The organism is Paenibacillus sp. J22P165, from assembly GCF_059692015.1.
In genome coordinates this window covers 403,701-461,371 of sequence record NZ_JCAUAP010000007.1, presented here as the reverse complement: position 1 = coordinate 461,371, position 57,671 = coordinate 403,701, and the positions used below count along the sequence as shown (strand labels likewise).

Here is a 57,671-nt window from a genome sequence, read left to right as displayed (position 1 = left end):
GTCAGCAGTTAGCTTGCCGTCTTTGACGGCTGTTTCGATCTTCGTTGTCCGCAGTTGTTGGAGTTTAGCAGTTAGATCAGCTTCCGAGATGCCTTTTTCGGCTGCGACTTCAACAATGCTTTTACCGCTCTTCAGCGATTTGAAGAGAACTTCTTTGTCTACACCAATAACCGTGGCTGATTCTTCAATAATCGGCCATTTCCGTTTATGATGTCCGCCTTGTCCCTTCTCATCAGCTTGTTGCCACCCTGCGGTAGGCTGTTCGTCCAAATCAGGATTCTGCGCGACTGCAGTCAGGCTTCCACCTAAGATGCAGGAGAGTGCGATCGAGCTGATGAGAAGCTTTCTTAGTTTCGTTGTTTCCAATGGTTTCGAGGCCTCCTTCCTGTTAGATTGGGAATTACAGGATTAGTCTGCGCAGGAAAGCCTCGTTTTAGTTGAAATCAACCTTAATTTAACATAAATTTTTCATGAAATTAGAGCGATGGTGTGTCAACGGCAAGCTTGTACAAAGGAAGCAACTGCTGGAAGGTTTGCTCGATCAATTGTTCCAATGCAGCAGGATTCGCTAATACAGGATCATTGTAGCTGAGATTGCGACCGATGAGCAGCTCCGCCTTTTTGACATCACGGAAGCGGATAAGCGCATTGTTCCAACCCGTAGTGTCGAGTGAAGACACAGGCGTTGTATCTTTTTTCATATGGTCAAAAGAGATAAGGAAGTCTTTCGGGATTTCTGCCTGAATTTTTTTCAAATTGTTCATGTACGTTGTCGCTATGTTTCCTTTGTTCGGAAGTTCATAGATAAGGGCAAGCCAGATGAATACACGATCGTCGAAAAGTCCGACTTGGAAATGGGGGACTTGCTTATAGCCACGTTTATAAGGGCAAATCGCCATCCAAGTATCTACTGGGGGATTGATTGTACGCCGTAAATGTTTGGCAATATGAAGGTACATCTCAGTTCCAGATTGAACGGCTAAGTCGGCTGCTAATTTGTCGCCTAACGCCTTGAATTTAGGTTGAATCCGTTCGCGAATGGCGGCCATACGCCCATCTAAGCCATCAATAGCAAAGGTATCAAAATCATGTTGTGTAAATCCAGTAAAACTCATGGTATGAGGTCCTCTTTTCAATCTTATTTGTCAACTATTCTAAAGTAATTTTCTACATCTCGCAATGAATCCCAAGTTTCTTCGATGTTTGCGTATAGGTCCTAAGATCGATATTGTCGAAATAAGCAGGGAAAATTAGGTATTTGTCGAATGATAGTTGCAAGCATGGAAGGTACAGGAGGAAGGAAACGGATGAAGAAAATGCCGAAGTGGTCAAAAATAGCAATTATCGGAACGTTGATGGGAACTTGCTTTGGGGCAGGTGTATATGCACAGGATGTGCTTCAACGTGTCGATGCGTATCTGAGAAGTGATTATAAGGTTGTTGTGAATGGTCAAGCCGTTCAGTTAGCGAATCCGCCATTAATCTATAATAATTCGAGTTATTTGCCAGTCAAAGAATTAGGCGGACATTTGGGTGCTATTGTGAATTGGGAAGAAAGTACGAAAACAATTTTTATTAATCCGCGTGTGAATCCAAATCAACCTGCGGAGGGAACGGCAACGAATTACCTGGACATTAAGCTGCAATTTCCGTATGCGCAATATATGGATTACCGCGGGGCTACTTATCCAATGCTAATAAATAATACAGATCAAGCGTATTACCGCTTGATTGATGTGGAGCGAATGGGGATCCGCACAGATGGCTTGCGTAAGGCGAAAGATAAATTTACAGGTCAACTGTACGTAAGTGAGACCGAATTGAAAAATGTATGGGGGAACGAACCCCCGCAAATCTCATATACGAATTACGAAACCATCGTGATAACCGAAGAGAAGGATCCGCTCAAACTCGAGGAATTAAGGAAATATGTAAATGATTTTCAATACTTGCCGATTAATGGCGTTATCATAGCTTCAAATCCGATCATCATCGATAAATTACCTGAAGAAAATACATATAGCTATTTGACAAATGATAATGGTCATTTCTATCGAACTAAACTTACCTTGACCCAATCTACGGGATGGAATAATAAAATTCTTTATTTCGTTGGAAGTTCTTCAAAAGAAGACATTGAGGCTGGGAAGTAAACGAGGTTAGTTATAAAAAAGGCAGCTCCCGCAAATGAATGCAGAGGGGCTGCCTTTTCTTATCTGGAGAAGATTAGATTACAAAAGCGCTAGTGATAATAACCAACAAGATGAAAAGAACCAAGATTGCTGCAGAAGACCCATAACCGCCGCCACAACCAACTCCACCAACACCTGCTACGCCATAACCCATTTGATTCACCCTCTCTTTCTAAGACCTGTCATTGACTTTCGACATAGCATATGGAGCAAGGGGCAGTATGGAATGGGCTAAAAGAGGCAACTTACATGATTGTGCTGGTGTCCCTAGTCAGGTGCGGATTTTGCATGCATTTATGGTATAATAATCAGATGGACAAGGATAGAAAAGGAGAATGGGTAGAGGATGAAAGAGAATGAAATTGCAGAGTGGATGCTTAATGAATTGAAATCGGCAGGTATTTTGTATCAAAAGGATGCAGTTGACTATATTCTTAACAATTTTGGGGAATCATTTATTTATGCGAACGAGAATGGGAATCAAGCGATTTCCAAAGAGGTTAAGAAAATCTTCAAGAAATTGCATGGCGGAAGAGCTGCCTGGGAGCGCGATGGATTTTTCTGGGGTTGGCATTAACTATAGACTGGCCGATTCATGGACTGTAGCTGATGGCAAACAGGCATCGGCTTTTTTTGTGCGCTTTCTTTTAAAAAAATATCCATAATCCAAGTTGCTAAAACATAGAATTCATAATAAGATAACTGTAAGAACACAAGTTGTCTGAATATTTAAATAAATGATTATGCACCAATTATGGAGGGGATTGCCGTGAGTAAGAGTCATGAAGTGGAGTATTGCAACCTAGAGTTACGATTTGATCGCCGGCTAATCCGGAACTTCATTAAAGCGCTCATTCAAGAAGGATACTCACTCTATTGGAATGAAAGTGAACTGCAGTTTATCATTTCTATTCGAACAGGCCGCAAGCTGATTAAGCTGAAATTCGAACGGATTGGCGAGAAGTATAAGATTGTTGGCAATTATTCATTTAAGGATGAGAAGCTCGCTGAAATGATGGAGAAGCTGATCGGGGATACACGCGGTCATGCGGTAGTTAAAAGATTTAAGGATCGGCAAATTCTCATTGAGAATATTATGTTCGGGGAAATCATCCGCATGGTAGAGATTAGCGGAATTGAACATAAGGTGCTGTATCAGAAGGAGCCTGCTGTGACCGTAGAAGAAGTCATGCAAGCACTAAGATCGAAGAGGACGGATGAACGCATCCCTATTTTGCGAATGGAGCTTGATTATGAATTAGCTACGCTGCAAGATGCAATCGCATCCGGGGATACCAAAGCCGCGATGGAAAGTAAAGCTAAATTGATCGAGCTGAGACAAGAAATGCTTCTATTGGAGATGTGAGAATGAATAGTGTGCTGGGATGAAAGAGAGCCTGTATGAACGTATACGGGACTCTCTTTTGTGTGTTTAAAGGGGGATATTCGTGCTGAAATATACAAAAAATAAGTGAAAGACTCCTGGAGAAGGGAGTTTTTTTGCTCTACAAAAAGAGTATTGTTAACGTGTGCATAGATGTGATATGCTTCAGATAGAGGTGATGGCATGAGCGTAACGATTAAGGATATTGCGAAGCTCGCAGGTGTATCGCATACCACCGTTTCCAGAGCGCTGAACAACAGTCCGCTCATCCAAGAGGAGACCAAGGAGCGCATTCGCATCATCGCTAATCAACTGGATTACACGCCGAATTATAATGCGAAGAGCTTAGTTTTGGATCGCTCGTATAACTTGGGGCTATTTTTCACCACACTAAGCAATGGTACTTCCGCAGGATTCTTTTACGAAGCTATTCGTGGGGTTAACTCCGTGATAAGAGATCGCTATCAGCTGATCGTCAAGGGAATTGATGATTACACGAGCTTTCATTCCGTTACGAAGAAAAGTTTCGACGGCATCATCATAGTTAGTCAAAGTGATGACGATCAACCAATCATTGAACACATTGCACAGAAGGGGATTCCCTTGGTTGTGCTGAATCGCCCTGTGGACACCGCTGGTGTTCTGAATGTGTTGTCCGATGAGGAGCAAGGTGCTTTTCATGCAGGCGCTTACCTTGTGAAGCAAGGACATAAGAAAATTGCACTAATTGAAGGACGCAAAGGTTTCAAATCCGCACAAAATCGGAAAGATGGTTTTGAACGTGCTATGGGCCATTACGGGATCTCGGTTCCAGCAGCCTATCGCTTGCCAGGATTGTATGATCTTGAAAGCGGTCATAAAGCGATGCAGCAGTTTCTGAGTCTGAATGAGAAGCCGACAGCTGTATTTTGCTGTAATGATGAGATGGCATTAGGCGCCATTAAAGCTGTATTTGAAGCGGGTTTACAAGTCCCTAAAGACATATCCGTAGTTGGCTTTGACGATACGGTTTTCGCAGGGTATGTTACGCCGTCCTTGACGACTGTACGAAGACCCATTGAACAAATTAGCAAAGAAGGCGCATTGCGTCTCTTAGGTAATATAGAGAACAAATTGCATGCCACAGAGCAAGTGCTCTTGCGAACGGAACTGATTGTTCGTGAGTCCGTGCAACCATTACAAGACTAAGAAAGTGGGAGAAGTCGATGAGTATTCTAAGAGAGCTGTTACAAGATATTCCGATTCCGCAAATGGTCAAGATCCGCCAAAAATTTGATCGTACAATTTTGGAGAATCCTTTGCAGGAACTTGCCGATAAGCTGGAAAGCAGTGGCGTTATGCCGAGCATTCTTCCCGGTCAACAAGTTGCAGTTGCTGTAGGGAGCAGAGGTATTGCCAATATCGCTGGTTTCACGAAAACAACTTTGGATGCGATTAAGGCTAGAGGCGCGCATCCATTCATCGTACCGTGTATGGGCAGTCACGGCGGAGCAACCGCAGAAGGTCAGACTGAGGTGCTGCAGCACTTTGGTATAACGGAAGAATCAATGGGAGCACCAATTCGTTCTTCGATGGACGTCGTCAAAATCGATCAACTGCCGAACGGTTTGCCGGTTTACGTAGATCGCATTGCTTCAGAGGCAGATGCCATTGTCGTTATTAATCGTGTGAAGCCGCATACGGCATTCCGTGGACGTATTGAGAGCGGCATCATGAAGATGATCGCGATTGGTTTGGGTAAGCAAAAGGGCGCTGAAGCTTGTCATCAGTTAGGCTTTAAGTATATGGCTGAGAACGTGCCGGCGATGGCGAATCTCATGATTGAGAAGTTGCCGATCGTTTTCGGTGTTGCGCTCGTTGAGAATGCTTACGATGAAACATGTCAGGTCGAAGTCCTGCCAGCCGCGGAGATCGAGGCTCGCGAGGAAGTTTTACTCGTTGAAGCGAAGTCCCGCTTGCCCAAAATTTTGTTCGATGAAATCGATGTCCTTGTTATTGATTATATCGGTAAAAACATTAGCGGTGATGGCATGGATCCGAACGTAACTGGGCGTTATCCTACACCGTATGCACATGGTGGCCCAGAGGTGTCGAAGATGGTAGTCCTTGATTTGACGCATGAAACAAAAGGGAATGCCAACGGAGTAGGTACAGCTGACTTTACGACGCAACGCCTTGTAGATAAAACAAACCTGGAGTTCACATATGCCAATGGTCTGACTTCTACGGTATGTGCGCCTACGAAAATTGCAACGACGTTGGAGAATGATTTCTACGCCATCAAAGCAGCTGTGAAAACGTGTAATATTTTAGATTATACGACCTGCAAACTAGTTCGCATTCAAGATACACTGCACCTAGGCGAAATTGAAATTTCAGTTAATCTCCTTGAAGCTGCTCGTCAACATCCAGATATCGAGATTTTATCGGAGCCATTTGAGCTATCATTTGATGCAGAGGGGAATATTAGCCCATGACGGAAAGTCAGAAGCCATATATCATAGCAGCCGATATTGGAACAACGAGCACCAAAACGCTTGTCATCGATCGAGACGGACGTGTTCTTGCTTCCCATTCCATCGAATATCCGTTGTTTACGCCTGCCTCAGATCGCGCAGAGCAGGATCCAGATCAAATATTTGATGCTGTGGTGCAAGGGATCGGCGCAGTCGTTCGCAAGCAAGGCGTCAAGCCTGAACAAGTACTTTGCGTGTCATTTAGTTCCGCGATGCATTCGCTAATTGCCGTAGATGAGCATAATAAGCCGCTTACGCAATGCATTACTTGGGCTGACAATCGCAGCAGTCAATATGCCGAGGAGTTGAGGCTCAGCGGACTTGGACAACAGATTTATGCGAGAACAGGTACTCCGATTCACCCGATGTCGCCGCTTTTGAAGTTAAAGTGGTTTAGCCATTATGAACCAGAGCTTGTTCGAAACACTTATAAATTTATCGGAATTAAAGAGTATGTGTTTGCGAAATTATTTGGTGATTATCTCATCGACCATTCACTGGCAAGTGCAACTGGCTTATTTAATTTAGAGCAATTAGATTGGGATGCAGGTGCATTGGATTACGCGGGTGTAACGCCGAAGCAGTTATCCACACTAGTTCCGACGACGCATCGCGTTGAAGGATTAAGCCAAGCGGATGCTGCAACGATGGGCTTGTCCACGGATACACCATTTATTGTTGGTGCATCGGATGGTGTCCTTGCCAATCTTGGCGTGGGGGCGTTCGAGCCTGGTGTAGTCGCTGTTACGATCGGTACGAGCGGTGCTGTTCGCAGTGTTGTTAGCAAACCTCAAACGGATCCTGAAGGGAAATTATTCTGTTACGCGTTAACCGAAAATTTCTGGGTCGTTGGTGGCCCCATTAATAATGGGGGGATTGTCTTCCGCTGGGTAAGAGATCAGATTGCGACTGCAGAAGCAGAAGAAGCACGCCGTATGGGCATGGATCCTTACGACCATTTGACAGCACTTGCTGCCGAAGTCGGAGCCGGCTCAGATGGTTTACTCTTCTTGCCATTACTGTCGGGTGAACGAGCGCCATATTGGAATGCCAATGCACGCGGTGTGTATTTCGGCCTTTCACTCAGTCACCAGAAAAAGCATATGATTCGTGCTGCCCTTGAAGGCGTCATGTTTTCCATTCAAGCCGTTGCCACATCATTGGAACGGATGATGGGTCCTGCTACGGTGATTCGCGCTTCTGGCGGTTTCGCTCGTTCAGAGTTTTGGCGTCAGATGATGACCGATATGCTTGGGACCGCCGTTACTGTTCCGGACTCTATTGAGAGTTCAGGAATTGGCGCTGCCTTACTAGGTCTACTAGCGATGGGCGAAATTGAAGATTTATCACATGCACACAAATGGATTCGTGTAGGCAAGGCTCACGAGGTGAATGAAAACGATTATCGCGTATATCAACAATTGACATCTATTTATACGAGCGTATATCATCAGTTAAAAGATCAATTCGACGCGATCACCGCTTTTCAAAGTCAGCACCTACGGAGTCCTCAACTATAATTCCTAATAGACAAATTAATATTATTCGAGAGGATGACGACAATGAACTTATTCGATCTTTCTGGAAAAACAGCAGTAATTATTGGCGGTAATAGTACACTTGGTGGTTCCATGGCTCTTGCTCTAGCTGGACATGGTGCTAAAGTCGCGATCGTCGGGCGCAATCAAGAGAAATGCGAACAGGTTCGCGAGAGTATTGCAGCAATTGGCGGAGAAGCAAAGTCGTTTCAAGCAGACGCTACGAAACGTGAAGATTTAGAGCAAGTTCTCCAAGATGTTATCGCTTGGTCGGGCAGCGCGGATATTCTTATGAATTGTCCAGGTAAAAATAGTGCGACGCCTTTCTTTGACATTTCCATGGAAGAATGGGATTCTATTATGGAGGTCAATTTGAAAAGTGTCGTGATAGCCTGCCAAGTGTTCGGGAAATACATGGTTGAACGAGGTGAAGGCGGAAGCATTATTAATATTTCATCCGTTTCCTCGGATCCACCACTTTCTCGCGTGTTCACTTACTCCGCTTCCAAAGCAGCTGTGAATAACATCACACAGAACCTAGCTCGTGAGTTTGCTCCAAGTCGCGTGCGCGTGAATGCTATTATTCCTGGCTTTTTCCCAGCAGAGCAGAATCGTAAGATTTTGTCGCCTGAGCGGATCGAATCCATTATGCGTCATACGCCAATGAATCGATTTGGTGAAGCTGCAGAGCTTCAAGGTGCTGCGGTGTACCTGGCCTCAGAGAAAGCTTCAAGCTTTGTGACAGGAACAGTTTTGAGAGTAGACGGCGGTTTTGGCGCGATGACGATTTAAACATTTATATATCGGAAGGGTGTATGAGAGACATGTCTAAGCAACAAATAGGTGTTGTAGGTTTAGCAGTAATGGGGAAAAACTTAGCATTAAACATTGAAAGCAGAGGCTTTACGGTATCCGTATTCAACCGTTCTGCTGAGAAAACGAAGGAGCTTCTTCAAGAAGCACCAGGGAAACAACTAGTTGGTACATACACGGTTGAAGAATTCGTTCAATCCCTTGAAGTGCCGCGCAAGATTTTGATCATGGTCAAAGCTGGCGGACCTACAGACGACACAATTAACCAATTGCTTCCGCATTTGGATAAAGGCGATATCTTGATCGATGGCGGAAATGCATTTTTCCCTGACACACAACGTCGCAACAAAGAGCTTGAAGCTCACGGTATTCGTTTCGTTGGAACAGGTGTTTCCGGTGGTGAAGAAGGCGCACTTAAAGGACCTGCGATCATGCCAGGTGGACAAGAAGACGCTTATAAATTGGTAGAACCTATTCTAACAGCGATTTCCGCTAAAGTTGGCGAAGATGCTTGTTGTACGTATATCGGACCAGATGGTGCGGGTCACTATGTGAAAATGGTGCACAACGGCATCGAGTACGGGGATATGCAGTTGATTTGTGAAGCTTACCAATTGCTGAAAGATGTACTTAACGTTAGTACAGAAGAACTTCATGAGATTTTCACAGAGTGGAACAATGGGGAGCTAGACAGCTACCTAATCGAAATCACGCGTGATATCTTCACGAAATACGATGCTGAAACAGGCAAACCAATGGTTGACGTGATTCTGGATTCCGCTGGTCAAAAGGGAACAGGAAAATGGACCAGTCAAAGTGCTCTGGACCTAGGCGTGCCGCTTTCCATCATCACAGAATCCGTATTCTCCCGTTTCATCTCCGCGATGAAGGAAGAACGCGTAGCAGCAAGCAAAGTACTCAAAGGACCTGATGCTCCAGCATTTACAGGCGATCGCAAAGCGTTTATCGAGGCTGTTCGTCAAGCTCTTTACGCCAGCAAAATTTGTTCTTACGCTCAAGGCTTTGCTCAAATGAGAGCAGCTTCCGAAGAATATAAATGGGATTTGAAATACGGCAGCATCGCTATGATCTTCCGTGGCGGGTGTATTATCCGTGCTCGTTTCCTTCAAAATATCAAGGATGCATATGATCGCAATCCTGAATTGAAAAACCTATTGTTGGATTCTTACTTCACAGACGTAGTGGATAACTACCAAGGTTCATGGAGAAAAGTGGTAGCTGAAGCCGTTACTCGCGGTATCGCAGTTCCTTCCTTCGCATCCGCACTTGCGTACTATGACAGCTACCGCACAGAAAGACTGCCGGCTAACCTATTGCAAGCGCAACGTGACTACTTCGGTGCTCATACGTTCCAACGTGTGGACAAAGAAGGATCCTTCCACTTCAACTGGATGGGTAACGAGTAGGCGTTAAGCCTCTTCTTGTAAGCCGTAGGCAGCTTCTCTAAGCCACATCTTCAATCGGTCAGCGTCTTGATCGAAGCCATTGCGGCGGTGGATGAGCATGAGAGAAACCTCGGCAAAATAACGGAAATTTCTTAATAATCGTGGTTGAGTAAGACCTTGCACAAGCGGGTCTTCTTCAGCCACTTTTTTCTTAATAAATTCTAGAATCCAGACGACATCCTCTTTGCATAACGTATAGCTTGGGTGCAAAATCTGCTCTAGTTTGCGCTGTGTGCGATTCGTAAAGGCAATCGTGTGGTTCGTGTTCAAAACAGTTGGGTTCAAAGCTCCATCTCTCCTTATCGGCGTGGTCTCTCTAAAATCTTAACTGTTTGTGCTAGAATTTATTCACACTACTATATGATTTTTGGATGGATTGTATTCATGCTGAAAGAGCTATGGTATGATGTTGGGAAAGTTTGTATGACTAGCTCATGGGAAAAGGGGATTAGTGTGACAGTTAGAAATATTGTACTTGTTGGATTCATGGGGACAGGGAAATCAACGGTAGGTAGGAAGCTAGCAGAGCGTTTAGGATGGAGTTTTTGTGATTCTGACACTGTGTTAGAAGAAATTCAACAGACCAGTATTCCTGAATTATTTCGCAATCATGGTGAAGCTCATTTTCGTGCTTTAGAGACAGAGACGTTGGCACGGATTTTAGATAGTGAAGGGCAAGTTGTAGCAACTGGTGGAGGGGCTGTATTAGCGGCATCCAATAGAGATTGCATGCTTCAGCATGGCTTTGTCGTTGCCTTGGAAGCAACAGCAGCAACGATTATCCAACGAGTTAGTGCAGATACGAATCGCCCTCTGCTGCAAGGTAATTTGGAGGAACGTGTACACACACTTATGGAACAAAGAAGACATGCCTATGATTTTGCGCATGCGTCCATTAATACTACTGAACTATCAGAGGATGAAATTGTAGATCTGATCATTCAACATGCCGGTCGCCATTAAAAGGAGAAGACAAGCTCTTCAGCTTAGTCTTCCCATTCCAACATGCCGCCGGTCATGTTCTTGAGTCCTTTATAGCCATTGGCTTCTAAGTAACCAAGTGCGCGTCCGCTGCGATTTCCACTGCGACATACTAGAATGACTTCATCTGCTTGTGGAATCTCGCTAAGGCGCTCTGGTAATTGGGCTAATGGAATATGTATAGCGCCTTGAATCATACCTTCTGCTACTTCTTCATCTTCGCGAACGTCGATAAGTATTAAATGTTCACCTTGTGCAAGTCTTGTTTTGACTTCGGATGGTAGAATCGTATCCATGATGTGCCTCCATGTTCGTATTTACGGAAGAAATCCTCCTACTTAGTATGATAGAAATTTAACGCCGAGATGTCAAACGAAGCGTTACTTTATCTAGCTTTTTCGCGAGTATCCTGTAAGGGGAGAAGGTTTCCAAGTTACATTTCGTATGATACACTGTCAATAATATTTGATCTCTATCATCCTGCTGAAGCGTGTTTTCTTAGCATTCATTCTGCTGGATATACATATAAAACTACTTGCGAAGGAGTTAACAAACGACATGAAAGCCATCGTAAAACCAACTTCCCATCTTGAAGGGGAAATTAATGCATTATCCTCCAAAAACTATACTACACGCTACTTGCTTATCGGTGCACTTGCGAATGGGACAAGCACAATCTATTACCCAGCTCATAGTGAAGACAGTGATGCGATGAGACGCTGCGTACGTGATTTAGGAGCGATTATAGAAGAAGATGATGAGAAAATTGTCATCACAGGCTTTGGTAAGAACCCTAAGCATGTGTCTGAATTGAATGTTGGCAATGCTGGAGCTGTGCTTCGCTTTTTGATGTCTACCGCTGCTTTCTGTCCGGAAGTAACTTTCGTAAATACGTATCCGGAATCGTTGGGGAAACGTCCTCATGATGATTTAATAGATACTTTGCAACAAATGGGTATAGAAGTACTACATAATAACGGTCGTTTGCCGATAACTATTAAAGGGGGACAACCTCGCGGTGGCAAAATCACCGTTTCTGGAAATGTGAGTTCACAGTTTTTGAGCTCCCTCTTGTTTATGACGCCGTTACTTGAAGAAGATACTGAAATTGAAGTTTTGCATGATTTGAAGTCCAAAATTATTGTTGGTCAAACGCTTGAAGTTTTGGCACAAGCAGGTATTGTTGTACATGCAAGTGAAGATTTGATGCACTATCGTATACCAGGCAGACAATCCTATGAAGCCAAAGAATACGTCATCCAAGGTGATTACCCAGGCTCTGCAGCGATTCTTGCTGCAGCTGCAGTGACAAACTCGGATGTTCGTGTGCTTCGTCTAGAAGAGAATAGCAAGCAAGGCGAGAAAGCGTGTGTCGATGTTCTGAAGGCTATGGGCGTAGATCTAACACACGACAATGGCGTTGTACATGTTCGTGGAAATCAGCGCCTAGTTGCTGGAGAATTCGATGGCGATCATTTCACAGATGCAGTTCTTGCTATGGTTGCTGCGGCTGTGTTTGCAGAAGGTACATCGCGGTTCTACAATGTTGAGAACTTGCGGTATAAAGAGTGTGATCGTATCACAGATTACTTGAATGAGCTCCGTAAAGCTGGAGCTGATGTAGAAGAACGTCAGAGTGAAATTATTGTTCATGGGAAGCCACAAGGTGTTGAAGGCGGCGTAGAAATTAATGCGCATTTCGATCACCGGGTCATCATGGCATTAACGGTGGTAGGTCTTCGCTCTGAGAAGGGATTAACAATTCGGGATGCCCACCACGTGGCTAAGTCGTACCCACAATACTTCGACCACTTGCGCTCGATTGGCGCACAGGTTGAGCTTGTGAGTGAGTCCTAGAATCTCAATTACAATGAATGGGTGAGTCAGCATGAGGATTATTTGGCAAGGATTGAAGGTGACGTTTGGATTATTTCTCGTAGCTGGCCTTACATTTGCAAGCAGTGTATTTGCTGTCCTGCTCTATGCGAAGGCAACCGGGAAAGAACCAGCCTTATTCGCGTCTGGCCCAGTAGTCTTAGCAGTTGATAAGCCCGCCGCTACGGTTAAGGCGACTGTGAAGCCATCACCGTCGCCCGCTGTTGAACAAGCGAAATCAGCGATGCTGGATGTTCCTATCTTTGGTCAGCTGCCAGAGCTGCCGGCTGGTTGTGAGATCACCAGTCTCACGATGCTGCTACAGTTCTATGGCGTGAACAAAACGAAGATGGAGTTAGTCACCGAAATGCCGACAGATTCCACGCCAGCAACACTGGATGCCAATGGTAACATCACGTATTGGGGCAATCCCAACAGCGGCTTCGTTGGTGATGTAACCCGCAAGAAGAGAGGCTTCGGCATATATGCTGCAGGATTGTTCCCTCTTTTGAAAACGTATATCCCTCAAGCTATTAATATAACGGGGGAACCTTTTGAGCTATACGAGCAGCAAGTGGCGCATGGTATTCCGGTTATAGTCTGGACCACGATTGATTACAATCTACCGTACAAATGGGTCACTTGGGATACCCCGATCGGTCCACTAAAGACAACATACTCGGAGCATGCTGTTGTTCTTGTTGGATTTGATGAGTCCAATGTTTATTTGAATGATCCATTAAATGGTAAAAAGCAAATACAAGTAAACAAAGCCCAATTTGTGGAGACATGGTCTGCCATGGGGAAACAAGGTCTAACCTACTTAAATAAATAGGAGAGTGTTGGATATGACATTTGAAAATCCGTCCAGGGAACACATCAAAGAAATACTTGCTAAAGCAGGGAACATTGCTGTGGTTGGCTTATCGGATAAACCAGATCGCACATCCTATATGGTAGCAGCGGCGATGCAAAGCCGCGGTTATCGGATCATCCCTGTCAATCCGAATGCTGAAGAAATTCTGGGTGAAAAATGCTACGCCTCTTTATCTGACATCCCAGAACCTGTGGATATTGTGAATGTGTTCCGTCGTGCCGAAACAGTCGTGCCTGTGGCCGAAGAAGCTGTCAAGATTGGCGCTAAAGTATTTTGGCTGCAATTAGAAATCATAAATGAAGAAGCTGCACGTATTGCTAGTGAGGCGGGCTTAGAAGTCATTATGGATCGTTGTATCAAAGTGGAAGATGCCATTCTGAATCCACGTAACAATTAAGGCAAGCCTGTAAACCAAATAAACCGCTAATTGATAGGCCTAAGAAGCCAATCGATTAGCGGTTTTCTTATCAATGGAAATTAAGCTTTCAGAACGTCGTGATCAACATAGCGAGCGCCATTCAGCTCACTGATGACGTTGATAGCGACTTTAGCGCCGTCACCTGCCGTAATAATGGTATGCATGCTGACACCAGCTGTCGTTCCCGCTGCCCATACACCTTTTAGGCTTGTGTTTCCTTGTGCATCGCAATCAACGATGGATTTAATACGCGGTTCTGTTCCGGCTTTCGTAGTGATGCCTGCTGCTTCAGCTAGCTCAACGGATAAGCCAGTAGCTAGAATGACATGTTTCCCTGCATAAGTGCCATTTTCCGTGGAGACTTGGAAACCATCATCGCTTTTAACAAGCTGCGTTGCTTGTCCAGTGACGAATTCGGTTCCAAACTTAGCGGCTTGCTTTTTACCGATTTCAACTAAATCAGGTCCGGCAATAGCCTCTACACCATAATGATTCTCGATCCATGCACGTTTCGTAACGCTTTGCTCATTGTCGATCACGAGCGTCTTCTTGCCAGCCTTTGAAGTGAAAAGTGCGGCACTTGCACCAGTAGGTCCAGCTCCAATAATAATAACATCGTAAGACATAAGTGTGTTTCCTCCTTGGATCTTGAAATAGGGTACAGGTAAAGTATGACAGCTTTTAGGGGACATAGTCAACTTTTGCGTTTACTATGTTGAAGAAGCTGATAGGAACCCATGATTTGCTTATTTTTTTTGACAAAAGGACGAACAAGCTTTACGATTTGATAAGAGAATCTTATGATTAAGAGGAAGATACTTTTTTGAATTTATTAATGGAAGATGCTTGCGAAGTCAGTTTTCTGACGAAAACTTTTAGGAGGTTAGCATTCGTTTGAACTGGATGGGGAACTTACAACAGCTTGGCCGCTCCTTAATGCTGCCTACCATTGCGCTTCCTATTGCTGCTGTGCTGCTTTGTCTAGGGGATTTACCTTGGGATGTCATACATGCTTCAAGTTTTGGGGATATGCTGTCATTGGCTGGAAATACAATCTTTGATTATATACCTATTATCTTTGCTGTCGGTGTGGCATTAGGCTTAACAGAAAGTGCTGGAATAGCTGGTTTATCTGCGATGCTAGGGTATTTTATGTTTACCCGACTTATCGAACATGGGCTAGGCACGCAATTTCAATTAGGCGTTTCTGGCGGGATCTTGATCGGCTTACTTGCCGCAATCATCTATCATCGCTGCAAAGAAATCAAGCTTCCAGAGTACATACAATTTTTCGGTGGACCCCGTATGGTTCCGCTCGTCATGGGACTCGCGACGCTCATTGTCTCTTATATAATGATCGGGATTGGTCCTTATTTAGAGACATTAATGGGTAAAATATCAAGTGGATTACTGGGGTTAGGCGGCTTTGGTGCTTTTATATATGGCATTGCGCATCGTCTGTTGGTGCCCTCTGGTTTGCATCATATTTTAAATAACTTTTTTTGGTTTCAGGTGGGCGCTTATGAAACGCCGAATGGCCAATATGCCTACGGTGATTTACCGCGATATTTTGCAGGTGATCCGACGGCAGGCATGTATATGGCAGGTTTGTATCCGATCATGATGTTTGCCTTGCCGGCCATTGCATTCGCGATCATAGGAGAAGCTAGGGAGGATTTGAAGCCGAAAATTAAGGCTACATTCCTGACAGCTGCGTTGGCTTCCTTCTTAACGGGTGTAACAGAGCCGATCGAATTTGCCTTTCTTTTTGTGGCTCCTTATTTATTTGTTATCCATGCCATCCTTTCGGGGGTTGCTATGTGGATTGCCTATGAGTTGAATATCCATCATGGGTTCTCATATTCAGCAGGGGCGATTGACTACATTATTAATCTGCATTTGTCTACGAATGGCTTATTGTTAATTCCGATTGGGCTAGTGTATGGTTTACTTTATTATTTCTTATTTCGATGGGCGATACAGAAGTTCCGTATACCTACACCCGGCAGGGAAGAAGGTTCTTCTTTAGAAGAGTGGGCAGGAGACATTCCATATCGTTCTCCGTTAATTTTGCAGGCACTTGGTGGGAAAGACAATATTAAGAAGATTGAGGCCTGTATTACTCGATTGCGACTGACACTTGTCAATGATCGTCTGATGGACATCACGGCATTACGACACTTAGGAGCAGCAGGCGTCATACGTCTTGGAGGAGGCAATGTTCAAGTCGTGTTTGGAACATTTTCAGAGCTTATACGTGAAGAAATTATGAAAGTACTGCGCAAAGATATTCATGTCGTCTTGTTTACTTCCCCTATGCAGGGACGTATGATCCCGATTGAAGAAGTACCAGATCGCATCTTTGCCTCGCGACTAGTCGGAAATGGTGTTGCTTTTATTCCTGAAAAAGGGGAGTTGGTTTCTCCGGTTGCAGGTACCATCATGCATATTTACCCGACAATGCATGCGTTAGGTATTTTGACGGATGAAGGACTGGAAGTTCTGCTGCATATCGGTATCGATACATCCAGCTTACCTGGTAAGTGCTTTAATGCGGTGGTGAAAGAAGGCGATCGTGTGGAAGCAGGTCAACTGTTGGTCAAATTCAATTATAACAAAGTGAAGAAATTCGCATCTTCTTTAGCGACACCGATGATTATTACGAATCCAGATATTGTGAAATCGTGGAGCTTTGCTCCGTTTAAACCAGTTAAGAAAGGCCAAGGCTCTGTTATGTCCGTAGTCCTTAAGCCAACTAAATCCGAGGGGGGGACGAACGGATGATTAGAGGTGTAGGTGCGTCTTCGGGAATCGCGATGGGGCAGGCATTTGTAATTCCTACGTGGGAATGGGATTTTCCAGAGAAAATGATTGATGTGACGGATTTAGCTTATGAATTCGAGCGATTATACGATGGGATTCGCCATTCCAAAGATGAGCTAGAGCTAATCAAGCAAGAGATCAAAGAGGTTGTTGGGCAAGAACAAGCCTATATTTTTGATGCGCATTTGGCGATCTTGGAAGATCCTATTTTCATGAATGAGATTCAAGGGATTATTGAACTGCAGTACAAAGCCGCAGAAGTTGCGGTGAAAGAAGTCATCGATAAATTCGTAGGTATGTTTAATCTGATCGACGATGAATACATGAAAGAACGTGCACTGGACATTAAAGATGTAGGTAATCGTCTGTTGAAGCATTTATTAGGGGATACGAGCACAACTGTGCCGCCAATTGATCATTCCTACATTTTAGTTGCGAAGGAGCTCACACCTTCCCAGCTTGCGCATTTGGATCCAACGAATGTATTAGGACTTCTGACTATTCTAGGTGGCACGCATTCGCATGTTTCAATCATGGCGAGAGCCATGTCTGTTCCTTATGTACTAGGGCTAGAAGGGAAGCTGCTTCGTCCTATTCAAAATGGTGACTTTCTGATTATTGATGGGCAAGAAGGGACTTTGTATATTAATCCGGATAAGCTCACCATCGAGCGTTATCAGGCCCGGAAGAAAAACTGGCTGGATTTCAAAGAAAGTCTACAAGAAATTGCGGATGTGGCTCCCCTAACGTTGGATAAAAGCTTAGTTCATTTACATGCGAATATTAATTCGGTCATGGAAATTGATCAAGTGCTGCGAAATGGTGCTTCCGGTGTAGGGCTGTTCCGAACAGAATACCTATACATGGATCGGGATTCGTTGCCTAGTGAAGATGAACAATTTGAAGTCTATCGTCACGCCGCGATGTCACTGAAAGGTCGTCCTATTGTAATCCGAACACTGGATATTGGCGGCGATAAGAAGCTTGACTATATGCCGCTTGCCAAAGAGGATAATCCCTTCCTGGGCTATCGGGCAATTCGGATCTCGCTGGATCGAACGGATCTCTTCATGACGCAGTTAAGAGCGATCTTACGAGCTAGTTATTATGGCAATGTGAAGATCATGTATCCGATGGTGACGTCTATTGAAGAGGTGCGTCAAGCGAAAGCGCACTTAGAAAGAGCAAAGTTGGAATTAAGTTCGCTTGGTGTGCCTTTTAATCCTAATATTGAGGTTGGTCTTACAATTGAAGTGCCTGCTGCTGCGATTATTGCGGATGTGCTTGCAAGTGAAGTGAATTTCATGAGTATCGGTACGAATGATTTAGTTCAATATGTTTTGGCAGTCGATCGAATGAACGAGAATATCGCGCACTTATATAATCCTTATCATCCGGCCGTTATTCGATTACTCAAATCAGTGATCGACGCAGGCAAACGTGTTGGCATTCCTGTAGGCGTGTGCGGAGAAATGGCAGGAGATATTCGAGCTTTGCCGATTTGGCTAGGTCTTGGTATTGAAGAGCTCAGCATATCCGTCCAGACGCTCTTACAGGTTAAGCACCGCTTGCTTTCCAGTGATGCCGCGACATGTAAAGCATTAGTGGATCGCATTTTAGTATGCAAAACCAGTGATGAAATCTTAGAGCTACTTGCTCAAACCGAACAAATCGAACAAACCGAATCTATTGTAGGAGGTAATTAGTATGGAACTAGCGGGCTTGAAGGTGCTTGCGTTTGTAGATGAAGAATTTGAAGATTTAGAAATGTGGTACCCGGTCTATCGTTTGCGCGAAGCAGGAGCCATTGTAGATATCGTGGGTCCAAAAGCCAAAACGGTATACCACGGGAAATATGGTGTGCCAATTACGACGGATTATGCTTTCGATGAAGTGAAGTCTTCCGATTACATCGGTCTTTACGTACCAGGCGGTTGGGCACCTGATAAACTTCGCCGCTATGCTGATGTACTTCGATTGACACAGGAGTTTCACGCGGATGTGAAGCCTATTGCGCAAATTTGTCATGCAGGCTGGGTTTTAATTTCAGCTAAGATCGTGAATGGCTACACAATGACGTCAACACCAGGAATTCGCGACGATATTGAAAATGCGGGTGCAACATGGGTCGATGAAGAAGTGGTCGTTGATCGTAATATTATTTCTGGGCGTAGACCGCCAGATCTTCCAGCGTTTTCTAAGCGCTTTGTAGATGAAGTTATCGCTTACAGTAAACAACAGGCAAAGTAAGACTCCGCTTCCAAAGGTGGCAAAAACTACTATGCTATATTCAGAAGGAAATCTGAAGGCATCGTAGAATAACATAGTACAAGCAACTAATGTACATGCCGCCTGTCAGTGAAGGAGTGTTAGAATGCAAAAGTATTGTAAGTGCGGACGCACGATGAACCTTCGTCTGCGCACGGTTATTTATCAAAGTAAAGTAGATATTGAGAATGTTCCTATCTATTCCTGTGAGGCCTGTGGACGGAGTGAGGTTGTGCCTCACGTTAAACCTGAACTTACCGGTCTGATCGGTAGGCTGGGAAGTAAACCAGAAAAGCAACAATTCTTCTTTCATGAAGTATCAGAGATTGCCTTTCTGCTATTGAAGGTAACAGAAAAAGAGCGTATGAATGATTCGATGGAGAAAATTGTGGAAGAACGAATTAATGAGCTATTGGACATCCTGTTGCTAGCACAATCGCTAGGCGACGAACCTTGGGCTGATGAAATTCGCAAACGGTTATCACAAATCACTCAAAGCGCAATTTCTACTTAAAAAATGGCGGCCAATCTCGATTCGAGGTTGGCTTTTATTCTATTTGTGTCTCTTTTGAAAATAAAATGAAATTTTTTTCAAAGCATTTTCATTTTGCATTGCAAGATGGATTAATTTGTCGTATCATAACGATAATATACTAGGTTCGCAGAATACTTTGTGAAGTGGAGAGAGCAACCGTGACCGTAACTATTTATGATGTAGCGAGAGAAGCAGGCGTTTCCATGGCAACCGTTTCTCGGGTCGTCAACAACAACCCCAACGTGAAGCCGCAAACCCGTAAGAAGGTTTTTGAAGCCATTGAACGATTAGGTTACCGCCCAAATGCGGTAGCAAGAGGTCTAGCAAGCAAGAAGACAACAACTGTTGGTGTAGTTATTCCCGATATCTCCAATTCCATTTTTGCTGAGGTAGCGCGTGGTATTGAGGATATTGCGAATATGTATCATTACAATATTATTTTGTGTAATGCGGACAAGAAGAAAGAGAAGGAAATTCGTGTTATCAATACGTTGCTCGAAAAACAAGTGGACGGACTGCTCTTCATGGGCGGTGTTGTTACGGAAGAGCACATTCAAGCTTTCCGCACTTCGTCTGTACCAGTTGTTCTATGTGGAACGAAGGACGAGAACCAAGCGATGGCGTCCGTTGATATCGATCATGAGGCGGCAGCATTTGATGCTGTTAACGTGCTGATTGAAGCAGGACATCGTGACATTGCTATGATTTCAGGCACGCTGCAGGATCCTGCGAATGGTTTCGCTAGATATCAAGGCTACAAGCGTGCGCTTGAAACGGCTGGCATCCCATTGCGAGATGAGTATGTACGCATTGGTAATTATCGATACGAATCTAGCGTTGATGCGGTGAACTACTTCCTGGAACTTTCGCCAAAACCTTCCGCCATTTTCTCGGCAACAGATGAAATGGCAATTGGTGCAATTCATACTATTCAAGATAACGGTCTTCGTGTTCCTGAAGATATTGCCGTCATTAGTGTGGATAACATCCGTATGGCATCCATGGTAAGACCGACATTGACGACGGTAGCTCAACCGATGTATGATATCGGAGCTGTGTCGATGCGTCTTTTGACCAAATTGATGAATAAAGAATCAACAGATAATATGCAAGTTATTTTGCCGCATGAAATTATTAACCGTCACTCGGTTAAAGCTTAAATGAAAAATAAACCTCTAATCGTGTTCTTCCACTCTGGATGAGCGCGGTAGAGGTTTTCTCATGTAGAAGAGAGAGAGGATACACATATGACTTGGAATAAAATCGCTCTAATTGGCGCAATGAATGAAGAAATTGAGCTGCTTGTTGCTCACATGACAGATATCAAAGAAACGGTAAAAGCCGGCATTACGTTCCGTGAAGGCACTTATTTTGGTAAAAATGTCGTCGTATGTCGCACGGGCGTGGGTAAAGTGAATGCTGCGGTTACTACACAAATCCTGATTGACCAGTTTGGTGTTGAAACTGTGATTTTCACTGGCGTAGCTGGTGCGCTTGATCCTGAATTGCAAATTGGGGATCTTGTGATTTCGACGGAATGCGTACAGCATGATATGGATGTTACAGCACTTGGATTTCCGCGCGGCGTCATTCCTTATGCAGAGAATTCCGTATACGCAGCTGATCGCAGACTGGTAGATCTTGCCGTTGCTTCTGGTGAGAAATTGTTTGCAGGCAAAGTGAAGCTAGGAAGAGTGCTTTCCGGTGACCAATTCATTGCAAGCAGAGATGTTGTTGCTAGCCTCTATCAAGAATTGAATGGGGTCTGTGTCGAGATGGAAGGCTCATCCGTTGCGCAAGTATGTGCGATGAATAGCATTCCATATGTGGTACTACGTTCCATGTCCGATAAAGCGGATGGCTCTGCACATGTGAATTTCGCGGAATTTACGGTGATTGCTTCGGAGAATTCGTATAAAATGGTTGAAGATATGGTGAAACAGCTGTAAAATTCACATGAAAAAAGCTCAGAGCAACGCCGAATGGCGGGTTCTGAGCTTTTTCTTATGAACTACGTATTATTTCAAATACATCATGGCTAATTCTTTCGTTTGCCGATTCTTTTCGGTGATCACCTGGCGCCGTGGAATCGGCGTCCAGGCTTCAACCGGGTCGAGCCACGTCTCCACGAGTGGGACTGGGCTCTTGTCCTGCCAGGCGTCCAGCCACGCCTGGGGCAGCCTCAGCTGGGGCTCCGCCTCCAGCTGACTCAAGATCGCCTGCTCGCTCATGACGAGCCAGAGCAGGCTCCAAGCGCGCGGTACGACACGCCAGATGTCGTACCCACCGCCGCCGAGCGCGACCCACCGACCTTCGCACCACTGGTGCGCAAGTCGATGGATGAGCTCGGGCATGGCCTTGTACACGCGCATCGAGCAATGCACATGCGCAAGCGGGTCGAAAGCATGGGCATCGCAGCCATGCTGAGAGATAATGACGTCCGGCTGGAAGCGGGCGATCAGCTCGGTCAACACCTCGCTGAAGCATTCCAGCCAGGAATCATCCTCGGTGTAGGGCTCCACCGGGATGTTCACGCTAGTCCCGAATGCGTCGCCTTCTCCGCGCTCATTCACAGCCCCTGTGCCGGGAAATAAATATTTCCCCGTCTCATGAATGGAAAGCGTGCCGACCTGTGGATCGGCGTAGAAGCTCCACTGCACACCGTCGCCGTGATGCACGTCTGTGTCGATGTAGAGCACCTTAGCGCCATACTTCTCTTTGGCGTAAGCGATTGCCGCAGATGCGTCGTTATAGACGCAGAAGCCCGCACCCTTGCTCTGCAGGGCGTGATGGAGGCCGCCGCCTAGGTGTAAGGCATGCGGAGCTTGGCCAGACATCACGAGGTCTACTGCCAGGATAGAACCGCCTACGACCTTTGCTGTAATGTCATGCATCTCTGGGAAGTAAGGTGTATCGTCGGTGTCGAGCCCAAAGCGAGTTGCCTCTCGGACCCATCGTTCTTCAGGAGAAGGAACACTTAGCGCTTTCACTGCCTCGATATAAGTGGCTGAATGCACCCGCAAGAGTTCTGCATCAGTCGCTGAGCGAGACGTAAGTATCGCATTGTCTGGAAGCGCGCCAGATTTACGCAACAAATCAACTGTCATAATGAGACGGTCCTGATTGAAGGGATGCGTATCATTAAATTTATACTGAATTTCTTGATCATCATAGATAAACACAGGATGCGTTAACTTCATATTCATTTTCCAAATTCCCCCGAATTGGTTAACAATTTCCTTTGAAGTGTTGCTGCTGTTTACATCTCCTTGAGCTAATACATAAAACGCTGCTGAAACCGCACGCGATCGAATTGCTCGATCGAGGAGATAGGTACTTGTTTCCCGATTCTAACCATGAGACAGTTGGCGGGATGCGAACATATTTCAGGATCATCTGTTGCGAACCAAATCATATCGACGCTTTTCATAAGCTTCTCCATCATTTGACGATATTCCCAAACCGTTAATTTACTCGTTTCCAAATCCCAATGCCAATAATATTCCGTTGTGAAGCATATGACATTTTCCATTTGCTCGCCTTCAAAAGCGAGTTGGATCATCTTTTTGCCTAAACCCATCGATCTGTAATCATCCGCAACTTCAATGGCACCGAGTTCAATTAAATCCTTCATGTTTCCTTGCGACCATCGCTCAATTTCATCTGCGTAATGGAAAGTGACGTAACCAACAATGGTAGATCCGTCCCTTGCAAGAATAATTCGCCCTTCTGGTAATCCAGCTATCTCGATAAGGGCTTCGAGCTGTTCTTTGGGGCGGCGGAAAGCATCAAGCTTCTCGTGCATGATAAGTTCCTGCAGTTTTTCAGGTGGAACGGGGCCCTCAATTATAATTTCAGGTTGATCGGGAGCACTGCGCAAGCTTTGTGAGTGATAAATTTTGATATGCTGCATAACCTTGGCTCTCCTTCTAAAAAACAGCATGATGGGCGTTTCCTTTGCTAAGATTCATAGTATTTTTATACCAAACTTTTGTTTGAAATCATAGTAAAACTTAAACATAGGCGAAAGATTCTGAGTGTGTTATAATAGAACATGTCAAAAATCGATCACATTTTGCTCGAATTCATCAGTAAAGTGAAAGCGGTTTATTTCGTGAGGAGGGTTTTACGTTTATGGATCAAACTAAAGATGAACTCATTAAATCAGTATCCCTTAATCCAAACATGGCTAATTACGAACAAACACATGCGACATTTGATTGGGCAGACATCGAGAAAAACTTTTCCTGGTACGAAACAGGTAAAGTGAATATGGCATATGAAGCCATTGACCGCCATGCGGAAGGCGCGAAGAAGGATAAAATTGCCCTGTATTACAGCGACAGCACGCGTGACGAGGCCATTACATTTGGTCAAATGAAAGAAAGATCGAATCAATTTGGTAATGTCCTGAGAAATCTAGGTATCGGCAAAGGCGAGAGAGTGTTCATTTTCATGCCGCGGACACCTGAACTGTATTATTCTTTACTTGGATCGCTAAAAGTAGGCGCTGTAGTTGGACCGCTTTTTGAAGCGTTCATGGAAACCGCGGTTAGAGATCGCTTGGCAGACAGCGAAGCGGTTGCTATTATCACGACTCCTAGCCAACTTTCGCGTGTGCCTTATGATGAGCTTCCTCATTTGAAGCATGTAATCCTTGTAGGGGAGAACATTGAGCTTGGCGAAGGACAAGTTGATTATCATAAAGAAATGGCAAGTGCTTCCACAGAGCTTGAAATTGAATGGTTGGACCGTGAAGATGGCTTAATTATTCATTATACATCTGGATCAACAGGGAAGCCGAAAGGCGTATTCCACGTTCAAAATGCCATGCTTCAGCACTATTATACAGGTCAAATTGTTCTTGATCTTAAAGAAGATGATATCTACTGGTGTACGGCTGATCCAGGCTGGGTAACAGGAACTTCCTACGGAATTTTTGCCCCATGGTTGAATGGCGCAACGAATGTGATTCGTGGAGGACGTTTCAGTCCACAGGACTGGTACAATACACTTCAGAAATATAAAGTAACGGTTTGGTACAGTGCGCCAACTGCTTTCCGTATGTTGATGGGGGCTGGTGACGATGTTTCGGCTGCGTACGATTTGTCAGCGCTTCGCCACGTATTGAGCGTTGGTGAGCCATTGAATCCAGAAGTAGTCAGATGGGGAATGAAGGTCTACAACCAACGTATTCACGATACGTGGTGGATGACAGAGACAGGCGGTCAGTTAATCTGTAATTATCCGTCCATGACGATTAAACCAGGTTCCATGGGACGTCCAATTCCAGGTGTTGATGCAGCTATTATTGATGATGCGGGTAACGTTCTGCCTCCTAATCGGATGGGGAACCTTGCTATCAAAACATCTTGGCCTTCAATGATGCGTAAAATTTGGAACAATCCTGCCAAATACGAAGAGTATTTCCGATTGACAGGCTGGTACGTTTCTGGAGATTCCGCTTATCAAGACGAGGATGGTTACTTCTGGTTCCAAGGTCGTGTTGATGACGTTATTAACACAGCCGGCGAACGAGTGGGTCCATTCGAAGTAGAAAGTAAGCTTGTTGAGCATCCAGCGGTAGCAGAAGCAGGGGTTATTGGGAAGCCAGACCCTATGCGTGGGGAAATCATCAAAGCATTTATCGCGTTGCGTGAAGGTTTTGTTCCTTCCGACGAACTAAAAGCTGAAATTTCTAAGTTTGTGAAGGAAGGCCTATCTGCGCATGCGGCACCACGCGAGATTGAATTCAAAGACAAGCTGCCAAAAACACGCAGTGGAAAGATCATGCGCCGTGTTCTTAAAGCGTGGGAGTTAAACCTACCGACAGGTGACTTGTCAACGATTGAAGATTAATTCGTTTTATTGAAAGCTTTCTCCGTGCCAAGCATGGTGCGGAGAAGCTTTTTTTTGTGCGCGAAAAAAAGAAGAACCTGACGGCTGTCAAGTTCTTCTTTTGCTATTTGTTATAGGCGATGGTAGCTGAGAATTTGGATTCTCCAGCTTCATTGATAGCTGTTACTTTGTAAAACCCATTGAAAGCAGCTGCGTAGTAATGAAATTCAGTGCCATTTTCAACAGTGCCTAGCTTGGTGAACGTACCTTTTTCTTTATCGCTAAAATACACGACATACTGTTTGACTTTGTCTTTGGCGTCATTGGCTTTCCAAGTCAGGACAAGTGAAGCTTCTTCAGCCTTTGCCTTAATGCCTGTTGGGGCAGCAGGAGCATCCTTAGCTGTCGGTTTACCCGTACTAGTGCCTGCTCCACCATTTGTTGGTCCTGGTGAAGGCGAGGATAGATCTTTCAAAGGATTGCCATTGCTATCGACTCCAGGAAGGATTAAGGAATCGAGGGTGCTTCCGTCCGTGTAAGAGGAGCGGCTTGGTGGCGACTCTTTGCCAGCCACATCCACAGCTGTTACGTAGTATCCTGTAATTGCGGCTGTTTGAAGTTGATCAACAAACTTCGCCTCACCACCAGCGAACACGACTTTACCACCCATGAGTTGGAACTTACCTTGATTATCCGAACGATAAATACGATAACCTACGATATCTGCATCCGCGTTCGGTTGGAACGTAATTGTTGCTGTGTCACCGGATTTAACTGTAACGACGTTCTGAGGTGCGGGAGGTACTTTCCCGTCGTCAACCCTTGGATCGACTTCGGAAGGAGCATCTACGTCATAATCAGTTGGCTTATAGAAATCGATAGGTTTTCTGCTTTTCTCTGGAAGCTTTTGCATGGCATCTTCGATTTCTTTTAATAATTGCGTGATCGATTTTTGTCGTTTAATAACGACTTTCTCTGATACGAAATCAGCAGGTGTCGTTTCTTGAGCTACATAATTGAGCCCATTTAGCGAGCTGATCTTCATTTTAACCATGACATTATCTGTTTGTGTAGGCAAATACTTTTTGTTGAATATATCGGTTACCAGATGCTCTGAGCCGGTAGTTAATTCACTAGGCAGCATGCCAGATAAGCTGGAGACCGTTGCTGAAACGATGCCATCAGGCTTTGCGAACGTTTTGTTCGGGAATAGATCTGGTTTTTGTTCGATGGTTTTGTTCAAAATGAGAGCCCAGATATCTTTGGCGTGATTGGTTTGCCCTGTTTTGGATGAAAGTTTATTAATCGGCTGATCATACCCAATCCAGACACCTACCGTGACATCAGGGGTAAAGCCCATGAACCAAGCATCTGCATCATCTTGTGTGGAACCTGTTTTTCCTGAGATTTCAATTTTGCCATACGATTTAAACTTTTTCATAAGATCAGTAGCCGTACCTTGGCTAGCGTTACTGATGACCGTTTTCATCATATCTGTAATGAGATAAGCACTTTGCGGTGAGTATACCGTTTGCGGCTTCTGTTCATGTGCGTAAATCGTCTTGCCATTCGAATCTTTGATTTCACGAATTAAGTACGGGGCGTTAAACACGCCTTTGTTCGGAATGGAGGCATAAGCGCCTGCTAATTCTTTGACCGAGGTCCCGCGACTTAAACCGCCAATAACACCTGTCTGTGCGGCATTGTCTTCTTTGGTTAGCGAAGTAATACCGAGCTTTTTAGCAAAGTCCCATGCTTGTGTAATTCCTACTTTATTAAGAAATACATCAATGGCTGGAATGTTATAGGATTGATTCAGGGCTCTTCTAGCTGTCATCAGTCCGTGGAACTTATGATCCCAGTTCTCTGGTAAATGGAAGCCTTTCACGCCATCTTTTAAAATAATTGGAATATCATCCACAATTGTAGCTGGCTGCAGGACACCTTTCTCGAGAGCAGGGATGTAAGCCGCAATTGGCTTCATCGTAGATCCAGGCTGTCTATAAGCTTGCGTCGCATGATTCAGCTGCTCATCAAAGAAGTCGCGGCCTTCAATCATACCTTTAATGGCTCCAGTTTTGGAATCGAGCATGATGGCGCCGACTTGTTCGATGCCGCCTTTTTTCTCGTCCGTTGGCGCGAAATTCTTATCGTTGCTCGAAATTTCATGCATGGAGTCATAGATTGTTTTATCAATGGTGGTGTAGATCTGATACCCGCCGCGCAATAGTTGCGTATGTATGTTTTTGAGTGCTTCATTATATGCGGTTTGGTTCGTCTTCGGATCAAGTTCAGGATGCTGAAGCTTCAATAAGATTTCGGCTGCTTCCTGTTCGGTCTCGATCATCAGATAAGGGTAGGTTGTATATGCTTTCTGTGCTGCTGCAGGCATGGAAGCTTTGAGATCAAATTTCAAGGCATCTTGATATTGATCATTCGTAATTTTGTTTTCTTCCAGCATACGTTTTAATACTAATTGCTGGCGTGTCACTGCTTTTTTGAAGCCTTCCTCATCGAAGGTTGGCTTACTTGTAAACGCCGAGTATTGCGATGGAGATTGCGGTAGTCCCGCTAAATAGGCAGCTTGTGCAATATTTAATTTGCTTAAGTCATCGATGTTAAACAGACCTTTGGCAGCGGCTTTAATGCCATATAGGTTATAGCCAGTCGCTCCATTGCCATAAGGGATTTTGTTGAGATAAGCTAGTAAAATTTCGTCCTTCGACATGATGCGTTCCATCCGAAGTGCAAGCAGCAGCTCTCTTGCTTTACGGCCGTCATCGCGATCTAGTGTAAGGAAAACACGTCTAGCCAGCTGTTGCGTAATTGTACTTCCACCGGTTTGCACATCTTCATTGAGAAGCTTCTGCGTTACCGCGCGGTAGAGTCCGCGAAAATCGATGCCGCGATGGTTGTAGAAATCCTTGTCCTCAATGGCGAGGACTGCGTCTAGCAGGTTTTGCGGGATATCGGCAAGTTGTGCAAGACGACGATCTTCTTCTGTTCGTAATTGTCCAATGACAGCATCATCATTGAAATAGGCGAATCCCGTGATCGCATTTTCTTGCATTTGCTGGCGGATCGCTTCTTCACTACGAACAGGATCTTTCTTGACAAGTGCACTGACATATCCAAAAGCGGCGGATCCACCCAACAGTCCAGCCAAAAAGACACAGATGATGGCCCATTTTAAGGTAATACCTGTTACTTTTAACGTTGTTCTAACCCAGGGACGATTCCATTTCGCGAAAAAATTGCGCATAAGTTCCAATATCCTCCTTACATGAACCCTAATAGTATACCATAATTGCACCTTTTGCGGTAATGCTGATGGGAGAAAGCTTCGGTTCTAGGTTTGACAAGCATCGGAATCCTGTGTTATAACAAGATCAAATGCGTTGATGGATCAGCAGTAGGTAGCTTGTGGATGCTTTCAGAGAGCCGGTGGATGGTGCGAACCGGTACCTGCAGGTTAGTGAATTACGGTCTTGAGCAGTAAATGGGAACCTGCAGGAATGTGCCTGCACAAGTAGTATTTACCGATTAAACCTCGTTATCGGTTGTTGAGTGAAAATAGCACATCGTGTCTACGACTTATGTTATGGATGTACGCAGCTGCTGTTTTAATTAGGGTGGTACCGCGAGTCAAGTCTTCTCGTCCCTTTGGGATAAGAAGGCTTTTTTTGTTTTTCATTTCATAACAAAGGATGGTTTTACATGAGTATTTTGAAGGATTTAGAGTTTCGCGGGTTGCTGCATCAAATTACAGACAGAGAAGGTTTGGACAAAAAGCTGAGCGAAGAACGCGTTGTCCTCTATTGCGGTTTTGATCCGACAGCGGATAGTTTGCATATCGGCAGTTTGCTTCCGATTTTGACCTTGAGACGCTTCCAGCTTGCTGGGCATATTCCATTGGCGTTAGTTGGCGGTGGAACAGGACTTATTGGTGATCCGAGTGGTAAAGCCAATGAACGTACGTTGAATGGGCCTGAGGTTGTTGAAGCGTGGTCGCAAAGTATTAAAGATCAACTTTCACGTTTTCTTGATTTCTCAACGGACATTGAAAATAGTGCAGAACTCGTAAATAATTACGATTGGTTAGGTTCTTTGAACGTTATTGAATTCCTGCGAGATGTGGGGAAGAATTTTACCGTGAACTACATGCTGGCTAAGGATTCGGTGGACTCGCGTATTACCAAAGGGATTTCGTTCACAGAATTCAGTTACATGATTCTTCAATCCTATGATTTCTTGAAATTAAATGAAACGAAAAATTGTTCCGTACAAATTGGTGGAAGTGACCAATGGGGGAATATTACTGCCGGGCTTGAGCTAATTGGGAAATCAAGTGACCGTCGTGCTTTTGGTGTGACTTTGCCGTTAGTTACGAAGAGTGATGGACAGAAGTTTGGTAAAACAGAAGGCGGAGCTATTTGGCTGGATGCTAACAAAACATCACCATACCAATTCTACCAGTTCTGGTTGGGGACAGCGGACAATGATGTTATTCGCTTCTTGAAATACTTCACTTTCGAATCACAAGAAGAAATTGAACGCCTTGAAGCTGAAGTACAAGCCCAGCCGGAGAAACGTGAAGCTCAAAAGGTTCTAGCTCGTGAAGTTACGAAGCTTGTACATGGCGGAGAAGCGCTAGAGAGCGCACTTAACATAACAGCAGCTTTGTTCAGTGGTGATATCCAAGCGTTATCGCGCAAAGAAATCGAAGAAGCTTTCAAGGATGTACCTTCAACGACACTAGAACAAGAGGATGTTGCTCTAATTGACCTTCTCATTTCTGTAGGTGCCGCGCCGTCCAAACGCCAATCGCGTCAAGACATTGAAAGCGGAGCGGTTACAGTGAATGGCGTCAAGGTGACGGATCTTGAAGCGACTACGCAACAATTAGGTCGACTTGGTGATTCTTATCTTATTATTCGCCGCGGTAAAAAGAATTACTTCCTCGTGAAATTTGCTTAAGCTCACGCAACAAAATAACCCCCTTAGGGAAATCCCTAAGGGGGTTGCTTTTATTAACGGCTGTAGAACTCGACGATTTGTTTCTCGTCAATTTCTTGTGGAAGCTCGGAACGTTCTGGTAAACGGATGTATTTACCTTCTAGACCTGCGTCGTTAAACTCAAGGTAAGTAGGAAGGTAGTTACGGTTAGCAAGAGCTTCTTTCACAGTGGAAAGGCCTTTGCTTCTTTCACGAAGTGAAATCACATCACCAGTGGATACGATGTAAGAAGCGATATCAACTTTTTTGCCGTTCACTGTTACGTGACCATGAGCAACGAGTTGACGTGCACCTGCACGGGAGTTGGAAAGACCAAGACGGTAAACCAAGTTGTCTAGGCGGCTTTCAAGCAATACCATGAAGTTCTCACCGGCAATACCTTTAAGCTTGGATGCTTTGTCGAACAAGTTGCGGAATTGTTTTTCGTTCAAACCGTACATATGACGAAGTTTTTGCTTCTCGTTCAATTGTACACCGTAACCGCTCATTTTTTTACGTTGTCCTGGGCCGTGTTGACCTGGAGGGAATGGGCGTTTCAAGTCTTTTCCGTTACCGCTTAAGGAAATACCAACGCGGCGGCTTAGTTTAAATTTAGGTCCTGTATAACGTGACATTTAGGGAAAACTCCTTCTCATGACAATTAGTTTAGTAATAGCATCTAGATGTCAGGGTGAAGTCATGTGCCCGTTTTTGCTAATGAATCATCATGTGATTCCCTGTCAAGAAAGTTCAGCCGCTGTCTTGTCAGGAGCAAAAGCAGTGAGGGTGACACATTTGGCACTCACCGAAATCATGGTGTTACTCGACTTCTAATTTTATTAAAAACAGGGGCAAGTGTCAAGTCTCTCATCATCCCAAAGAGAGGAAAATATCGTGCAATAGATGAAAAAAAATAGTATGATAGAAGAAAGTCAGTTTAAATTGGTACTTGAGGACTATTGTTAGTGAGTGAAGGAGAGCCTATGAGTGAACTTCGCAGTATACAAAAGCATAGTCGAGCAGAACATTTTGATGTTTTCCTCCGGCAAGGCTTTATACTTTCTGGCAACTTTTCTAACGAGGGTTTGCAGGTAACCTTCAACTTACATCAAGCATTTGAGAACTGGAATCAACAGTTCGGTCCGAACATGCTTCCTTCACAAACGGCGCTGCTATGTGTAAATGAGCAGCTCTGCGTGGTCGACTCGTGCTCGAATGATACGCCTTCCCTTGTTAAATTTCTGCAACCAGGTACTTCTTGGCTTGCTGAAGTTCGAGGTGATAATCCACTTGCACGGTGTGAAAGTGCAGGTCATTTACAGTTGTCAGTTGGTGATGACTGTCACGTACGTGAGCTTACTGGTCATTTTATTGCAGTTACACCAGTGTTGGACAATTATGGAAAAATTCAATTCTATTTAGGTCTTTTTACCCAATCTCTTCTAAATATGGAAAATTTGGCACGATTGTTATATAGTCTAGCACTTTCTTTTCAAAGTTCCTTACAGCATGTGGAGGAACGTAGAAGATACGATCGTTTAAATAACCTTCATCATATGAAGGAATTGGAAGCTAAAAAGCACGTGGTTCTATTCGAAGCTTCTAAGAAACTCCTTGCGAAGAATGATGTACACTCCGTATTGACTGAAGTTATTGATTGTATGGGTCGGGTATATCCCAACACGCGTGTTGATTTACTCCTTTCCCAGGATAATGACTCTACGAATGTATCCGTCAAACCTTTGAATTTTCAACGGACAGAGTCTGATATTCGAACTCGGGCTTTCATGGAAGGCCAAGTTATTTTTGAACCAACCACTAGCGGCAGCGCTTCGGGTTCAGGCAATATCGCGGCACCATTGTCGGGGAAACAAGGCGTGTATGGCGTTTTGTACATGGAGTTTACAGATCAATTGATCGATGCGTCAGATTTGCAATTCATATCGCTGTTGGCAGACTCAGCGGGCACCGCTTTTGAGAATGCGAAGCTATACGAACAGTCGAATCTAATGATCAACGAACTGCGACTCATTAATGAAATTACAAAACAACTTAATCAAAGTTTACGTCTAAATGAAATTTTCAATTCAGCTTCAAGTGAAATTTTAAGCATCTTCGGTGCTGATTATAGTTGTATTCTTCAAAACTCCAAAGATAGTGACCAACTCGTTGTTCAAGCCACTAACTTACCTGCTATGTTCCATGAGACATTTACGCTTGATCAAGGTTTCTCAGGACTCATTTATTCGTCGAAAGAACCGATTATTATCTCGGATTATTGGAGCAATGATAAGGTAAGCTCAAGCTTGATGCAGCGCACGAATTCGCGCTCACTTATTGGTTCTCCTATCCTTGTAAACGGTAACGTTGAAGGGGTAATCCTTATCGTGCATCGTTTACCGAATTTTTTCTCCTACGATAATTATAAGCTTTTGCAGGTGTTATCCAGCCATATTGGGCTAGCGATGACGAATGCCTCCTTACATGCCGAAGTGAAGCGTATGGTTATTACGGATAATTTAACAGGGCTGCATGCTCGGCACTATTTGGATGAACAAGCGAATTTGATGCAAAAGAAAGATTTCTGCGGTTCACTCATCGTCGTTGATATCGATAACTTCAAGAAGGTAAATGACACCTACGGCCATCAAATTGGTGATAAGATCCTCATTCATGTTAGTCAGATCATTAAGTCGAGTATACGAGAGATGGATATCGCGGCTAGATGGGGCGGAGAAGAGCTGGCTGTGTATTTGCCTCAAGTATCTAAGGATCAGGCCATTCGGATTGCTGAGCGTATTCGTAGACGTGTAATGGAAGAGACGCAACCACAAGTGTCGGTGTCCTGCGGAGTATCGGATTGGAATTGGGAAGAAGATAAGATCAGTGTAGAGTCTCTCTTTTACCGAGCAGATATGGCACTTTATCAGGCTAAGCACAATGGCCGTAATCAAATTCAAATCGGTTGACGCTTAAAATGCTTGTCTTCGGACGAGCATTTTTTATTTATTGCGCAGCTAGGTGAAGAGGGAGAATGACGATCATTTGTTTGCTCTTCCTGAACCTGTTGTAACATGTTACAATGATTTGGTCTAAGGGAGGATGGTCGAATTTTGTCGGCATTTAAAAGTAAACGTACAGGACTGATTATTTGTATTTTTATTGTGCTCGTTGGCTTGATTTATTTCTTCTTCTATAATCCTGTAGGCATCAAACTTGCACATAGTAACATGCGTGAATTGTCCGGACATTTAAGGGACTTTGGCTGGCCTGGCAAAATAATTGGAATGAGCTTGATTTTCTTCCAAACGTTCTTTCCGTTTATTCCGTTCGTTCTTATAGCGGGTACTAACGTTGCCATATTTGGGATTAAAATGGGGTTTTTAGTGAACTATGTAATGTCGTGCTTAGGTGCGATTGCCTCTTTTTATTTTGCCCGCTATTATGGACATGCTTGGGTAGAAAAGAAATTAGAGCGGTTTCCTTTGGTTACTCAATTCAGTAAGAGAATGGAAAGACACGGCTTCTTCTATGTCTTAATTGGGCGTCTGATTCCGATACTACCTTCTTCTGGTGTTAATTTCTCCGCGGGTTTAACGCGAATGAAATTTCGTGATTTTCTTTGGGGTACTTTATTAGGGAAGTTCCCAATCGTTTTCTTAGAGTCGATGATAGCACATGATTTATTTCATTTTCAGAAGTATAAAGGGAGATTGCTTTTATTGTTGGGCATACTAGTTCTCTTATTAATTCTTGGAAATAGTGTGAAGAAAGCGCTAGCGCCGAAGACGAAATAAAGGGCTTACATGGAGAATGCAGGAAATTTTGTAGTTGCTTTCCCTTCCTATTCCAAGTTATCATAGAGGGAGTAAGACGACCAACTCATATGCGACTATAATGGAGGAATGAAATATGCCAAGTGCTAATAATGCAGCAATTGTTGAGATTTCCCAAACAGCTAATAAATTCAGATCATCCATCGTTCTTCAATACGACAATAAGTATATCGATGTAAAAAGTATTCTTGGCTTGTTTACTACACTACTTAGCTCCAGCAACTATGATCTTCATGTTCATGGACCAGATGCTGATGAAGCAAAAGCAGCTATGGCGGATGTATTCGCTAAGCATAATTTAGGTGTAAACGTCGTTCAAGATTAATTTTCTTCAAAAGAGAAGGTATTCTCAGAATCTCTGAGAGTACCTTCTCTTGTATATTACGGCAATTTCGCTTAATATAGATCATATAAGGACGGATGACTTTGCGTATAGGGGGAAGTTGGGAATGTCTTCATCTGATTTATTGCTGGATATGAATCAAAAGGCGCTTAATCTTCTTCAAGAAGATGCAGATAAAATCGAAAAGCTGATCGAAGTACAGATGGAAAACTTGACGACGCGTCAATGTCCACTATACGAAGAGGTATTAGATACGCAAATGTACGGACTATCGAGGGAAATTGATTTTGCCATTCGCGCGGGGCTAATTTCCGAGCTGCCAGGCAAACAAATTCTCAATAAGCTTGAACGTAATCTTGCGGAACTGTATGAAGCGTTGAACAATAAAAAGTAACCCCGAGGGGTTACTTTTTTTGTTGTCTGTTTGCAATTATACGAGGAAGAACACGACACCAAGGATAATATAGACGAACATGAGGAGAAGTCCTTCATACCAGTTGGTAGATCCATCTTGCGTAATGGATTTCGTGATAAAGACGGCGACGCCGATCGCAGCGATCTCGTAGGTGGTAAAGACAATGTTCATTGGCGTACCACTGATGAAGAAGCTGAGTAGGATCAACACGGGTGCGACGAATAGGGCAATTTGTAACGAGCTCCCGATCGCAATTTCTACAGCAGCACCCATTTTATTTTTCATTGCCATCATGACAGCAGCACTATGCTCAGCTGCGTTGCCGATAATGGCAATTAAGAATGCGCCGACAAACAGGTCGGATAAACCGAATTTATCTTTCACTTCTTCAATGGTCCCAACTAGCCATTCACTCGTAAAAGCTACCATGGCAGTCGCCAAGATGAGGAACACAATAGAAGTACCTTTGGACCATGCGGCTTCACCGTGTTCGATAGCTTCATCCGAAAGTACACTTTTGTGAGTGACCATGGAGAAGTACAGCCAGAGCAGATAAGCTACAATTAGGATAATCGCTACAATCATACTCATGGAGGATGTTTCATCCGTAGTCAAGCCTTTGGCAAATAACGCGGGAATGAAGAGTGCGACAACACCGAGAATCATCAGCGAGGAGTTATGTGACGCTAGTTTAACGTTAAAAGACTGTTCTTTGTACTTTAATCCGCCTGCGAATAGGCTGAGTCCAAGTACGAGCAATAAGTTCCCGATGATGGCACCGGTTAAACTGGCTTTAACAACTTCAAATAACCCATCCTTAACTAAGAAGAAGGCTATAATGAGCTCAGCTGCATTCCCGAAAGTTGCATTAAGGAAGCCGCCCATACGATCTCCTGCATAGTGAGCTACACTTTCTGTCGCTTTCCCTAAGAACCCGGCCACGAATACGATAGCCACACAAGCAATAACGAATTGCCATGTTGTATCCAGATGCGCGTAATGCGCGATACCTGCGGCAACGAATGATACTAACAAACCTATGTAGAAAAATTTTCCTTTCAAATGGGAACCCTCCGACTCATATATATTGGAACTTTTTGACTTCTTTTAATATAACTACTTTGGTTAATAAAGTAAATTAAAATGGATACAATCAGGCAGTTCTTGCTTTAAGCTTTTGTTCTTATTACAATAGATTTATACCAAGTTTAGGGAGTGATCCGTATGTCCGAAGACAATCAAACTGGCTTAATTCGAATTTCTGATGACGTAGTATCGACAATAGCAGGGCTAGCAGCCTTGGAAACAGCAGGCATTGCGGGCATGTCAGGTGGTATCTCAGAAGGCTTAGCTAAGCGTCTAAGCGGTAAAAATGTGCAGCGTGGTGTTTCTGTTGAGGTAGGACAATTAGAAGCAGCTATCGATCTACGAGTGATCGTAAAATATGGTTCTCGGATTCAGGATGTTTGCAGAGACCTTCAAGAAAACGTGCGGGAAGCCGTTGAAAATATGACAGGTCTAAATGTGGTAGAAGTGAATGTGAAGGTGGAAGGTGTTGCCTTTACGGAAGAAGAAACAGAAGATCAGCTTCGAGTTAAATGAGTGCTATGAAACGGTTGTCGAAACTTCATACTTACGCACGTTGTAAAAAAAGACCCAATCGACGTTATATCATGTCGATAAGGGTCTTTTTTTATGTGTTTTCTGCGTTTTTTGTGTAGATGGTAATTCTTTGAAGGATTGCTCACGCGATATCCCAAGGATTACGCCCATACTGATGAGTGAGACCATCATCGAGGAGCCGCCTGCTGAGATGAAGGGCAGCGTCACACCTGTGAGTGGAATCGTATTCGTCACACCGCCGATATTAATAAAGGCTTGTATGGCGAACATAACCATGATCCCTACACCCGTTAACATCCCAAACATGTCTGGACAACGTACGGCAATTAGAATCCCTCTCCAAATAAAGATTAGATAGACGAGAAGGAAGAGTGAGCTGCCAATGAATCCCAGCTCCTCGCCAATAATAGCAAAGATGAAATCGTTGTGTGCTTCCGGTAAATAGTGAAGCTTTTGAATACCTTGTCCGAAGCCAGCGCCTGTCAAGCCGCCATGTCCGAAAGCATACAAGGATTGCACAACTTGTAAGCCTGAGCCTTGCGGATCAGCGAAAGGATCCAAGAATGAAGTGATACGATTGAGCCTGAAGTTAGAGTCCGTGTCACCTAATACTAGGTATAAGAGAACGGCTATCCCAAGAACAATCGACATAATGATACCTAGATAAAAAATATGTTTGAGGTTCGAGCCTCCCACCATAATGACAATGGCTGAACACGTCAAGAGGATCATACAGGAACCGAAATCGGGCTGTAAGAGGATCAAGCCGCACACAAAACCTACGATCACGAGAGCAGGGAGCAACCCTTTGCTAAAACTTCTGAATTTCTCTTCTTTATTACTTATCAGCGAAGCAAGATACATAATGACAATTAATTTGGCAAACTCCGTTGGTTGTATCCCGTATTTGCCAAGCGAGTACCAGCTGCTTGCACCATTCGCTTTACTTGTAAAGACAACGAAAATTAAGCCGAGTACAATGAAGAAGAAAGCTGGGATGACGAGCTTTTTCAACTTCGAATAATGGATATTCATACAAAATAACATCCCGATCGTGCCGATCCCAACAGCTACGATTTGCTTTCGCGTAAAGAACCAGGGGTCGTCCCACCGATAGGCACTTGTCATTGAGCTTGCGCTGAATACCATGACCAATCCAAAGCAGACCAATACAAAGGTTAATAAAAGCAGCAGAAAATCCGGCGTTCCTCTTCGAGGTGGATTCATGCTGATTCCTCGCCTAGTCTGCTAATAATTGTTGCAGTTGGTCTAATTTTTGTTTGGAGATTTTAAGTACATTCTCAGGGATTGGTGAATCGTAGTCCAAACCGTGTGGGAATGTTTCTTTGCCTATGTAAGCTTCTTCTAGATATAATACAGCATAAGGGGATTCTAGCTTGCCTGTTTCTACTCGTGCATTTACACGTAAGAAATAGACTGCTTTGCTTGCTTTATCTTCCATTTTAAAATCGTAAGTAGCACGAGTGTATTCCCATTGCCAGCGCACGAAACCAAGTTTAGTTGTTACTTCGTCCAAGTGAGCCAAATCGCTTTTTAGGCCTTTTAAGCCAGTTGCTTCAATAATCAATTTTAACGCCTCCATATTGTACGTATGCATTCTTTTCTCATGATAGTATGTTTCAAAGGGTTCTGCAAGTCGAATGCCATGTCTAAATTCTAATATTTGATGGCACTTTAAAGATGAAACCATGGTTAATATTTGATAGAATAGGTTCAATAGATCATTTTTCAACTAAAAGTAAGCGATCGAAAACGGGAGGTGGGTGTATCTGATGAATCAATTTCACGAAGATCTCCAAGCCATATATGAAGAAATGGTGGGCTGGAGGCGTTATTTGCATCGGAATCCTGAGCTTTCCTACCATGAGTATCAGACCGCTGAGTTTGTTACTAAACATTTGCTGAGCTGGGACATTGAAGTCCGTACAGGTGTAGGTGGGAATGGAGTTGTCGGTTTGCTCCGCGGCGGCGAAGAGGGACCGACGGTTGCCCTTCGTGCTGATATGGACGCACTTCCGATTCAGGATGAGAAGAAATGTGACTATACATCAACTAATAATGGGATTATGCATGCCTGCGGACATGATGCACATACCTCAACGTTGCTGGGTATAGCCAAAGTAGCTAGCCTGCATCGAGCGGAGCTTAAAGGGAATTTAGTTTTTCTGTTCCAGCATGCCGAAGAAATTTCTCCTGGCGGTGCTGACTCCATGATTAAAGCTGGCGCCTTGGATGGTGTAGACGCCGTGTTCGGCGTCCATTTATGGACGCCATTCCCAGTCGGACATGTATACACGCGATCAGGGGCTTTTATGGCAGCACCAGACGAATTCACCATCCGAGTACAGGGTAAAGGCGGACACGGTGGATTACCTCATCAAACGATCGATAGTGTATATGTTGCCTCACAGCTAGTTGTTAACATGCAATCCATTGTAAGTCGGCAAGTAGACCCTGTTGAACCTTGTGTTGTTAGTATTGGCTCGTTCCATGGCGGGACAAGCTTCAATGTTATTGCAGAGACGAGCGTACTCAATGGTACCGTGCGGACTTTCAATCCCGAGTTAAGACAAGATGTGAGAACACGCATTGAGCGAATTGTGAAGTCGACTTGTGAGATGTCTCAAGCGACGTATGAACTGGAATATAAACTTGGCTATCCAACGGTGATCAATGATACTAATGAAGCAGCACGTTTCTTTCAAGTAGGCGCAGCCTTATTTGGCGAAGAGAACGTACATGAGTCTCCACTTATTATGGCCGGAGAAGACTTTTCCTATTATTTGCAAGAGAAGCCAGGATGCTTTATGTTTGTAGGCGCTGGTAATGTGGAAGCTGGAATCGTATATCCTCATCATCATCCAAAGTTCGACATTGATGAAAAATCCATGCTGAACGCGGCGAATTTACTGCTGTCCATGGCCTTGGATTATATGGCATGAATGCCCTCAGAACCTTGGTGAATGCTAATGTAGCAATCTTTTGTTGCATGCTTGATACCAAGGAGGATGATGAAATTGCCTGACAAGAAAGTAAAGGACATTATGAGCAAGGATTGCGTGACGGTTACCCTGTTGGATAATGTTTTCGAGATTGCTTTGAAAATGAAGCAGCACGATATTGGATTTGTTGCTGTTCTCGATGGAAAGCAGTTTATAGGCGGAGTGACGGACCGGGACCTTGTTGTTCGAGGATATGCGGAGAAGCATTCAGGTTCGACGGCTGTGGAAACAGTAATGACCAAAAATATGATTACTGTTGACCCTCAAACATCCGTAGATGAAGCTGCGAAAATCATGGCGCAGCATCAAATTAGGCGGTTGCCAGTTGTCGAGCACGGTGAGCTGATTGGCATCGTGGCCATTGGGGATTTGGCTGTTCGTGGCAGCTTTGAAGACGAGGCTGGCGAAGCGCTAAGCCGAATCTCTCAAGAACGTACACTCGTTGGTAGTCATTAAGAAAGAATAATTATTTCGCAAGCAGCCTTCCTCTTTCTGAGTGAGGCTGCTTTTTTCCTTCTTTACGAGTTACGTCTGGGTAAGCGATAATAATAGACGTAAAAGGGTGAAGGGGGAACGTATACTAAAGATGAACACGCTCGAAGAAAACGCTTCCATAGGATTTATCATACTAGATTCAAATTGGCATTATATATACGCAAATCAGTATGGCGCTAGCGTTTTAAATCGATCGCCTGAGGATCTTATAGGTAAAATGGCGTGGACAGAGTTTCCTGCTGTAATTAGGCACGCCACGTATAGCCATTTTCATCAAGCCCGCAGATCAGGAGAGGAAGTCGTCTTTAAGGAATATGTAAAACTCTCCAATCAATGGATTCATGTGAATGCGTATCCTGTGGGTGACAACTTACATGTTATCATTCGAAAAACTGAAATGCTTGAAAATCATGAAGCCATTGAAAATAATCTGTATCAAAAATATACAGACTATGTGCAAGATCTTATAACGTTGACTGCCACTGACGGCACTCTGCTTTATGTTTCCATTTCGATAAAAGGTTTGCTAGGTTATGAACTCGAGGATATGTATGGGGCCAATATGCTGTCTTTCTGCCATCCGGAGGATCTTGATGGGTTGAAGAAGGTTTTTATGACAGAAGATAAAGAAATGTCGAGTGATCAAGGGACCATATCCTGTCGATTCCTTCATAAGAAGGGTTGGTATGTATGGTTTGAAAACAATTCCAAGTGGTTGCTGGATGAAAAGGGGAAACGCACTCAGAACCTTGGCATTTGGCGAGATATCTCCGAACGAAAGATTGGTGAAGAACGTTTCTTACAAGCTCAGCGGTTAGGACAATTCGGCAGCTTTGAACGAGATCTGGAAGAGGATACGATTTTGTGGTCGGACGAAATGTTTCGCATCCATGGTCTTCAACCGGCTGTACGGATTGATTTGAGTAAAGCGATTGAGCTTATCCAGCTGGATGACCGTGAGAAGGTATGGCTTGCTACGAAACAAGCCGTCCTAAGTGGTGTGTCAGATACCGAATATAGAATTACACGTCAAGATGGGGAAGTCCGACATCTACGTTCTCAAATTGAGCGGGTGATCTTGGATGGTGGCCGAATAGCAGTTCGTGGACTGATTCATGATATTACAACGCACAAACAAATCGAAAATGAGCTCATCCAAAGCAAAGCGAAATTGGAGATTGCGCAAGAAATTGCAGGCTTAGGGCATTATGAGTGGGACGTCATCCATAATGTAGTGTATTTATCAGACGAATTGACGGCGTTATTTGGTTGTCATAATGCGGTTAAACAAATGCCTATGGAAACTCTCATTGACAGCATACATCCTGATGACCAGTCAAACTCAAAGGCAGCAATTAAAAATGCGTTATTACAAGGATCGTTGGATCTCGTTTATCGGGTTGTGGTACGTGAGGAAGTGCGCATTCTACACACGTTAGCAAGAACGACATACGACGAGTGGGGGAGAGCGCTGTATTTATTCGGAACGGTACAGGATATTACGCTTCAGAAGCAAACCGAGGAGCTTCTCCGTAAAACAGAAAAGCTGCATGTTGCTGGTCAACTGGCGGCTGGCATCGCGCATGAGATTCGTAATCCACTAACAGCGCTTAAGGGCTTTGTGAAACTGATGTGTCATGCAAGTGAAGAGAGTAAGATGCGGTATTATCATATTATGCAAGAAGAGTTTAATCGCATTGAGTTGATACTAGGGGAGCTCTTAATTCTTGCAAAGCCGCAAGCGGTGGCCTACATGCCCCATGATCCATTCCTCATTCTGGAAGAAGTGATTCAATTATTAAATACAGAAGCCATTATGAATAATGTGGAAATTATTTTGAGTGGAGATTCAACTCTGCCGACAGTTAATTGTGAGAGGAATCAAATTAAGCAAGTATTTGTGAATGTCATCAAAAATGCAATTGAAGCAATGCCTTTAGGCGGTATTTTGACGATTACCTCACAAAAGCAAGGAAATGACGTCATATTAAATTTCGTCGATCAGGGCCAAGGTATTTCGGAGGATCGACTGCCGCGAATTGGCGAGCCCTTCTATACGACGAAGGAAAAAGGGACAGGCCTCGGGATGATGGTGAGTTTTACGATTATTGAGGAACATCATGGTCTTATTTCGTATCAGAGTAAGCTTGGCGTGGGAACCTCGGTTAACATTCAACTACCCGCTTCCGAACAGTAAAATTGCGCCTAGTGCATCTAACTGTCAAAGTTCGCAATAAGGTAGTCAATCTGCGACAAGATGCCTCTCGCTAAATATGCTAAAGTGAAAACGTGCTTATTAATTGTGAATCTGACAAGAAAAAGGTGACGTACAGTGGAAAAAGTAAGGATTGGTATCGTTGGTCTGGGGAACATGGGAACTGGACATGCCAAATATTTGGTGAAAAATGAAGTGAAGGGCGGCGTACTTACCGCTATTTGTGAACCACGAGCAGACCGTCTACAGTGGGCGAAGGAGAATCTAGGTGAAGGTGTTCAATTATTTGACAATCTTGACGATTTTCTAGCTTCCGGCTTGATTGATGGTGTTTTGATCGCAACGCCTCACTATGATCACCCTGAAACAGCTGTGCGCGCTTTCCAAGCAGGCTTACACGTTATTTGTGAGAAGCCAGCGGGTGTGTATACGAAACAAGTTCGTCAAATGAACGAAGCTGCTGAAGCTTCAGGTAAAGTTTTCAGTATGATGTATAACCAACGTACAAATCCTCTATATACAAAACTAAAAGATTTGGTTTCTTCTGGCGAGCTTGGTGAAATTCGCAGAACGAACTGGATTATTACCAACTGGTATAGATCACAGAGCTATTACGATTCAGGCGGCTGGCGTGCAACATGGGCTGGTGAAGGCGGCGGCGTACTGATTAATCAGGATCCGCATCAATTAGACCTTTGGCAGTGGACGATTGACATGATGCCGAAACGCGTTCGCGCTTTCTGTTATTTCGGAAAACACCGCAATATCGAAGTTGAAGATGATGTAACTGCTTTTGTTGAATATGAAAATGGTGCTACAGGACTGTTCGTGACCACGACAGGCGAAGCTCCAGGGACTAACCGTTTCGAATTGTCAGGTGACCGCGGTAAAATCGTCATTGAAGACGGGAAATTGACGTTCTGGCGTTTACGTGTTTCCGAAAGAGAATTTAACGAAACGTACAAAGGTGGATTTGGTTCACCAGAGTGCTGGAAATGTGAAATTCCGGTTGAGGGCAAAGAAACGGGTCACATGGGCATTACACAGAACTTTGTTGATGCGATTCTTCATGGAACACCATTGATTGCTCCAGGGGCAGAAGGCATTAAAGGCTTGATGATTTCCAATGCCATCATGCTATCAACGTTCACAGATAACTGGGTTGATTTGCCGATCGATGAAGATCTTTTTGAACAGCATCTACAAGATCGAATCAAAAATTCCAAAAACAATAAAGAGTCTGGCTCCTTTAAAACACTTGACGTCTAATCTCACGGGGGAAATTCAAAATGCAAAAGAATGATGGCATGAATTATGCACCAAAAGGGAAGCCGAACCTTGTTGTTCAAAAAGGGGAGTTTACTTTCGCGGTTGTCGCGTTGGATCATGGCCATATCTATGGTATGACTAACGGACTTCTAGAAGCAGGAGCAGAGCTAAAATGGGTGTATGACCAAGACCCAGCTAAAGTTGCTGCATTTGTGGCCAAGTTTCCTCAGGCTCAGGCAGCAGCGTCTGAAGAGGAAATCTTTCACGATCCTGAAGTGAAGCTGATCGCTGCGGCAGCAGTTCCTTCTGAACGTGGTCCTTTAGGCATTCGCGCGATGGAGCATGGCAAGGACTATTTTACAGATAAAACACCTTTCACTTCGCTGGATCAGCTTGCAGACGCGAAAGCTGTTGTTGAAGCTACAGGGCGTAAATATGCCGTGTATTACAGTGAGCGACTGCACGTGGAAAGTGCTGTTTTCGCGGGTCAATTGATTGAAGAGGGCGCAATTGGGCGCGTTGTTCAAGTCATTGGTCTTGGACCTCACCGCTTGAATGCACCAAGCCGTCCAGATTGGTTTTTCGAGAAGGATAAGTACGGCGGTATTCTAACTGATATCGGCAGCCATCAAATCGAGCAGTTCCTCTTCTATACAGGCTGTAAGGATGCGAAAGTGGTTAGCAGTAAGGTTGCGAATTATCACGCGAAGGATTATCCAGAGCTTGAGGATTTCGGCGATGCGACGCTTATTGGAGACAATGGGGCTACAAACTATTTCCGTGTAGACTGGCTGACACCTAATGGCTTAGGGACATGGGGAGATGGTCGTACGTTGATCCTAGGTACTGAGGGATACATCGAAATGCGTAAATATATTGATATTGCTCGTGATCCGCAAGGGGATCAGCTGTATCTGGTTAACCAACAAGGAGAAAAGCACTACAGTCTGCATGGACAAGTAGGCTTTCCATTCTTTGGTCAGTTGATTTTGGACTGCATACATCGTACGGAAAATGCAATGACACAAGCGCACACGTTCAAAGCGGCTGAATTGTGTTTACTTGCCCAAGCGCAAGCGGTTCGTGTGGAGTAGTTGTACACATCGATGTTTAGCATAATTGCATATGTCATATAACATTCGGGTAGTTAGCGGTAAATTCGCTAGCTGCCCTTTTTGTGTTTCTGTCGTCACGGCAGATAGCGGATAGAACATGGGGCTCATGTTTAAATCTAGTGACTTACCTTCATACTAAGGAAAAAGGAGGGAATACGCGATGACTATGGATCCTTCAAGACCTCTGATCGTACAGAGTGATTTATCAATCCTCCTGGAAACGAATCATCCTGAATTTGAAAAGCTCCAGAGTAAGCTGGCTCGCTTTGCTGATCTCGTGAAAAGCCCTGAGCATCTTCACACTTATCGGGTTACACCGTTATCGTTATGGAATGCAGCTGCAGCGGGAATGGGGTTGGAAGAGATGACAACCTGCTTGCAACAGTATGCCAAATTCGGCGTACCCTCATCTGTTCTTAGCACGATTCGTAAATATACAAAGCGGTACGGCATTTTGCGCATGCTGCATGTGGGGAAGGAACTCTTCTTAGTCAGCGAGGATACTGTTGTTTTCAAAGAAATATGTGCCTATGATTCTTTGCAGAAATATCTCCAGGATACCCGGGGTGAACGGGCTATTGCTATTTCACCGAGCTATCGGGGGATTCTGAAGCAAGAACTGATGAAACTCGGCTATCCGGTAGAGGATTTGGCCTCATACCGCAGCGGCGAATTTCTGAAGATTCCTTGGCGAGATGAAGATCAGATGGATGAGCCATTCCAGCTGCGTGATTATCAAAAGCAAGCCGTAGACGCTTTTCAGCAGGTAGGTCACGGTGGGAGTGGTGTTCTAGTACTTCCTTGCGGAGCGGGAAAAACGGTGGTCGGGATTGCGGCAATGGCGAAAGCAAGCTGTGCTACACTCATCCTTACCTCGAATGTCACTTCTGTGAAGCAATGGAAAAGAGAAATTTTAAGTAAAACCGGGCTGACTAGCGATCAAGTCGGTGAGTATAATGGCACGACGAAAGAGATTAGACCAATCACCATAGCTACCTATCAAATTCTAACGCATCGCGGGAGCAAGGAAGCCGATTTCTCACATTTGCGGCTATTTAGCGAAAGGGAGTGGGGCCTCATTATTTATGATGAGGTTCACCTTCTGCCTGCGCCTGTCTTTCGGGCGACTGCTGAGATACAAGCCACACGCAGACTCGGCTTAACAGCTACCCTAATCAGAGAGGATGGCCTAGAAGGTGATGTCTTCTCTTTGGTCGGGCCCAAGAAGTATGACATGGCGTGGAAGCAACTAGAAACGATGGGATGGCTTGCGAAGGTTACCTGCCAAGAAGTACGCGTACCACTTTCTATACAGGACCGTGATCGTTATTCTGCCTCTGAAGCTAGGCACCAGTTCCGAATTGCAGGGGAGAATACAGCGAAGCTGGATGTCATTGATCATTTGCTGAAGCTCCATCCAGATGAACCGACGCTAATTATCGGTCAGTATATTGATCAACTCGAACAGATTGCCGTTCATACTGGTGCACCTATGATCTGTGGCAGTATCCCTCATGAACGGCGGGAGGAGCTCTATGAGCGATTCAAAAAGGGGCAACTTCCGCTGCTCATTGTCTCTAAAGTAGCGAACTTCGCTGTTGATCTCCCAGATGCAGCGATTGCCATTCAAGTTTCGGGAAGTTATGGCTCGAGACAGGAAGAAGCTCAGAGGCTCGGTCGTATCCTTCGGCCGAAACGGAATGGTGAAAACACCGCCGTCTTCTATTCACTCGTAAGCACAGACACTAAGGAACAGGATTTTGCCATGAAGAGGCAGTTATTTCTTGTGGAACAGGGCTATCAATATGAGATCTCAAGCTGGGATCAAGAGCTAAGCGTGGAGGTAGGCATGGAAAATGAAGTATGAGCACGTGGAAAGGAAAATGCCGGTCTCATTAAAGGAAGTCATCGTAAGACAACCGTGGTGCGCCACATTTTCAACATCTAATTCAACATTAGGCGAGGTATTGACACCACCTGCTCATTTACTCGAGCTCTCAAGGGAGCTCACAGGAGATGAGAAGCGCACGCTGCGTCTTGTGATGTCGACATTTGGCTGTCTGCCTTTTACAAAGGAGAGGTTGGAAAAGGAAGCGGTGCTTCAAATGTCTGGCGCGCAAATAAGCTTAGGTTTATGGGGACTCCGTCGATATGGGGTCATTGTCGCTTTTCGTAAGTCGTGGGGAGACCAACTGCTTATGTTACCTGAGGATGCCTTTGCGGGGTGGCAACAGGTTCTATTTCCTACACCGATAAATCCCTTTAAAGGGTCAGAAGGTCAACTTGAACCTCTAAGTTCAGGGGGGATTGGCGAATATGTGGGAGATATTGAAGAAGAAGGAGAAAGCCAAATAAATCCCAGAGGATTAGCTCAGCAATTGTTTCTTTTCATGGTCAGTTGTTCGCGGCAGCCTGCACTTCCCCTTACGAATAAAGGAACCTTACATAAGAAGTTAATTCACAAGCTTAGTGAACATGTGAGCCTGCCCAAAAGAATAATTACGATGTCTGGACTTACGTATGCCTTCACAGACGTTTATGACGAGCCTGCCGCGTTGATGTTGGAAATGGCGTTGCAGATGGGTTTTGTTTACAAAAATGAATTGGGTAACGGCTTCCTGATTCATCATCGGCACTTTGAGGAGTGGCTACAAGGCGCATATGAACAACAGCAATTGCAGTTGTATCGCATTTGGCGGCAGGCCTTAATTCCTGCACCAGTTTGGTTAGAGCATGGAATTGCCTTCATGGAGAGGTGCACTTCGCAGCAATGGTATAGTTTGAATGAACTAACCCAAGCCATTTTGGCTTGTTGTTCAATCTTCCGAAAAACGATGGACGAGGCTTCACTACAAGAGGATTTACTAACGGTTTGGATGAAGCCATTGGCCTCTTTTCGTTTTATTGAATTAGCGCAAGATCAGGAAGAAGATCTTTGGTTCAAATGGCACGTCAACCCGCAACACATTGCCGATGCCAATCAAGACTTAGACAGAGAGCCGTCACGCAAGAGCAAGCCGACCCCAACGCTCTACGTTCAGCCCGATTTCGAAGTGCTTCTGCCTCCGGATGTCTCCCTTTACCTGGAATGGCGTATTGCGTCGTTCAGTGACCTCCTGAACTCCGATGTTGTACGTACCTATCGTTTGACCAAGGAGAGCTTTCAACGGGCCTTAGACCATGGACTGAAGAGCGCTGATGTGATTCAACTATTGAAAGACAATTCTTACTACGGAATTCCTGAACAAGTGATCATTACTTTAGAACAGTGGGAAGAGCAAAAGGACAAGCTCTATATGCAAGAGGTTACGCTGCTTCGCTGTCAATCTGTGGAAGTGGCGGAAGCACTGATTCGGAATGAAAAGTGCCGTATGTTGCTCGGTGAGCGGATTGGCGACTCCCATTTTATTATTTCACGTGAGCATGTAAAAGATGTGACCAAGTGTTTGGAAGCGATGGGCTTTCATCCGAATCAAATTTCCAATATGTCTGTGGAAAAGGAAGAGGTGTTTCCCTCCTTGTCGGAGCCTGCCGTAGGCCTTTGCTACTCGCGAGATACGATTCAATTATATGAAATTGATCCTTATTTGCCCCAGCGGGAGGAATACTATCCAGATATACAGGAGATCCCCGTCAGCTGGATTAAGGAGCTTCGCGACTATCATGCTTCTACACGGAAGGATATGATACGTAAAGCCATCGAATGGAAGAGTGTGCTGCAGTTGAGAAAAGAGGGGCGCGATTGCTTCATCATCCCCCGTATGTTGCGAGAAGATCGGACAGGTTGGATTCTAGAAGGTTGGGAAGAATATCAGGAGATTGCTTGGGCCAGCGAGGATTGGAACGAGATGAAGCTTATATTGCCAGGAATCAACGATGGGGGTGTGAGAGAAAAGGAAGAAACTCTTGGCGAACTGTGATATGATAGAAGTGTTATAGACTTTTTCGCGAGGAAGGATGGGGTTGTCGTAATGTTACAAACAATGGAAACAGAAACACTCGATATGTCGGCTATCCTTATGCAGGCCTACGATATGGGGGATATGATTAATTCTTCTGCGGAAGTTGCAGATTATTTATATTGGAAGACCGCGGTTGAGAACAGCAAGGAAGTTAAAGATTTGCAAGCTGTTTTTGCTAGAAAGAAAGATGCTTTTGAGGAATGCGAGCGTTTTGGTCATTACCACCCTAGTTATCACGATGCATTAGCCGCTGTGAATGACGTGCAGGAGAAGCTGCTTGCAGTGGAAGCTGTTCGTAAATATAAAGAAGCTGAAGATCGTTTGGACGACTTGTTGTTTACAGTTTCCACGACGATCGCTCATGCTGTATCGGATTCGATTAAAGTTCCAAGTAACAACCCGTTACCAACGGGAAAAGGCTGCAGCTCCGGTGGAAGCTGCAGCGGGAATTGCGGTTAAAACTGGTCTACAGGCGGAAATCAGGTCGGATTCGTCCGACCTCGGTTCCTTGCCAATTGTGCACAGCCGGCGTATGGAATGTCGCGAGCTCGCTGACTTCGGCTTCGGAGAGATATTGAAGCTGCTTAAGCGCCTCGACAACCGCGGGATACAGAGCACGAATATTCCCGTCTTCCACTTTTAAGACGATGCCGATTGCCAGCTCTGGTATGGAGAGAGCGAAGATGCCTTCGGCGCCCATTTTACCAATGATTCGTCCTTTGGTTACCTCGATTAATCGCGTATCGAAGCGGTCGCTTCCTGCGAGGAATTGAGGATATTTTCGCACAGCCTCGACAATTCTCTGGCAAGCGTTTGCACGCTCGGCAGATAGCCCATCAGGGCTGCCCAAACGGGCAAAAGCAAGGGCGAGACGGTTGATTGGCATGCCGAATACGGGGACGCCGCAGCCGTCAATACCTAGTTCGATCTGCTCCTTCGGCACATCTGACATTGCGCTCACAGCATCTAACATTAGGACTTGAACAGGATGCTCTGGACTCATGTACGTATCTGGTGAAGCACCCAGATGGCTGTTAAGGGATAGCATACCCGAATGTTTGCCCGAGCAATTGTTATGCAAGGTTGACGGGGATTCTCCCCGTTCGCGCATCGCCTGTGCAGTTGCTGCGTGGTACGGTTCGTGCGCACCGCATTGCAGGTGCTTGGCATGATAACCGAGCTTGCCCAGTATGCCTCGGGCAGTGTCCACGTGCTCAGCTTCCCCATTGTGGGAAGCACAGATTAGGGCAATTTCGGCCTCGGTCAGGCCGAAATGATCAGCGGCGCCGGATTCAATGACCGGCAGCGCTTGAATCAGCTTCGCCGTTGAACGGGCGAAGGTGAGTAACTGTGGATCGCCTGCACCGTGCAGGAGCGTTCCTCGGGTGTCCACGACAGCGAGGTGGATGCGATGTATGCTTTCCGTTATATGTCCGCGAGACACGCGGACAATAGTGTCTGATGGCTTCATGTTGTGAGATCACTCCATACTAGGATTATTGAAAAGAGGTTGCAATCATGATGATTGAGCGAAGCGGATTAATCATTTGGGTGAACGATATCAAAGCCGCCAGAAATTTGGAGCGGTTCGGTTCCCTTCATTACATATCCAAGAAAATGAATTATGCAGTTCTTTATATACATGCGAGCAAATTGGAAGAAACCACACGCAGCCTGCTCAAGCTGCCTTACGTGAAGAAGGTAGAGAAATCATACCGTAATGAAATTAAAACGGAATATAGTAGTGACGTGCCTGACAAAACTAGATTTTACACGCTTTGAGGCTGCAGTGCAAAATGAAAGCTTCGCGAGAAGCTTTTTTCTTTTTTTTTGGTCATTTGAAACCCTTGTCATTCAAGACGGTGTGTCATCTCAGTAAGTTTTCTCAATTTTCCGAAAATTAGGCATAGTTTGTTGACTTCATAAATACTTATTAATAATTTTATATATTCTTCCATGGGAAAAAAAGTTATAATGTAGTAAAATATAACTTACAAAGCTTCTGGGAGTAGGTATTGGGTCCCATTTGAACTAGGAAAGGGGATGTGATCATGAAAGATAAGGTGATGGGGCGATGGAGTACTTACGAACCATTCTTCGTACAGCTGGGCGATAAGAAAGTAGCGGATATCGTGATCACGAATCATGCTAAACTAAGATGGAGTGATCGCATTTCAAGTGATAACAATTCACTAGAGGAAATTTGCGCTTTTCTTTGGGAGAAGCTTAAAAATGATAGCATGGTGCCTTATTATCGGAATGAAGAAGACGTATATCTAATTGATGATGATTTAGTAGTTGTGGCGGAATTCTCGCATCTGGAGCACGAGACAGATCTTGTTGGCAATCCTTTACACAAAATGATTATCGTTACCTTTCTAGGAAAAATGTCAGAGACCATGGAGCTGCGTGATTTAAAATCATACTATTCCTGGTTGAGGCACTCTCGTCGTATGACATTGATTAAGAATAGTCGCAAACGTCGCTAATCATGGAATTGATCAGAGTATGTCTGGATGGACATACTCTTTTTTGGCGTTCTTGATGGACTGCACGGGTTCGATTTCATATAATGGAGCTAAGAGAGGCGGTATATCATGGCACTTAACTTTCATCAATTACATATTTTCTATACCGTAGCGGAAAAAGGCAGTTTCTCACATGCCGCCGGTGCGTTACATATGACCCAGCCTGCAGTAACCATGCAGGTACAGTCTCTTGAGGATTACTTCGGCGTAAAGCTCTTTCATCGCAGCACGAAGAAGATTGAATTGTCCGAGGCGGGACGAGCACTGCTGCCTTTCGCCAAAAATAGCATTGAGCTGATTCGTGACACGGACGTCGCAATGTCCAAATTTACAATGATGATTGAAGGACGGCTTCAATTAGGAGCTAGTTTGACGATGGGGGAATATATACTGCCTCGCCTCCTAGGCCCATTCAGCAAGGATTATCCGAACATTTCCGTCTCGATGAAAGTGATGAACACGGCGCAGATCTTGGATGAGGTGCTTAGTCACCAACTCAATTTCGGTCTTGTTGAGGCACCGATCCATCATCCAGATGTCCATACAGAACCGATTCTAAGCGACGAACTGAAACTCATTGTTCCTTCGGATCATCCACTGGCGGATGTCCCGGTGGTTACCCTGGAGGAGTTGTTGAAGTATCCTTTCGTTTTGCGCGAACAAGGCTCTGGTACGAGAAGGGTTATGGAGGAAGAGTTCGCGCGATGCAACATGGATTGTTCCACGATGAAGATTGTCATGGAGCTAGGAAGCACGGGAGCAATTAAATCCGCTGTTGAAGCGGGGTTGGGTATATCCATTTTATCGCAATCATCGGTTAAGCATGAAGTAACGCTAGGACTCTTTAAGGTGAAGAAAATCGAGAATATTACATTTGAGCGCAGCTTTTATGCGATCTATCTAAACTCGACTTTGCTGCCTATTTCAGCAGTAAGCTTCATGACCTTTTTGCGGCAAGAAGATTTAAGTCGGTTTCTATAACAGTGGGGGATATCATGGAGAATCGAAGGGAAGCAGACTTACATTCACATACAACGGCTTCAGATGGGACGCAATCGCCTAGAGCGAACATTCAAATGGCTCTAGACGCAGGGCTAGGTGCAATCGCGATTACGGATCATGATACCATTTCGGGCGTTGCGGAAGCGCTAGAGGCAGGCATGGAACTGGGCATTGTCGTTGTCCCTGGCGTAGAAATCTCAACGGTTGCGAATGGCCAAGATATTCATATTCTCGGTTATTACATGAATATTGAGGATGAACGATTTTTACAGAGATTGTCCTCTTTACGAGATACGAGGGATATTCGTAATGAGATGATTATTGCGCGGTTACAGGAGTTGGGCATCGAAATTACGATGGATGAAGTCTTGAAAGAAGTAGCAAATGTGAAGCGCAAAGGGGACACGGTAGGGCGACCACATATTGCTGCTGTGCTTTTGAATAAAGGCTATGTCAGTACGATTACGGAAGCTTTTGATCGCTATTTGGCTACAGGAGCTGCTGCGTATGCCAATCCACCTCGGATAGAGCCTGCAACGGCGATTGCGTGGATTCATGATGCTGGAGGATCTGCGGTGCTTGCACACCCTGGCCTCTATCAGGATGACGCTCTGGTTGAGGCCATTACTACGCAGGGAATAGACGGTATTGAAGTGTATCATGCTGATCATTCACCCGCAGATGAGGAAAGATATAAGCTCCTCGCTGAGCGCACGGGGCTGCTGATGACCGCGGGATCCGATTTCCATGGTGTGCGCGGCGGTATTGCTTTCCATGCAGCAATCGGTTCCAAACGCATTGGAATGGATGTCGTGGAGCGTTTACAATCTTCGAAGGGGGAACGTTCATGAAGAAAATTCGCAAAGCTATTATTCCAGCAGCAGGACTAGGGACTCGTTTCTTGCCTGCAACCAAAGCGCAGCCCAAGGAAATGCTGCCTATTGTGGATAAACCAGCGATTCAATATATTGTGGAAGAAGCGATTGAGTCCGGCATTGAGGATATTATTATTGTCACCGGGCGTAACAAGCGTGCAATCGAAGATCATTTTGACAAGTCCGTCGAGCTCGAGATGATGCTTGAAGAAAAAGGGAGCACTCAACTGCTGGAGATTGTGAAGTCGGTATCCAATCTGGCCGATGTACATTACATTCGTCAGAAGCAGCCGCTTGGCTTAGGCCATGCTATTCTTTGTGCGCGTAAATTTATCGGGGATGAGCCGTTCGCCGTTCTGCTAGGCGATGATATTCTTCAATCTACTCCGCCAGGGCTTAAACAGATGATGGATATTTATGAGCAAACAGAAACCTCCGTCATTGCGGTTCAAGAGGTGCCTTGGGCGGATGTTAGTAAGTACGGTATTATCTCTCCAGCGACGAGCCGCGCGAATTATCGCTTGATTGAGGATCTGGTAGAGAAACCGGATCGTGATCAAGCACCATCGAATTTAGCGGTAATCGGCCGTTATATCATTATGCCTGAAATTTTTGGCATCCTTGAGAAGCAAGAGCCAGGTCGCGGCGGTGAAATTCAATTAACAGACGCTTTGCGTGTATTGAATAAAGAGCAGCAGATGGCAGCATATCTCATGCAAGCGAAGCGGTATGATGTGGGGGACAAGCTGGGGTATATTGAAGCGACGATTGAACTCGCGTTACAGCGTCCGGATCTGCAAGAGCAAGTTAAGGCCTATCTACTTTCATTAGTTAAGCAATGGGATTAGTCACAGTCATATACATGAAAAACCTATCGAGATGTAGAATCCCGATAGGTTTTTTTGGCATGTCTATTTAATCGTCACTTTCAATTGCTTGATCTCTTCCTCTTCCGGCGTTACATACAGAGTTTTCTGGTTCACATAAATGACAAAGCCGGGCTTCGAGCCGTTTGGCTTATGGACATGCTTGATCGTTGTGTAATCAACAGGAACTTGACTGGAGTTTTTGGCTTGACTGAAGTAGGCAGCTAGCTGCGCTGCTTCAAGCAAGGTTGTGTCGCTGAATTCGCCGCGTATTACGACGTGAGAGCCAGGTATATCCTTCGTGTGCAGCCAGGTATCCATGGATGATGCCAGGCGGTTCGTCAGATATTCGTTCTGCGTATTATTTTTCCCCACATAGATAGGCACGCCCTCGCTCGATTCGTAGCAGGCTAAAGCGGGCTTGTCTTTTTTCTTTTTCTTGCGCTGCTTCTTATTGCGGTCACGCACATAGCCTTGCTCCATAAGTTCATCGCGAATTTCTTCTATATCCGGCAATGAGGCGACACTCAATTGTTGGAGCAGAGTGGTGAGGTAGGTAATTTCTTGATGTGTTTGGGTGATTTGTTCCTCTACGATAGCCGTGCTGTTTTTCAATTTCGTATATTTTTTAAAATAGCGCTGTGCGTTCTCCGCAGGTCCAAGGAGCGGGTCAAGGGTGATGGTGATCATCGCCTGATCTTCCTCATAGTAATTGATGGCTTGTACGGATTTGTCACCCTTTTTTATCGTATGAAGCGAAGCGGTTAATAGCTCGCCTAGGATTCGAAATTTATCCGCATCTTTGGAGTCTTCGATCGTATCCTGGAGTTTTTCCAGTTTTTTAATATTTTTATTGACTTCATTCTGTAAAAACTTCAATAGGTCAGATACACGCTGTTTAACCGTATCTCGTTCGGCCTTGTCGCCATAAAATTGTTCCAAACACGCACTTGGCGTTGGATACGATTTCGTCGTACCTGCGATATGCGTGAGCGGCGTCATCGCAAAGCTCAGCTTGCCGGTCGATTCTTGCTCTACAATAACCGGTTCGTAGCGATTCTCGCGTGTGGCCGTCATGATTTCGCTGAATGATTGCCATAGTGAGACAGTGTCTGCTGCCTCGTTTCGTTGCTTGCTTCGATACACAATTTCTTTGGCAATCAAGGGACTAAGTCCGCTGAATGCTGCAACTAATTGCTGCTCGGGTTGGATTGGCACTGCGCCTTCCTCGTGCGATTGCGTATTCGCTAGCGTTTGTACGAAAGCTTCAGCATCCACTTCTAGTGGATTTTGCTTGTCCTGCTCCGGTGGTGCCACATACTTGCTGCCTGGCATGACAACACGATAAGAGCTAATGGCTGGTGTAACATGATGAATACCATCGAGTATCGTGTCTGTTTCAGGGTCGAGGAGAATGATATTGCTATGGCGTCCCATGATTTCCACAATAATATACTTGAGGGAGACATCACCTAGTTCGTCACGATGACGAATTTGGAAACGAATGACCCGTTCCATGCCAATCTGCTCTACGGCCTCAATGACCCCGCTCTCGCAATATTTGCGAAGCAGCATACAGAACATGGGAGCATCCATTGGATTAATAGATACTTGTTCTGTTGTTTGAACCCGTGGATAAGTAGGGTTAGCAGAAAGCAGCAGTTTCACGTTCTGCCTTTGAGTGCGAATTTGCAGGACAATATCATTTTCACTCGGTTGATGAATTTTATTAATTCGGCCTCCTACATACATTTGAAGCTCGTGAACAATTGCATGAAGGACGAGTCCGTCTAAAGCCATGATGCATACAACTCCATTCTTTGGGGCTAGTTGCCTTTCGCGACTGTAATTTCGCAACCAGTTCCGTGGCTGACAACGTTGCTAATCTCTATGATGCCATACTTTTCACAAAAACTTAAGGGGCTCTGGGAAGGAAAGATGATTTCAGGGATATTTTCCTGCTTGTCTGAATACAAATACGTATAAGCGTATGCTTCCGAAGCGAGTTTTTCTTCGAAAAACTTTAAAGTGTGAGACAAGATCAAGTGGATGTGGGAGGGAGAAGGGCGGATGAGTCAGAATAAGTGGTACCAGTTGAACTCGGAGGATGTCTTGCAATTGCAGCAGGTGGATATACAGCAAGGATTGCCCTGGGAAGAAGCTTGGAAACGTCAGGCTGAGGTAGGGCGAAACGAGCTCTCAGAGGGGCAGCGTGTATCACCAATCACACTGCTCTTAAATCAATTTAAAGATTTCATGGTGCTGGTCCTATTGGGGGCGACTCTAATATCCGGCTTGCTAGGTGAATATTTAGATGCGATTACGATTGTCGTCATTATTGTGATGAATGGGATTTTGGGCTTCACCCAAGAATTTCGAGCGGAACGCTCACTTCGTGCACTGAAAGAGCTGTCTGCACCTAATGCGAATGTTTGGAGAGAAGGGGCTGTACATCAAATTCCGGCGCGTGATCTGGTTCCAGGTGATATTGTATTCCTGGAGAGCGGCGACAGAGTCCCGGCGGATGTCCGCTTTTTGGAGACCAATGGCGTCTATATCGAGGAGTCGGCCTTAACCGGGGAGTCCATTGCTGTTAGTAAAACGATTGCTGCTATTCCTCATGATGAAGTTCCGCTGGGGGATCAACGTAATCTGGGCTTCATGGGGACGATGGTTTCTCGTGGTACGGCGAAAGCAGTTGTTGTTCGAATCGGGATGGGCACAGAAATGGGCAAAATCGCTGACCTGATTCAAAATACCGAATCCATGGAAACGCCCCTGCAGCATCGTTTGGAGCAATTAGGTAAAATTTTAATTATCGTCGCCATTGCATTGACCATTCTTGTTGTTGTAGCAGGTATTATGCATGGACAACCACCTTATGCCATGTTCTTGGCTGGCGTCAGCTTAGCCGTTGCGGCTATCCCTGAAGGGCTCCCAGCGATTGTAACGATTGCACTGGCTCTAGGTGTACAACGAATGATTAAACGCAAAGCTATCGTTAGAAAGCTGCCTTCAGTTGAAACATTAGGTTGTGCTTCCGTCATATGCTCAGATAAAACAGGAACGTTAACGCAGAACAAAATGACAGTCACTCATTTGTGGGTCGGCGGTGATGTGTTAGAGGTAACGGGAGACGGTTATGCGCCGGTTGGTAACATTCTGTTAAGTGGCCAGCATACCGATGTGCATAAGCATCCTTCACTCTCGAAGTTGCTTCATGTGTCAGCTCTTTGTAATAACGCAACCTTAATTGAAGAGAAGCAGGAAACGAAGCGGAAAAAAGGGAAAGATGGCGCAGAGGGTTCTACTTCCATTTGGAATATCAAAGGGGATCCAACCGAAGGTGCTTTAGTCGTTCTGAGTGCCAAGAGTGGGATTACCCAAGTTTCGCTCCGTGAAAAATATAAAAGAATAGCTGAGTTTCCTTTCGACTCGGAGCGTAAACGGATGTCCGTCCTCGTGTCCTCTGAAAATGGCCGCATGGCTTGTACGAAAGGGGCACCGGATGTACTGTTACAGCATTGCAGTTACATTCTGTGGGAGGGCAAAGTCATTCCATTCACCTCTACGTTGAAGCAAAAG

The 57,671-nt window shown here is 44.8% G+C and carries 54 protein-coding genes and 1 other annotated feature (2 of these 55 cut by a window edge); of the genes, 39 read left to right on the top strand and 15 right to left on the bottom strand.

All coding sequences use genetic code 11. The features are described from left to right. Both AC58QM_RS19605 and AC58QM_RS19600 read right to left on the bottom strand, forming a co-directional pair. Window positions 1-366: the 5' portion of a hypothetical protein gene (locus AC58QM_RS19605; protein WP_497286540.1), read on the bottom strand. The gene continues 318 nt to the left of window position 1, outside the view; 366 of the gene's 684 nt are visible here — the first part of the coding sequence; it begins with the start codon at window positions 364-366; its stop codon lies off the left edge, out of view. A gap of 110 nt (window positions 367-476) precedes the next feature. After that, window positions 477-1,115 carry a YktB family protein gene (locus tag AC58QM_RS19600; RefSeq protein WP_497286539.1) on the bottom strand — a complete coding sequence of 213 codons (639 nt, stop codon included), beginning with the start codon at window positions 1,113-1,115 and terminating at the stop codon, window positions 477-479. A gap of 192 nt (window positions 1,116-1,307) precedes the next feature. Between AC58QM_RS19600 and AC58QM_RS19595 the strand changes: the two genes are divergently transcribed. After that, window positions 1,308-2,153, top strand: a complete 846-nt coding sequence (locus AC58QM_RS19595; protein WP_497286538.1) for a stalk domain-containing protein — start codon at window positions 1,308-1,310, stop codon at window positions 2,151-2,153. 73 nt (window positions 2,154-2,226) lie between these two features. Here the strand turns inward: AC58QM_RS19595 and AC58QM_RS19590 are convergent, their stop codons facing one another. After that, window positions 2,227-2,346 (bottom strand): YjcZ family sporulation protein, encoded by a 120-nt coding sequence (locus tag AC58QM_RS19590; RefSeq protein ID WP_082595333.1) that lies wholly within the window; start codon window positions 2,344-2,346, stop codon window positions 2,227-2,229. Between the two features lie 192 nt (window positions 2,347-2,538). Between AC58QM_RS19590 and AC58QM_RS19585 the strand changes: the two genes are divergently transcribed. From AC58QM_RS19585 to gnd, 7 genes are all read left to right on the top strand, one after another. After that, window positions 2,539-2,769 (top strand): DUF6953 family protein, encoded by a 231-nt coding sequence (locus tag AC58QM_RS19585; RefSeq protein WP_497286537.1) that lies wholly within the window; start codon window positions 2,539-2,541, stop codon window positions 2,767-2,769. 192 nt (window positions 2,770-2,961) lie between these two features. Then, a complete protein-coding gene (locus AC58QM_RS19580; protein ID WP_310227172.1) occupies window positions 2,962-3,558 on the top strand; it encodes a YkzI domain-containing protein in 597 nt (198 codons plus the stop codon). 201 nt (window positions 3,559-3,759) lie between these two features. Further along, window positions 3,760-4,764, top strand: coding sequence for a LacI family DNA-binding transcriptional regulator (locus tag AC58QM_RS19575; RefSeq protein WP_497286536.1), 1,005 nt, complete (start codon window positions 3,760-3,762; stop codon window positions 4,762-4,764). Between the two features lie 17 nt (window positions 4,765-4,781). Then, a complete protein-coding gene (locus AC58QM_RS19570) occupies window positions 4,782-6,053 on the top strand; it encodes a nickel pincer cofactor-dependent isomerase, group 22 (RefSeq protein WP_497286535.1) in 1,272 nt (423 codons plus the stop codon). Beyond that, window positions 6,050-7,612, top strand: coding sequence for a gluconokinase (gntK, locus tag AC58QM_RS19565; protein WP_497286534.1), 1,563 nt, complete (start codon window positions 6,050-6,052; stop codon window positions 7,610-7,612). Before AC58QM_RS19570 ends, gntK begins: the two co-directional genes overlap by 4 nt. Window positions 7,613-7,654: 42 nt before the next feature. Then, window positions 7,655-8,422, top strand: coding sequence for an SDR family oxidoreductase (locus AC58QM_RS19560; RefSeq protein WP_497286533.1), 768 nt, complete (start codon window positions 7,655-7,657; stop codon window positions 8,420-8,422). 32 nt (window positions 8,423-8,454) lie between these two features. Continuing rightward, the gene (gnd, locus tag AC58QM_RS19555; protein WP_310227181.1) at window positions 8,455-9,870 is read left to right on the top strand and encodes an NADP-dependent phosphogluconate dehydrogenase; all 1,416 of its coding nucleotides are present in this window, start codon (window positions 8,455-8,457) and stop codon (window positions 9,868-9,870) included. Between the two features lie 3 nt (window positions 9,871-9,873). Here gnd and AC58QM_RS19550 read toward each other — a convergent pair whose 3' ends face one another. Continuing rightward, window positions 9,874-10,194 carry a hypothetical protein gene (locus AC58QM_RS19550; protein ID WP_497286532.1) on the bottom strand — a complete coding sequence of 107 codons (321 nt, stop codon included), beginning with the start codon at window positions 10,192-10,194 and terminating at the stop codon, window positions 9,874-9,876. Between the two features lie 99 nt (window positions 10,195-10,293). Here AC58QM_RS19550 and AC58QM_RS19545 point away from each other — a divergent pair, with 99 nt between their 5' ends. Beyond that, on the top strand, window positions 10,294-10,872 hold the full coding sequence (locus AC58QM_RS19545; RefSeq protein ID WP_497286531.1) for a shikimate kinase: 579 nt from the start codon (window positions 10,294-10,296) through the stop codon (window positions 10,870-10,872). Between the two features lie 23 nt (window positions 10,873-10,895). On the opposite strand, the gene AC58QM_RS19540 is transcribed toward AC58QM_RS19545, so the two are convergent. Continuing rightward, complete coding sequence (locus AC58QM_RS19540) at window positions 10,896-11,186, bottom strand: rhodanese-like domain-containing protein (protein ID WP_310227187.1); 291 nt, start codon at window positions 11,184-11,186, stop codon at window positions 10,896-10,898. Window positions 11,187-11,448: 262 nt separating this feature from the next. On the opposite strand from AC58QM_RS19540, the gene aroA reads away from it, so the two are divergent. From aroA to AC58QM_RS19525, 3 genes are read left to right on the top strand one after another with little or no spacing between them, the layout of a single operon-like run. After that, complete coding sequence (aroA, locus tag AC58QM_RS19535) at window positions 11,449-12,747, top strand: 3-phosphoshikimate 1-carboxyvinyltransferase (protein WP_497286530.1); 1,299 nt, start codon at window positions 11,449-11,451, stop codon at window positions 12,745-12,747. A gap of 31 nt (window positions 12,748-12,778) precedes the next feature. After that, complete coding sequence (locus AC58QM_RS19530; protein ID WP_497286529.1) at window positions 12,779-13,600, top strand: C39 family peptidase; 822 nt, start codon at window positions 12,779-12,781, stop codon at window positions 13,598-13,600. A gap of 13 nt (window positions 13,601-13,613) precedes the next feature. After that, window positions 13,614-14,039 (top strand): CoA-binding protein, encoded by a 426-nt coding sequence (locus tag AC58QM_RS19525; protein WP_497286528.1) that lies wholly within the window; start codon window positions 13,614-13,616, stop codon window positions 14,037-14,039. Between the two features lie 80 nt (window positions 14,040-14,119). On the opposite strand, the gene AC58QM_RS19520 is transcribed toward AC58QM_RS19525, so the two are convergent. Further along, a complete protein-coding gene (locus AC58QM_RS19520) occupies window positions 14,120-14,686 on the bottom strand; it encodes an NAD(P)/FAD-dependent oxidoreductase (RefSeq protein ID WP_310227194.1) in 567 nt (188 codons plus the stop codon). Window positions 14,687-14,954: 268 nt separating this feature from the next. Here AC58QM_RS19520 and AC58QM_RS19515 point away from each other — a divergent pair, with 268 nt between their 5' ends. The 6 genes from AC58QM_RS19515 (at window position 14,955) to AC58QM_RS19490 (ending at window position 21,635) form a co-directional block, all read left to right on the top strand. Continuing rightward, the gene (locus tag AC58QM_RS19515; RefSeq protein ID WP_497286527.1) at window positions 14,955-16,844 is read left to right on the top strand and encodes a glucose PTS transporter subunit IIA; all 1,890 of its coding nucleotides are present in this window, start codon (window positions 14,955-14,957) and stop codon (window positions 16,842-16,844) included. Continuing rightward, window positions 16,841-18,589, top strand: a complete 1,749-nt coding sequence (gene ptsP / locus AC58QM_RS19510; RefSeq protein WP_497286526.1) for a phosphoenolpyruvate--protein phosphotransferase — start codon at window positions 16,841-16,843, stop codon at window positions 18,587-18,589. Before AC58QM_RS19515 ends, ptsP begins: the two co-directional genes overlap by 4 nt. 1 nt (window position 18,590) lies before the next feature. Then, on the top strand, window positions 18,591-19,133 hold the full coding sequence (locus AC58QM_RS19505; RefSeq protein ID WP_497286525.1) for a type 1 glutamine amidotransferase domain-containing protein: 543 nt from the start codon (window positions 18,591-18,593) through the stop codon (window positions 19,131-19,133). 124 nt (window positions 19,134-19,257) lie between these two features. After that, window positions 19,258-19,665, top strand: coding sequence for a hypothetical protein (locus tag AC58QM_RS19500; RefSeq protein WP_310227202.1), 408 nt, complete (start codon window positions 19,258-19,260; stop codon window positions 19,663-19,665). A gap of 179 nt (window positions 19,666-19,844) precedes the next feature. Next, window positions 19,845-20,846: a catabolite control protein A gene (ccpA, locus tag AC58QM_RS19495; protein WP_310227204.1), complete on the top strand. Its 1,002-nt coding sequence runs from the start codon at window positions 19,845-19,847 to the stop codon at window positions 20,844-20,846. An 87-nt stretch (window positions 20,847-20,933) separates the two neighbouring features. After that, window positions 20,934-21,635, top strand: a complete 702-nt coding sequence (locus AC58QM_RS19490) for a 5'-methylthioadenosine/adenosylhomocysteine nucleosidase (protein ID WP_497286524.1) — start codon at window positions 20,934-20,936, stop codon at window positions 21,633-21,635. A 69-nt stretch (window positions 21,636-21,704) separates the two neighbouring features. On the opposite strand, the gene AC58QM_RS19485 is transcribed toward AC58QM_RS19490, so the two are convergent. Further along, window positions 21,705-22,892 (bottom strand): acetoin utilization protein AcuC, encoded by a 1,188-nt coding sequence (locus AC58QM_RS19485; protein ID WP_497286523.1) that lies wholly within the window; start codon window positions 22,890-22,892, stop codon window positions 21,705-21,707. A gap of 68 nt (window positions 22,893-22,960) precedes the next feature. Beyond that, window positions 22,961-23,599 carry a GNAT family N-acetyltransferase gene (locus AC58QM_RS19480; protein WP_497286522.1) on the bottom strand — a complete coding sequence of 213 codons (639 nt, stop codon included), beginning with the start codon at window positions 23,597-23,599 and terminating at the stop codon, window positions 22,961-22,963. A gap of 221 nt (window positions 23,600-23,820) precedes the next feature. On the opposite strand from AC58QM_RS19480, the gene acsA reads away from it, so the two are divergent. Further along, entirely contained in the window at window positions 23,821-25,545 is a 1,725-nt protein-coding gene (gene acsA, locus AC58QM_RS19475) for an acetate--CoA ligase (RefSeq protein ID WP_497286521.1), read from the top strand. A gap of 103 nt (window positions 25,546-25,648) precedes the next feature. On the opposite strand, the gene AC58QM_RS19470 is transcribed toward acsA, so the two are convergent. Beyond that, a complete protein-coding gene (locus AC58QM_RS19470; protein WP_497286520.1) occupies window positions 25,649-28,786 on the bottom strand; it encodes a transglycosylase domain-containing protein in 3,138 nt (1,045 codons plus the stop codon). 127 nt (window positions 28,787-28,913) lie between these two features. After that, window positions 28,914-29,190 (top strand) — a binding site (T-box leader). 51 nt (window positions 29,191-29,241) lie between these two features. Between AC58QM_RS19470 and tyrS the strand changes: the two genes are divergently transcribed. After that, window positions 29,242-30,501 carry a tyrosine--tRNA ligase gene (tyrS, locus tag AC58QM_RS19465; RefSeq protein WP_497286519.1) on the top strand — a complete coding sequence of 420 codons (1,260 nt, stop codon included), beginning with the start codon at window positions 29,242-29,244 and terminating at the stop codon, window positions 30,499-30,501. Between the two features lie 53 nt (window positions 30,502-30,554). Here the strand turns inward: tyrS and rpsD are convergent, their stop codons facing one another. Further along, window positions 30,555-31,154, bottom strand: a complete 600-nt coding sequence (gene rpsD, locus AC58QM_RS19460; protein ID WP_310227218.1) for a 30S ribosomal protein S4 — start codon at window positions 31,152-31,154, stop codon at window positions 30,555-30,557. A gap of 348 nt (window positions 31,155-31,502) precedes the next feature. Here rpsD and AC58QM_RS19455 point away from each other — a divergent pair, with 348 nt between their 5' ends. The 4 genes from AC58QM_RS19455 to AC58QM_RS19440 all read left to right on the top strand — a co-directional run bounded on the left by AC58QM_RS19455 (window position 31,503) and on the right by AC58QM_RS19440 (window position 35,092). Further along, entirely contained in the window at window positions 31,503-33,488 is a 1,986-nt protein-coding gene (locus AC58QM_RS19455; protein WP_497286518.1) for a diguanylate cyclase, read from the top strand. Between the two features lie 144 nt (window positions 33,489-33,632). Then, the gene (locus AC58QM_RS19450; RefSeq protein ID WP_497286517.1) at window positions 33,633-34,316 is read left to right on the top strand and encodes a TVP38/TMEM64 family protein; all 684 of its coding nucleotides are present in this window, start codon (window positions 33,633-33,635) and stop codon (window positions 34,314-34,316) included. Window positions 34,317-34,431: 115 nt separating this feature from the next. Then, on the top strand, window positions 34,432-34,680 hold the full coding sequence (locus tag AC58QM_RS19445; RefSeq protein WP_497286516.1) for an HPr family phosphocarrier protein: 249 nt from the start codon (window positions 34,432-34,434) through the stop codon (window positions 34,678-34,680). 124 nt (window positions 34,681-34,804) lie between these two features. Next, on the top strand, window positions 34,805-35,092 hold the full coding sequence (locus tag AC58QM_RS19440) for an Fpa/YlaN family protein (RefSeq protein WP_189005910.1): 288 nt from the start codon (window positions 34,805-34,807) through the stop codon (window positions 35,090-35,092). A gap of 36 nt (window positions 35,093-35,128) precedes the next feature. On the opposite strand, the gene cax is transcribed toward AC58QM_RS19440, so the two are convergent. Beyond that, complete coding sequence (gene cax, locus AC58QM_RS19435; protein ID WP_497286515.1) at window positions 35,129-36,175, bottom strand: calcium/proton exchanger; 1,047 nt, start codon at window positions 36,173-36,175, stop codon at window positions 35,129-35,131. Between the two features lie 162 nt (window positions 36,176-36,337). Here cax and AC58QM_RS19430 point away from each other — a divergent pair, with 162 nt between their 5' ends. Next, on the top strand, window positions 36,338-36,715 hold the full coding sequence (locus tag AC58QM_RS19430; protein ID WP_497286514.1) for an Asp23/Gls24 family envelope stress response protein: 378 nt from the start codon (window positions 36,338-36,340) through the stop codon (window positions 36,713-36,715). Window positions 36,716-36,784: 69 nt separating this feature from the next. On the opposite strand, the gene ftsW is transcribed toward AC58QM_RS19430, so the two are convergent. Together ftsW and AC58QM_RS19420 are read right to left on the bottom strand one after the other, a co-directional pair. After that, window positions 36,785-37,963: a putative lipid II flippase FtsW gene (ftsW, locus tag AC58QM_RS19425; RefSeq protein WP_497286513.1), complete on the bottom strand. Its 1,179-nt coding sequence runs from the start codon at window positions 37,961-37,963 to the stop codon at window positions 36,785-36,787. A 13-nt stretch (window positions 37,964-37,976) separates the two neighbouring features. Beyond that, window positions 37,977-38,324 (bottom strand): YugN family protein, encoded by a 348-nt coding sequence (locus AC58QM_RS19420; protein WP_310227233.1) that lies wholly within the window; start codon window positions 38,322-38,324, stop codon window positions 37,977-37,979. 205 nt (window positions 38,325-38,529) lie between these two features. On the opposite strand from AC58QM_RS19420, the gene AC58QM_RS19415 reads away from it, so the two are divergent. From AC58QM_RS19415 to AC58QM_RS19380, 8 genes are all read left to right on the top strand, one after another. Continuing rightward, complete coding sequence (locus AC58QM_RS19415) at window positions 38,530-39,699, top strand: M20 family metallopeptidase (protein ID WP_497286512.1); 1,170 nt, start codon at window positions 38,530-38,532, stop codon at window positions 39,697-39,699. A gap of 66 nt (window positions 39,700-39,765) precedes the next feature. Further along, window positions 39,766-40,215 carry a CBS domain-containing protein gene (locus tag AC58QM_RS19410; protein WP_497286511.1) on the top strand — a complete coding sequence of 150 codons (450 nt, stop codon included), beginning with the start codon at window positions 39,766-39,768 and terminating at the stop codon, window positions 40,213-40,215. A 130-nt stretch (window positions 40,216-40,345) separates the two neighbouring features. Then, window positions 40,346-42,451 (top strand): PAS domain S-box protein, encoded by a 2,106-nt coding sequence (locus AC58QM_RS19405; protein ID WP_497286510.1) that lies wholly within the window; start codon window positions 40,346-40,348, stop codon window positions 42,449-42,451. Between the two features lie 135 nt (window positions 42,452-42,586). Continuing rightward, window positions 42,587-43,738 (top strand): Gfo/Idh/MocA family protein, encoded by a 1,152-nt coding sequence (locus tag AC58QM_RS19400; protein WP_497286509.1) that lies wholly within the window; start codon window positions 42,587-42,589, stop codon window positions 43,736-43,738. Window positions 43,739-43,758: 20 nt separating this feature from the next. Beyond that, entirely contained in the window at window positions 43,759-44,832 is a 1,074-nt protein-coding gene (locus tag AC58QM_RS19395; RefSeq protein WP_497286508.1) for a Gfo/Idh/MocA family protein, read from the top strand. A gap of 181 nt (window positions 44,833-45,013) precedes the next feature. After that, window positions 45,014-46,720, top strand: a complete 1,707-nt coding sequence (locus tag AC58QM_RS19390) for a DNA repair helicase XPB (RefSeq protein WP_497286507.1) — start codon at window positions 45,014-45,016, stop codon at window positions 46,718-46,720. Next, window positions 46,710-48,773 carry a helicase-associated domain-containing protein gene (locus AC58QM_RS19385; RefSeq protein WP_497286506.1) on the top strand — a complete coding sequence of 688 codons (2,064 nt, stop codon included), beginning with the start codon at window positions 46,710-46,712 and terminating at the stop codon, window positions 48,771-48,773. Before AC58QM_RS19390 ends, AC58QM_RS19385 begins: the two co-directional genes overlap by 11 nt. A gap of 51 nt (window positions 48,774-48,824) precedes the next feature. Next, window positions 48,825-49,274: a YlbF/YmcA family competence regulator gene (locus AC58QM_RS19380; RefSeq protein WP_310227249.1), complete on the top strand. Its 450-nt coding sequence runs from the start codon at window positions 48,825-48,827 to the stop codon at window positions 49,272-49,274. Window positions 49,275-49,281: 7 nt separating this feature from the next. Here the strand turns inward: AC58QM_RS19380 and AC58QM_RS19375 are convergent, their stop codons facing one another. Continuing rightward, the gene (locus AC58QM_RS19375) at window positions 49,282-50,286 is read right to left on the bottom strand and encodes an asparaginase (protein WP_497286505.1); all 1,005 of its coding nucleotides are present in this window, start codon (window positions 50,284-50,286) and stop codon (window positions 49,282-49,284) included. 47 nt (window positions 50,287-50,333) lie between these two features. Between AC58QM_RS19375 and AC58QM_RS19370 the strand changes: the two genes are divergently transcribed. The 5 genes from AC58QM_RS19370 (at window position 50,334) to galU (ending at window position 54,068) form a co-directional block, all read left to right on the top strand. After that, window positions 50,334-50,597 carry a YlbG family protein gene (locus AC58QM_RS19370; protein ID WP_056612401.1) on the top strand — a complete coding sequence of 88 codons (264 nt, stop codon included), beginning with the start codon at window positions 50,334-50,336 and terminating at the stop codon, window positions 50,595-50,597. A 269-nt stretch (window positions 50,598-50,866) separates the two neighbouring features. After that, the gene (locus AC58QM_RS19365; RefSeq protein ID WP_056612399.1) at window positions 50,867-51,304 is read left to right on the top strand and encodes a hypothetical protein; all 438 of its coding nucleotides are present in this window, start codon (window positions 50,867-50,869) and stop codon (window positions 51,302-51,304) included. A 108-nt stretch (window positions 51,305-51,412) separates the two neighbouring features. After that, the gene (locus AC58QM_RS19360; RefSeq protein ID WP_497286504.1) at window positions 51,413-52,324 is read left to right on the top strand and encodes a selenium metabolism-associated LysR family transcriptional regulator; all 912 of its coding nucleotides are present in this window, start codon (window positions 51,413-51,415) and stop codon (window positions 52,322-52,324) included. A gap of 14 nt (window positions 52,325-52,338) precedes the next feature. Next, on the top strand, window positions 52,339-53,196 hold the full coding sequence (locus AC58QM_RS19355; RefSeq protein ID WP_497286503.1) for a PHP domain-containing protein: 858 nt from the start codon (window positions 52,339-52,341) through the stop codon (window positions 53,194-53,196). Continuing rightward, on the top strand, window positions 53,193-54,068 hold the full coding sequence (gene galU, locus AC58QM_RS19350; RefSeq protein WP_497286502.1) for a UTP--glucose-1-phosphate uridylyltransferase GalU: 876 nt from the start codon (window positions 53,193-53,195) through the stop codon (window positions 54,066-54,068). Before AC58QM_RS19355 ends, galU begins: the two co-directional genes overlap by 4 nt. A gap of 63 nt (window positions 54,069-54,131) precedes the next feature. Here the strand turns inward: galU and AC58QM_RS19345 are convergent, their stop codons facing one another. Further along, window positions 54,132-55,886, bottom strand: a complete 1,755-nt coding sequence (locus tag AC58QM_RS19345; protein WP_497286501.1) for an Rqc2 family fibronectin-binding protein — start codon at window positions 55,884-55,886, stop codon at window positions 54,132-54,134. A gap of 270 nt (window positions 55,887-56,156) precedes the next feature. Between AC58QM_RS19345 and AC58QM_RS19340 the strand changes: the two genes are divergently transcribed. Beyond that, window positions 56,157-57,671 carry the 5' portion of a calcium-translocating P-type ATPase, SERCA-type gene (locus tag AC58QM_RS19340; protein WP_497286500.1) on the top strand. The gene runs 1,299 nt beyond the window's last position, so only the first 1,515 of its 2,814 coding nucleotides appear in the window; it begins with the start codon at window positions 56,157-56,159; its stop codon lies off the right edge, out of view.

Excerpts from the sequence above, each read along its gene's own strand:
- AC58QM_RS19525 (WP_497286528.1), top strand. The coding sequence starts at position 13,614 with ATGACATTTGAAAATCCGTCCAGGGAACACATCAAAGAAATACTTGCT.
- aroA (WP_497286530.1), top strand. The coding sequence starts at position 11,449 with ATGAAAGCCATCGTAAAACCAACTTCCCATCTTGAAGGGGAAATTAAT.
- AC58QM_RS19530 (WP_497286529.1), top strand. The coding sequence starts at position 12,779 with ATGAGGATTATTTGGCAAGGATTGAAGGTGACGTTTGGATTATTTCTC.
- AC58QM_RS19490 (WP_497286524.1), top strand. The coding sequence starts at position 20,934 with ATGACTTGGAATAAAATCGCTCTAATTGGCGCAATGAATGAAGAAATT.
- AC58QM_RS19370 (WP_056612401.1), top strand. The coding sequence starts at position 50,334 with ATGATGATTGAGCGAAGCGGATTAATCATTTGGGTGAACGATATCAAA.
- AC58QM_RS19345 (WP_497286501.1), bottom strand. The coding sequence starts at position 55,886 with ATGGCTTTAGACGGACTCGTCCTTCATGCAATTGTTCACGAGCTTCAA.
- AC58QM_RS19540 (WP_310227187.1), bottom strand. The coding sequence starts at position 11,186 with ATGGATACGATTCTACCATCCGAAGTCAAAACAAGACTTGCACAAGGT.
- ftsW (WP_497286513.1), bottom strand. The coding sequence starts at position 37,963 with ATGAATCCACCTCGAAGAGGAACGCCGGATTTTCTGCTGCTTTTATTA.
- AC58QM_RS19380 (WP_310227249.1), top strand. The coding sequence starts at position 48,825 with ATGTTACAAACAATGGAAACAGAAACACTCGATATGTCGGCTATCCTT.
- ptsP (WP_497286526.1), top strand. The coding sequence starts at position 16,841 with ATGATTAGAGGTGTAGGTGCGTCTTCGGGAATCGCGATGGGGCAGGCA.
- AC58QM_RS19575 (WP_497286536.1), top strand. The coding sequence starts at position 3,760 with ATGAGCGTAACGATTAAGGATATTGCGAAGCTCGCAGGTGTATCGCAT.
- AC58QM_RS19585 (WP_497286537.1), top strand. The coding sequence starts at position 2,539 with ATGAAAGAGAATGAAATTGCAGAGTGGATGCTTAATGAATTGAAATCG.
- acsA (WP_497286521.1), top strand. The coding sequence starts at position 23,821 with ATGGATCAAACTAAAGATGAACTCATTAAATCAGTATCCCTTAATCCA.
- AC58QM_RS19395 (WP_497286508.1), top strand. The coding sequence starts at position 43,759 with ATGCAAAAGAATGATGGCATGAATTATGCACCAAAAGGGAAGCCGAAC.
- AC58QM_RS19505 (WP_497286525.1), top strand. The coding sequence starts at position 18,591 with ATGGAACTAGCGGGCTTGAAGGTGCTTGCGTTTGTAGATGAAGAATTT.
- AC58QM_RS19445 (WP_497286516.1), top strand. The coding sequence starts at position 34,432 with ATGCCAAGTGCTAATAATGCAGCAATTGTTGAGATTTCCCAAACAGCT.
- AC58QM_RS19355 (WP_497286503.1), top strand. The coding sequence starts at position 52,339 with ATGGAGAATCGAAGGGAAGCAGACTTACATTCACATACAACGGCTTCA.
- AC58QM_RS19365 (WP_056612399.1), top strand. The coding sequence starts at position 50,867 with ATGAAAGATAAGGTGATGGGGCGATGGAGTACTTACGAACCATTCTTC.
- AC58QM_RS19440 (WP_189005910.1), top strand. The coding sequence starts at position 34,805 with ATGTCTTCATCTGATTTATTGCTGGATATGAATCAAAAGGCGCTTAAT.
- AC58QM_RS19455 (WP_497286518.1), top strand. The coding sequence starts at position 31,503 with ATGAGTGAACTTCGCAGTATACAAAAGCATAGTCGAGCAGAACATTTT.
- AC58QM_RS19600 (WP_497286539.1), bottom strand. The coding sequence starts at position 1,115 with ATGAGTTTTACTGGATTTACACAACATGATTTTGATACCTTTGCTATT.
- tyrS (WP_497286519.1), top strand. The coding sequence starts at position 29,242 with ATGAGTATTTTGAAGGATTTAGAGTTTCGCGGGTTGCTGCATCAAATT.
- AC58QM_RS19560 (WP_497286533.1), top strand. The coding sequence starts at position 7,655 with ATGAACTTATTCGATCTTTCTGGAAAAACAGCAGTAATTATTGGCGGT.
- AC58QM_RS19545 (WP_497286531.1), top strand. The coding sequence starts at position 10,294 with ATGCTGAAAGAGCTATGGTATGATGTTGGGAAAGTTTGTATGACTAGC.
- galU (WP_497286502.1), top strand. The coding sequence starts at position 53,193 with ATGAAGAAAATTCGCAAAGCTATTATTCCAGCAGCAGGACTAGGGACT.
- AC58QM_RS19430 (WP_497286514.1), top strand. The coding sequence starts at position 36,338 with ATGTCCGAAGACAATCAAACTGGCTTAATTCGAATTTCTGATGACGTA.
- AC58QM_RS19385 (WP_497286506.1), top strand. The coding sequence starts at position 46,710 with ATGAAGTATGAGCACGTGGAAAGGAAAATGCCGGTCTCATTAAAGGAA.
- AC58QM_RS19390 (WP_497286507.1), top strand. The coding sequence starts at position 45,014 with ATGACTATGGATCCTTCAAGACCTCTGATCGTACAGAGTGATTTATCA.
- AC58QM_RS19405 (WP_497286510.1), top strand. The coding sequence starts at position 40,346 with ATGAACACGCTCGAAGAAAACGCTTCCATAGGATTTATCATACTAGAT.
- AC58QM_RS19485 (WP_497286523.1), bottom strand. The coding sequence starts at position 22,892 with ATGAATATGAAGTTAACGCATCCTGTGTTTATCTATGATGATCAAGAA.
- AC58QM_RS19595 (WP_497286538.1), top strand. The coding sequence starts at position 1,308 with ATGAAGAAAATGCCGAAGTGGTCAAAAATAGCAATTATCGGAACGTTG.
- AC58QM_RS19470 (WP_497286520.1), bottom strand. The coding sequence starts at position 28,786 with ATGCGCAATTTTTTCGCGAAATGGAATCGTCCCTGGGTTAGAACAACG.
- AC58QM_RS19375 (WP_497286505.1), bottom strand. The coding sequence starts at position 50,286 with ATGAAGCCATCAGACACTATTGTCCGCGTGTCTCGCGGACATATAACG.
- AC58QM_RS19410 (WP_497286511.1), top strand. The coding sequence starts at position 39,766 with ATGATGAAATTGCCTGACAAGAAAGTAAAGGACATTATGAGCAAGGAT.
- rpsD (WP_310227218.1), bottom strand. The coding sequence starts at position 31,154 with ATGTCACGTTATACAGGACCTAAATTTAAACTAAGCCGCCGCGTTGGT.
- AC58QM_RS19480 (WP_497286522.1), bottom strand. The coding sequence starts at position 23,599 with ATGCAGCATATCAAAATTTATCACTCACAAAGCTTGCGCAGTGCTCCC.
- AC58QM_RS19360 (WP_497286504.1), top strand. The coding sequence starts at position 51,413 with ATGGCACTTAACTTTCATCAATTACATATTTTCTATACCGTAGCGGAA.
- AC58QM_RS19520 (WP_310227194.1), bottom strand. The coding sequence starts at position 14,686 with ATGTCTTACGATGTTATTATTATTGGAGCTGGACCTACTGGTGCAAGT.
- AC58QM_RS19500 (WP_310227202.1), top strand. The coding sequence starts at position 19,258 with ATGCAAAAGTATTGTAAGTGCGGACGCACGATGAACCTTCGTCTGCGC.
- gnd (WP_310227181.1), top strand. The coding sequence starts at position 8,455 with ATGTCTAAGCAACAAATAGGTGTTGTAGGTTTAGCAGTAATGGGGAAA.
- AC58QM_RS19590 (WP_082595333.1), bottom strand. The coding sequence starts at position 2,346 with ATGGGTTATGGCGTAGCAGGTGTTGGTGGAGTTGGTTGTGGCGGCGGT.
- gntK (WP_497286534.1), top strand. The coding sequence starts at position 6,050 with ATGACGGAAAGTCAGAAGCCATATATCATAGCAGCCGATATTGGAACA.
- AC58QM_RS19570 (WP_497286535.1), top strand. The coding sequence starts at position 4,782 with ATGAGTATTCTAAGAGAGCTGTTACAAGATATTCCGATTCCGCAAATG.
- AC58QM_RS19415 (WP_497286512.1), top strand. The coding sequence starts at position 38,530 with ATGAATCAATTTCACGAAGATCTCCAAGCCATATATGAAGAAATGGTG.